Here is a 49,966-nt window from a genome sequence, read left to right as displayed (position 1 = left end):
TGAGCCATGATCAAACTCTTCAATTAAAAGTTTTTTCTGTCCCGAAGGACATGCTCAATGAATTCTGAATTTTGATACCTTTCGATATCGAATTGACTATGAATTCACTCAGTTACATTTGAGACTCTAAATTTGTTTGCGTCATCTAGCGAACTAGAATCTGCTGTTAGAACTCAATCTGTACGAGTGCCCACACAGATGATTGCTTTATATTGTTAAAGAACGTTGCGACGTTGTCGCTAGGGATGCGTATAATACACCCTTAATTTTTCGAGTCAACACTTAATTTTAAACTTTCTTTTTAGACCGTTTTAAACCGAAGTTTTACTTAACTCTCTGTCACTTTGTTCAGCGCTTTTCATTGCTGCCCGCCGTGTCAGTGGATGCGCATTATAGGGATGCGAAGAATTAACGCAAGCACTTTTTGTAGAAAACTACTAAAAACTTACCTTTCGCGCAAAAAACAAGCTAAAGGCAGTAAAAAACACAGTTTACTGTACAAAATACAGTCAACTTTTCTCGAGAGGATCTTAAGTATTATCGAAAATAGGTAATACGCAAGTTTTTAAATAAAAAAAGCGCCACTATTTTTAGTGGCGCTTTTATCAATCAACTCTTAATTAGTACAAGATACTATATAACTTACGACGATACTTAGATGCCAAGGCATCGCCATCAGGTAAAGAAGCGATAATTTCTAGATAGGTTGGTTTTGCATCTGCGTAGTTAAGATCTTTTTTAAGTACATTAAATAACATCTCTAAAGCTTCTTCTTTACGACCCGCACTATTAAGAGCATTACTTAGTTCTACTTTTATCTCTAAATCATTTGGGTATTTTTCAACTTTATCCTGCAGTGCTTTTATTTCAGGTGAATCTGTTGCAGCTAATGCTTGTTCACACTTTGCTTGAATATTTGTGAAATACGCATCACGTTCGTTTTCTGCAACCGAATCTAATAATGCTTGTGCATCTTCTAATTTATGAATTTGAATACAGATATCAGCTAAAACTAACTTTATACGTGTATGGTTTGGATCAAGCTTATAAGCCTGCTTTGCATAGTTAAAAGCATTATTTAAATCTTGATTTATTAACGCTTGCTTAGCTTGCTCTAGGAATAACTCGTGTTGAGCTGGTAAATGTTTGGCTAGCGCATCGCGAATTTGCTGCTCTGTTTGAGCACCCGGTAACATATCAACAGGCGCTGAATCTTTTAACATCACAAGCGTAGGTAATGCTTGTAAACCAATTTGCTGCGCAAGTTGCCCTGCAAGGGCTTGCTCAACATCACAATCTAATGTCGCTACTAATAAATGCTCACCATACTCATTTGCTATTTTCTCTAAAATTGCAGCTTGCTGATGACATTCTGGGTTTTGCGCAGAGTAAAAAGTAAGTAGCACTAGCTTTTCAGCGGACGTTTCACCCAGTGCTTGCTGCAAATTTTGCTGGGTAAGTTTTATCATATTATTCATTTGATCGATTGCACTATATAAGTATTTAGGTTTTTATATAGTGGCAAACATAACAATTACAAGCCCCACGGGTCGAGGTCATTATGAAATTATCTGCTATTTCTGCAGCTTTATTACTTCTTAGTCCATTCGCACAAGCAACAACGCTCGATTTAAATCTCAAAAAAACTATGCCTGAGATTGAAAAGCTTTATTTAGATTTACATCAATCTCCCGAGCTGTCTTACCACGAAAAAGAAACTGGTCAAAAGCTAGCAAAGCAATTAAAACAACTGGGCTTTACTGTTACAGATAATGTAGGTGGTTATGGCGTTGTTGGTATTTATGAAAACGGTGATGGCCCTACAGTAATGATCCGCACAGATACTGATGGATTACCAATTGTTGAGCAAACAGGAAAACCTTACGCCTCTAAAGTGACTGTAACAAATGATGCTGGTTCAACCGTTGGCGTAATGCATGGTTGTGGTCATGATATTCACATGAGTTCATTTATTGGCACAGCACAACAGTTAATGACACATAAAGATCAGTGGCAAGGTACGCTAATGATGGTCGCACAACCAGCAGAGGAAGTAGGCGGTGGTGCAAAAGCAATGCTTAAAGAAGGGCTTTTTACTAAGTACCCTACTCCAGACCATGTTATTGGTTTACATGTAAGTGCGAGTGTTCCTGCTGGTAAAGTTAGCATGAAAACTGAATATACGATGGCAAGTGTTGACTCTGTTGATATTACTGTAAAGGGTAAAGGCGGTCACGGTGCCTATCCACATACAACAATCGACCCTGTTGTGATTGCTTCACGTATTGTGTTGGCACTGCAAACTATTACTAGTCGCGAATTGTCACCACTTGAACCGTCAGTGATCACCATTGGCTCAATTCATGGTGGCTCTAAACACAATGTGATTTCTGATGAAGTAAAACTACAACTTACATTGCGTAGTTATAACCCTGAAGTTCGCTTACAACAAATCGCAGCGATTAAACGAATTTCTAAAGGTATTGCATTAAGTGCAGGACTTGATGAAAGCTTAGCACCTGAAGTATATGTGCATGAAGATGAGTCAATTCCTTCGACTTATAACAATCCAGCTCAAACCAACCTAGTGCGTTCAGCAATTGCTAATGCTATTGGTGAAGACAATGTACTTGAAACTGAAGCTGTAATGGCTGGTGAAGACTTTGGCCTATACGGTCGTACAGAACAGCACGTGCCAATTACTTTGTTTTGGTTAGGCGGTGTTGAACCGAGTCAATATGATGCAGCAATGCAATCTGGCGCAACATTACCTTCATTACACTCTAGTAAGTTTGCACCTGATTACAAAAAGGCGCTTCCTACTGGGATTACAGCGATGAGTAATGCTGCGGTTGCCCTATTCAACAAAAAATAGTTTAGGCTGACTTAGCTCTGGGCTTAGCTTTTCTTTTAAAACGTCGCTTTTGCGACGTTTTTGGTAACTGAGCAAAGACTTGGCTGTCGCACTGCTTAGCTTGCTCAACTAAAGCATGTAACTCTGCCAACAATGGCGTTAAAAATTGCTGATAACTCATGTGTTGCTCAGCTATATTCCCTAACGATGCTTCCCACTTAGCTGTTAAGTCAGGGCTAGCAAGCTGCTCTGGTAATGTACTTATAAGAGCTTTGCCTGTTGCGGTAGCTAGAATGTTTTTACCCTGACGCTCTAAAAAGCGGCGTTTAAATAAAAGCTCAAGAATACCAGCCCGTGTAGCCTCAGTGCCTAAGCCGTCGGTTTCTTTGAGGATCTTTTTAATTTCTGGGTCTTTTACATAGCGACTGATGCCTGTCATAGCACTCAATAAGGTAGCATCAGTAAAATGCGCTGGCGGTGTCGTCATTTTGTCTACCACTTCACCTTGAGTGCAATGAAGCGGCTGACCTTTTTCAAGTGCAGGTAAGGTTTGCTCATCTTTTAACTCTGTTTTACCCATTAATGTTTTAAAGCCTAAGCTAACATCTTGCTTAGCAGCTGCTTTAAAAAGCCCACCCGCAATTTCAACCGTTACTTTGGTCTCATTAAAAATATAGTCTGGATAAAACTGAATTAAATAATGACGACAGATCAAGCGATAGATTTTTTGTTCATCACTATTTAATGATGCTGAGCGAAGTTGTTTTTCGGTAGGAACAATAGCATGGTGAGCTGCCACTTTGCTGTCATTAAAACATTTACTCCGCTTACTGGTATCAGCTTGCTTGCAAGCTTCACTTGCTTGACCTTCATTATTAGTGATGGCGGCAATAATACTCGCTGCATCTTTATGATGCTCTTTTGGTAAATAGCGGTTATCTGAACGAGGATACGTAATTAATTTATGGCGCTCATACAAGCTTTGACAGGTATCTAGCACTTTTTGTGCAGGCATAGAAAACGCTTTTGCCGCATCAATTTGCAAAGCAGATAAGTTATAAGGTAACGGCGCTTGTTGCTTTTTTTGCTTTTGCTCAAGCTCAACTATTTTAGCCGGTTGATTAGTTATGCGTGACACTACATTTTCAGCAAGCCCTCTATGTAATACCCGCCCTTCTTCATCTTGATAAGGTTCACATGCTTTACTTGGCTGCCACTTTGCAGAAAATACTTGCTGCTGAGTTTCAAGATGAGCTAATACTTCATAAAAAGGTTTTGCTACAAAATTAGCGATTTCATTATCACGATTAACGACTAAACCTAAAATAGGCGTTTGAACACGCCCAACAGATAACACATTGCCAAACCCAGCTTTTTGCCCAGCAAGCGTATAAGCGCGAGTTAAATTCATGCCAAATAGCCAATCGGCACGTGAGCGAGCTAAAGCAGATACACTCAATGGAATAAAATCGCGATTCGACTTTAAATTATTCAGCGCTTTTTTAACTGCACTTAAGTTTAAGTCGCTGATCAAGAGTCGTTGAATTTGCTGTTTTTTGGCTTGGCTAAGTTTAACCTGTTCGATCACTTCATCAACCAATAGCTGGCCTTCGCGATCAGGATCGCCGGCATGAACAATTATATTTGCCTGCTTGATTAGCTTTTTTAATACAGTAAGTTGTTTACGCGTTTTTGATTTAGGTTTTAATTGCCATTGCTCAGGCACGATAGGTAAATGCTCAAACCGCCACTTTTTAAAACTTGCATCGTAGTCATCGGGTTCTGCTTGTTCAAGCAAATGACCAATACACCAAGAGACACAATCACCATTACCTAGCTCTATATAGCCATCATGCTTTTTTTGTGGTTTTGGCAGAGCATCTGCAATGGCTCGCGCCAAGGATGGTTTTTCGGCAATGTAAAGTTTCATAACGCAACACTAAATACTGTTTTTATAAACAGTAGTCTAGCACAGGATTTTTAACGAAGAAACGCCTTATGTTTGCTGGCTTCGTCGAGTAAAGAGGTAGATAAGCGGTAGGTAACATACGACCACAGTACCAATATTGATTAGCGGTAGCAGGGTCTTGTACATGTAGGTGCTGTAAGACAAATCCCAAAGGTGGCGGTCAACTAAACGGAACAACTGTAAAATGGGCGCCATTATCACAACCAACTGCCCTAAAACACTTTGCCATAAGTAGACTTTATCTTTAATACCTAAGTAAGCAATGATTGCCATCCAAGCAATATCATTAAAAGCCCAGACTACATAGCGCCAGATATAGATATCATCAAATTCTCTTAAAGCAGAATAAATAAGAGTTCCATAAAGGAAAAAAGCAGCAGTAATGATAGAGAAATAAAAAGCGGGCCAATCTTTACGAAGGTAAAAAATAATAATAGCCGGGCTCAAAATGAACACCCAGCTATTGCTTAATATAACTCTAATTTCTACAAACCAATCAGGCAAAATGCAGTGCCTTAATCAGTTTTATCGTCATCACCGCCATCACCATTGCCTGGCATATAGCTATATTTATCAACTTTTTTCATTTTTATACTCCATTACATGTGTTAATGAAGTTTCACTTTAATTGATTTATTGCCTTACATCAATAGGGTCAGACTCGTGTGCTTTACCTTGCATAATAGAGATTTCAACACGGCGATTACGCTTGCGATCTTCATCGGTCACATTCGGTACAAGGGGCCTTGTTTCTGCGTGACCTACCACCATCATCCGAGATTTATCAAAACCTGGCGCTTTTTCCATTTCACTGGCAACTGCCACCGCACGTTTTGATGATAAATCCCAATTATTAGTATATAGCTCATTCGATACTTGGAAGTCATCAGTGTGACCTGACACGGTTATTTCACCCGGCACATCTTTTAACAGCGTAGCAATATCACGGATAATAGGTTTAAATTTTGGCTGTAAAAAAGCACTACCTGATGGAAATGAGCCATTCTCACGAATACGAATAATAATTTGCTGGCCTAATGACTCAAGCTCAATTGCACCATCCATAATTTGCTGTTCTAATTGCTGGGCAATTTTCTTCACAAGTTCATTTGTTTGTTCTTGATCAGCTGCTGAAATTGACTGCTCCAACGCTTGTTGCTGAGCCGTACTTTGCGATTCACCACCACGTTTATTACCGCGCTGTTCTTGACGACCACCGGCAGAGCTTTCGTCGCCAGCCTGAAACTCAAGCATTTGTTGCGTCATTTCTACGGTTTGTTGTTGAATCGTTTCAATAGGAGTGGGTTCAGGTTTACCCGGAGTGAACTCCATGGCAATGACCGAGGTTCCTTTTGGAATATCTTTTACTTCAATTTTATTTTGTACACCGAAAGCAAACTTCATGGAGCCGGCAATTTGCTTAAACTTCAGTACGTCCATTTCTGAGAAGGCAAGCAAGAGTACAAAGAAGCACATTAATAATGACATTAAATCTGCGAAGGTTCCCATCCAGGCGGGTAAACCTGGAGGTGGACATTTGCACTCTTGATCTGACATACCCTACTCCTCGGTATCAACTTTACGTTTTGATTCGGCTAAGTAGTTTTTCAAGATACCTTCAATTACTTTCGGGTTTTGACCATCTTGAATACCCAGTACCGCGTCGAGAATTAAGCGTTGATTAAGTGCTTCCTCGTCTTTACGTAGCTCTAATTTTACCTGAATTGGAATAGCAACAACGTTTGCTAAGAACGCACCATAGAGAGTTGTTAAAAGCGCAACCGCCATTGCAGGGCCGATTGCTTTTGGGTCATCCATGTTTGATAACATAGCAACCAGACCGATTAGCGTACCGATCATCCCCATCGCAGGAGCGATATCCGCAAGTGATTTGAATAATCCAGCCCCAAGTTCGTGACGGTTAGCTGTAAGAGAAATATCTTTTTGTAGTGTGGCACGAACAACATCAGCATCATGACCATCCACTAACATATCGACCCCTTTGCGCATAAAACCGTTGGGGATTTCGGCTTCTTCTAATGCTAAGAAACCACCTTTACGTGCTGAGTCAGCTAATTCTACTGCTTTTTCAATTAATTCTTCTGGAGATTCGATTTTGAACATAAAGGCTTTTGCAGCGACTTTACCTATGCCCAAAAATTGCCCCATAGTGAAATTCGATAATACGATAAAAATCGAACCACCAAATACGATGACCACCGAAGGCGTGTTGTAAAACATTGCAACTTGGCCGTCACTACTTAACACCATCGACATAGCAATTAAGCCTATGGCACCAAGAATACCTATTATGGTTGCTAAATCCACATACCCCTCCAGAGGAACAATTACACGACACCCTCAGGTATCAAATTTTTATTATTAACTGCTTATCGGCAAGCAGTTGAAATACTTAAATCATTAAATGAATTAATTTTATTTTAATGTAAGTTTTTTAAGCTACAAGTTTAAGCTGTATCTAAAACCGTAAAAATAGCATATTGAAAATGGATTATGCGTAAAAAAACACATCATTCTTTGACCTAGTTTAGCATTCCCCCTAAAATTGGCCTCACTTTCTAACAGCTATCGAGGCCACAATGGCAACAAAGAAACCAGAAAACTTAAGCTTTGAAGAAGCGCTGGATGAATTATCTCAAATTGTTGCACAAATGGAGCAAGGTGAATTGTCACTAGAACAATCGCTAAAACAATTTGAACGCGGCATTGCACTGGCGAATGCTTCGTCTGGTAAGTTACAACAAGCCGAACAAAAGGTTGCCATTTTAATGGGTAACGATAGCCAAGCTCCTCTTAGCAATTTTGATTCAAACTTGGACTAATTAAGTGCAATTAAAAGAACAACTACAACGCGCTCGTGAAGACGTTGAGGCACATTTAAATCGCTATTTCGAACTACCACTTAATACCGAAAAAACCATCAAAGAAGCCACCCATTACGGTGTTTTAAATGGTGGTAAGCGCTTACGTCCTTATCTTGTATACGCAACGGGTCGAATGATGGGCGCAGACAAGACCGATCTTGATATTCTTGCTGCCGCTATTGAGTGTATTCATAGCTACTCTTTAGTCCATGATGACTTACCAGCCATGGATGATGATGACTTAAGACGTGGCCGCCCTACTTGTCATATTGTTTATGGCGAAGCGCAAGCCATACTCGCGGGCGATGCATTACAAACGCTGGCATTTGATTTAATTGCCAACCATCAATTTGCCGTTCCTGCGAGCCAGCAAGTAAAAATGATTGCCTCATTAAGCAAAGCCTCAGGTATTGAAGGTATGGTAGGTGGGCAAGCACTGGATATTGAAGCGACCGATAAAGAAATTACCGTTGCGCAGTTAGAGCGCATTCATCAGCTAAAAACAGGCGCCTTGCTTAATTGTGCTATTACACTCGGTGCATTGAGTGCAAAAAGCTGTGATGAACATACTCTCGCACAATTAAACCTATTTGGCCAAGCAATAGGGCTAGCTTTTCAGGTACAAGACGATATCCTTGATGTAGAAGCTGATACTGAAACATTAGGTAAGCCACAAGGCTCAGATATTGCGGCTAATAAAGCAACTTACCCTGCTTTATTAGGTATGGCTGGTGCAAAGCAAAAAGCGCAAGATTTACTAGCTCAAGCTCATCAAGCTCTTGAGGCAATTGATTATGACACCAGCGAACTGGCGAGCCTTGCTAGCTATATCGTTGAACGTAATTATTAATGCCTAAAAAAGAAAGACAAAATAACTAAAAAATCAGAGCAGCAATGGGCTATAATGCACTCTGGTTAGCGAAGGATGTATAAAAAATCATGACACTTGATAGTAGCAAGTATCCATTATTAAGTTTGGTTGACGAACCAGCACAACTGCGTGATTTAGCGCAAGACAAGTTACCTGCGTTTAGTAAAGAGTTACGCGAATACCTACTTAATTCAGTTTCGCAAAGTAGTGGTCATCTAGCATCAGGTTTAGGCACTGTTGAACTAACCGTTGCGCTGCATTATGTTTATAACACTCCTGAAGATCGTTTAGTATGGGATGTGGGTCATCAAGCATACCCGCACAAAATCTTAACGGGTCGTCGTGACCAAATGCATACTATTCGTCAAAAAGACGGTTTGCACCCTTTCCCATTCCGTGAAGAAAGCCCTTACGATACATTTAGTGTTGGCCATTCGAGCACCTCTATTTCAGCTGCCTTGGGTATGGCCATTGCTGCCGAAAAAGAAGGTAAAGATCGTAAAACTGTTGCTGTTATTGGCGATGGTGCGATCACTGCTGGTATGGCATTTGAAGCGATGAACCACATGGGTGATGTTAACCCTAACGTGTTAATTATCTTAAACGATAATGAAATGTCGATTTCAGAAAACGTAGGTGCACTAAACAATCACTTTGCCCGTATCTTGTCTGGTAGCTTCTACACCAATATTCGTGAAGGCAGTAAAAAACTACTTTCTGGTTTACCGCCAGTGAAAGAACTTGCCAGCCGCATGGAAGAACACTTAAAAGGTATGGTCATTCCAGGTACTTTCTTTGAAGAGTTAGGCCTTAATTACATCGGCCCAATTGATGGTCATGACGTTAATATGATGGTAGATACCTTACGTAATATGCGTAACCTTAAAGGCCCGCAATTACTACATATTAAAACGCAAAAAGGTAAAGGTTATAAACCTGCCGAAGCGGATCCAATTGGTTACCACGGCGTACCAAAATTTGATCCTAGCATGTCAAAATTACCAAAATCTAAACCTGGCGCTGCCACATTCTCAAATGTGTTTGGTGACTGGTTATGCGATATGGCAGCTCAAGACGACAAGCTAATGGCAATTACCCCTGCGATGCGTGAAGGCTCAGGCATGGTACGTTTTTCTAAAGAGTACCCAGCGCAATACTTTGATGTAGCAATTGCTGAGCAACATGCTGTAACGCTTGCAGCTGGCCTTGCTTGTGAAGGGTTGAAGCCTGTTGTTGCTATTTATTCAAGCTTTTTACAACGTGCGTACGACCAACTTATCCACGATGTAGCATTACAAAACTTACCTGTTTTATTTGCTATTGACCGTGCTGGTATTGTTGGTGCTGATGGTGAAACTCACCAAGGTGCCTATGACTTAAGCTTTATGCGCTGTATTCCTAATATGATCATCATGGCGCCTAGCGACACTAACGAGTGCCGCCAAATGCTTTACACTGGCTACCAATGCAATCAACCTGTTGCTGTTCGTTACCCACGTGGTAGTGCCGGCACGTGTGAGGTTGAATCGACTATGAGCGCGATTGAAATCGGTAAAGCGCGTAGTATCAAACAAGGTAATAAAGTGGCCATCTTGTCGTTTGGTACGCTGTTAGAGAACGCCAAAGTAGCTGCAGAAGAGCTTAACGCAACAGTCATTGATATGCGCTTTATTAAGCCTCTTGATACTGATGCTATCAGTGAATTACTCGGCAGCCATGATGTCATTGTTACCCTAGAAGACAACGCCATTGCTGGCGGTGCAGGTTCTGCTGTGAATGAATACTTAGCCGCAATCAAAGCCGATGTGACTATCTTAAACTTAGGTATTCCAGATGAGTTCATAAAGCATGGTACGCAAGATGAAATGCACGCCGAAATGGGCCTAGATGCAAGTGGTATCTTAACTAGCATCAAAGAGTTCATGGCTTAAGCCAAACAGCATTCACTATAAAGGAGCCTTAAGGCTCCTTTTTGTTCTCTACCCCACTGGGAATAACTCCTAACTCGTGATCCCAAGGTGCTGCTGCATCTTTAAACTGCAATTTAAGAAATTCAACAAGTAACCTTAAAGACAAGGGTTGGTGATGACGGCTCAAGTAAATTGCATAAATACCGAGGGGTTCTGGCTGGAATTGGGGTAATATCCTAACAAGCTTGCCTGATTTGAGATGCTTTCCTACATAAAATGTAGGCAACATTCCTACTCCAGCCCCACTCAAAACAGCCCGTGTTATTACATTAGTTTCGTTACTTTCAAAGCACCTTTTTACTGGCACTTCTATAATATCTTCACCTTTAATGAAGCGATAGTTTTTGCGCGAGCCAGAAAAATGAGCAACACATCTATGTTCACTTAATTCCTCTAAAGAAGTAGGCGTTCCATATTTTTCAAGGTATTCAGGCGCGGCACACAAAACTGAATTACATAACGTTAAAGGAACAGCAATCATCGTTGGATCGAGTGTATTAGTAACTCTTACTGCTAAATCAATCCTATCCTCTACTAGATTAGATATTGTATGGCCAACAGATAAACTAATTTCTATTTCCGGATGTAGCTTTTGAAACTCAACTAAGGCAGAAACAAGGTATGCGTCCGCAAATGAGCCAGAGGTCGCAACCCTAAGAACACCTTTGGCTTTTTTCGTTTGTTCGATGACTAAATTCTTTGCTTCAGCAACAGCCATAAGCATCTTACGACACGCTGGTAAAGTTGCAGTTCCAGCTTCCGTCAAACTTATCACGCGGGTAGTTCGATGCATTAATCGTGTACCGAACCATTGCTCTAATTCAGATAAGTAGCGACTTACCATTGCTGTTGACATATTTAGTTTAGCTGCAGCCTTTGTAAAGCTACCCTGCTCAGTTATTTCAATAAACACTTTTGCAGCTGTTATTCGATCCATTATCTCAAGTTGCGCAATAGTTAATTAACTAATATGCAGTTTATCAACAGATTAACGCTCTATACAATCGCACAAAATAAGGACACTAAAAACAAACGGAGACTATTATGTCTATAAAAAATAGCTTTACTAAATCAGTATTTCTATTCAGTTTATTATCTACAAGTTTAGCAGCAGTGAGTTCTGTTGCTGAAGCTCCTTCAACCGTTGGTGCTCACTATGTACCACAATCTAGTAGTAAAGTTCTTGCTCCAGGTGAAAAGGTCGCAAATTTATTTAACTTAAATATGACAACACCTTATATCCTTCAGCGCATCACAGAGAATACTTATTGGTATCAATCAGGGTTCTACGGCACGATTTTTTATATCGGTGATAAAGGTGTGCTTTTGTTCGATCCATTAGAGCAAAGAGCAGAGCCAATTTTAAAATCTATTCGATCAATTACCGATAAACCTATAACAGCAATTGTCTATTCTCATGACCATGCTGATCATATTTCAGGAGCAGATGATTTATTAAAGTTACTTAAAAAGTCTCAAAAAGAACAACCTGAAATTATTGCATCAAAAGCAACAAATAAGAAAATGGAATTACTGGGAAGTAACATAAAGAAACCAACAAAAGTACTTAACTGGCCAAACGATACTTTTAAGTTCGAAGACTTAGAAGTTCAACTTCATGGCTTCGAACATGCCGCACATACTGATGATCACTCAGCTTGGCTTTTAGTGAATGAACGTGTACTCCATGCCCCTGATTTACTGAATGCAGATCAACCTCCTTTTTGGAATTTTGCAGGCTCAGAGCGCTTCACATATCTAGAGCAAAACTTAAAAACAGCAGACGCATTAAAATGGGATTTTTTCAATGGTGGACATGGCAATATAGGCTCACATGATGACTTTGCTTTTCATCTAAAATTTATTGCTGATTTGAAAAAAGAGGTTGCTAAAGCTATGGGTGAAGTACCTTTTGGATACGGGGTTGATGTCGCAAAGATAAATGCACACACCATCATGTTACCAACTTGGTACGGTGAAATAGCAAAACGAGCAACGGATGCACTTCGTCCAAAATATGGCAGCTACTATGGCTTTGAGACTGCAGTTCCTGCTAACGCAGAAATGGTAGCAGAATACTTATACAGCTACCGATAAATAGGGTTAAAAGCCATAAAAATATAGCTAAGGATGCGCCCTATCAGAAACACGGTATGGCGCTCCTATCGCATCCAAATTTTAATATCGGCTAAACCATTAGCTTGCAGTGCACTAAGCTGTTGATCAACATTGTGGCTCTGCTCGAACTCAAAGGCATCTAATTGCTCGTCAAAGGTTATGTTTGCTACACCATCACCACCGCGCTTTTTCACTTGGTGCAGGGCAATATCGGCAAGGTTAACTGAGGTTTCCCAACCAATAACTTGACCACCCAATAAAGGTAATGGGTAGAAAGACCAGCCAACCGACGCAGTAATAGTGGTCGATTCTCCATTCGGTAATCTAAATGGGTTTGCTGCAATTGCTTCACATAAATCGGCCACATAATTGTCTATTGCTGTGCGTTTGAAATCACGTAGTAAGAGTAAAAACTCATCGCCACTCCAGCGTGCAACATAGTCAGAACCTTGAGTACGACTATTCAATAAAGTCGCCATTTGCTGTAAGCAGCTATCGCCGGCGAGCGGGCCATATGCATCATTAATGCGACTGAAGTTATCAAAGTTAATTATCAATAGAACGAGCGACTTACCCTGCGCTTGCAATGACTGCGAGTTACGCTGGAAGTGTTCGATATCTTTAGGGAGCTGATCAAACAAGAAGCGTCGGCTACGTAGACCTGTAAGCTCATCTGAGTGACTTACTAGCTTAAGCTGTGAATTTACTTGGTTAAGCTTATCGTTAGCTTCTCGAAGCTCTACGGTACGTTCTGTTACTAAGCTTTCAAGGGCTAATTGCTTACGTTTCTCTTGCGCTCTAAATACCCAAAATACAAGGTAGAACAGTAAAATAAAGCTACTGGTGATCAAGAGTCTAAAATAAATAGTCTCATCAAAACGGCGCGGCACTACAAAGCTGTACTCAGTACGACGTGCTTTTTGCCAATCTTCACCACGGCGTTTTGCTTCAAGTTGGAATAAAAACGAACCCGGCGGTAAGTTGGTATAGATTGCCTCACGACGAGTATTGGCATAACGCCAGTCACTGTCTAAGCCACTTAAACGGTAACGGAACTCAATACTTGAAGGAGCATAATAATCAATCGCGGTGTATTTTAACGTTACATCGCGTTCATCAATTTGCAGCTCTGGTTTATTACCTAAAGTTGCGGTACTTAAGTGACGAAGCGGCGTGATCAAGCTTTCAATGCGAGGCTTAAGAGCTTGAACACCAAAAAGCTCAACGCTCTTTGGTATTTCTACCACACCTTGTAGGCTTGGGTACCAAATAGAGTTACCGGTATCTGCTACAGCGTCATGGCCAAGGCCAGCACAACACTGACTTGCTTTACCATCAAGTTGACGGTCGAACGATGAGATCACTTGTTCTACTTTTAAGCTCTCGATATCAGTACCAAACTGCTCGACTGGCATGCGGTATACACCTTTCATGGTACTAACCCAGATACGTTTTAATTGCTTATCGTAAACAAGACTAAAAATAGAGCCATACGGCAGACCATCTGTCGCATCTAACTGACGCCACTGACCTTTGGTACTGCGATAAAATAAACCATCGTTAAGTGAGCCAATTAATATCCCCACCCCTTCGATATTCAAAATACTGGTAACGTAGGCACTTTCTAAGCTGGTTTGGTCGCCAATTTTTTCAATACCACGGTCGGTAAAGTAATAAGCCCCTTTACTGGTGCCAATTAAACCAAAGTTTTGCTCATCCAGAACATAGGTAATAAATTTACTGCTTAAGAATGCATTGTATGCAAAGGGTGTTAAACCACCGTAGCTTAAGCGGTACATACCACGGCCTGTACCGAGCCAAAAACCGCCTTTGCTAGAACGACTAATTGCGAATACAGGGTTATCGCGCAGTGCTCGCCCCGGCACCGTATACAAGTTTTGGTTTTCGTAATAAAACACACCGCGGCCTGTTGCGATGTACAAACGGTCACCGTCAAACTGTAAGTCGTGCACTGCTGCTCGACCAAACTGGTTACTCGGAATTTGATTTACAAAATTCTTGTTGTAATCGAAGTAACCAACACCGCTGCGGTTAGCCACCCATAATTTGCCATCAGGTGCTTGGCTAATTGCCATCACCGCTTCGGTCATATTTGAGATAGCTGAGTGACGTTCAATACGCCCTTCGTGAGCAAGCCATAAGCCTTCACTGAAGCTTGCCAGCCAAATGTTATTTTGATTGTCACGGAAAATATCGGCAAACCAAATGCTTTGATCGAGCTGGCTTGGCTCAACCCATTGCCAATCTCCTGAGTTATCACGAAATAACAATCGGCCATAGGTCGAGATCCAAAGCGCCCCATCTGAGTCGCTCATAAACTTATAAACGGCAGAATTACTGGCATTTGGCAGTGGGAATGGACGCAGCTCGTCATCCAAGTCAAGAAAGTAAGCACCCAGCTCGGAGGCAAGGTATAAATTCCCTTCTAGCCAAGCCATGTCATGAATAATGGTTTGTGCTAAACGCTCAGGTAATGAAACTTTGGCAGTCAGCTCTAATCGTAACTTTGCAAAGTCAGAAGAGGTATTGGTTAAACGCAATAAGTGACGCTCATTAACCAGCCAAATACCTTCTGGCGACAATGCCATTTGACTCACTGAACCCACAATTTGCGTAATAGCAGTGGCATTAGATACCGGCACGATTAGTGCGGAGTTTTGATTAAGCGTGACTTGATTTCGAGCAACGTAATAAAGGCCATTCGCTGCAATCCAAATACTGCCTTTGGAGTCTTCAAGAATATCGCGAACCGGACCTTTAACATTAAAGGTTTGCGACATCATGGTTTTAGGATCAAGTGTTACCAAGCCATTTTTGGTACCAACCCAAAGTAACCCAGTACTATCAACTAAGAGCTTATTAATACCATTACTTGGTAGGAAATCGCTGTTTTGCGTATTGAAGTTAGTGAAGGTGTTACCATCAAAGCGACTTAAGCCAAACTGAGTGCCCAACCACATATAACCTTGCTCATCTTGAGCAATGCTTTTTAAAGATTGCGATGGCAAGCCATTTTGGATGTTCCACTGTTTGACGACATAGTCAGTAATAGATGCAAACGCAGGCGTGCTGCAAAGCATCAACAAACAGACAACTAGAAATCGCATCATATACTTGCCACCAAGTAACACTTAACTCATCGTTTAAAAAGGCAAATAGCCTGCTTTAAACAAGGCTTGAACACAAATTAATGAAAATATACCTGCTAAAATATCATCAGCCATGATGCCCAAGCCACCGTGTAAACGTCTATCTAGGATTCTGATAGGACCTGGTTTAGCGATATCAAAAAAGCGGAACAATAAAAAACCAACCAACAGTGACTGCCAACTCAGTGCAGCACCAATCATGGTGATATAATAACCAGCAACTTCATCCCAAACAATGGCTGGATGATCATGTACCCCTAAGTCATCTGCTGTTTTACCACATGCCCAAATACCAAATACACTGATCACGACTGCAAACACAATCTGTAACCACAGCGGAAAGTACATAGTAGTAAAAATAAATGGCAAGGCAGCAAAGGTACCAAAGGTGCCAGGTGCTTTAGGGGCAAGGCCTAAGCCAAAACCCAAACCAAAAAATTGGTGTGGGCGTTTTAAATTGAATAATCGGTTACTGCTCAAACCGGCTCCTTCGTAAAGTGCTGAAAGCCCTTACCTTGATAATTAAATTGCTCACCATCAAGTAATAGCTCAATCTCACCTTCGCCACTTTTAATTTGACCTACACAACTTGCTTCAACACCATATTGGCGCAGTTTCATATCAACCATGCTTTTATTGCTTTCTGGCACAGTAAACAGCAACTCGTAGTCGTCACCATAATTTAAAATGTAGTCAAATTGCTCTGCACGTGGAATCGACGAATTTAATGCATCAGAAACAGGCACTTTATCAACATTGATCACCGCACTAACTTGCGATAGCGCTAAAATATGGCCTAAGTCTGCTAATAATCCATCGGAAATATCAATTGCTGCAGAGGCAGCGCCTCGCAGAACCTGACCAGCTGCAACACGTGGAGTCGGATAATCAAAACGATTATTTAAATAGCTTAAGTGTTCAGGGGCGATATCGAGGCCTTGTTTACGGGCTTCAATGGCTACACCAGCATCTCCTAATGGACCTGTTACATAAATCCAATCGCCAACTTTAGCACCGCTACGGCGCAGTGCTTTGCCTTCAGGCACGATGCCTTTAGCGCAAATCGTAATGGTTAAAGGGCCTTGAGTGGTATCACCACCAATAATTTGCACATTGAAGTACTCTGCAATCTCATGCATGCCTTCAGTGAACTCTTCAAGCCACTCTTTATTTGCTTCAGGCAACGTAAGGCCTACCGAAATCCACGTAGGTTCAGCGCCCATTGCCGCAAGATCACTTAAGTTAACAGCTAAAGCTCGATGCCCAAGGGCACGCGCAGAGATGTCATCAAAAAAGTGTACGCCCGCAACTAAGGTGTCTGTTGTTACCGCCAATTGACAGTTTTCAGGCACAGTTACTAAGGCACAATCGTCACCAATACCTAGGTTCACATCACGGCGAATAATGCCACGCCCCTTAAAGTAACGATTGATTAGTTCAAATTCCTTCATACACAAAAAAGCCGGCCCAAGCCGGCTCTCCTTTACGGGGTTACTTACTTACGCAGTTCTTTCACTGCTTTATCAAGTACACCGTTGACAAACTTATGGCTGTCTTCAGCACCAAACATCTTAGCAAGCTCAATGCCTTCATTGATTGCCACTTTGTAAGGTACGTCTTCACGGAATTTCAGCTCATAGCCAGACAGACGTAAAATTGCTTTTTCGACCATGTCTAACTCATCAGCTGGGCGTGCTAAATGTGGTGCAACGATTTCATCTAATTGCTTACAGTTAACAACAACACCGCGTGCTAGGTCTTTGAAATATTCGACGTCGATCTTAGTCACATCATTTTCAATTAACATTTGCTGTTCAATATCAGCAATTGGGTTACCGCTTAACTGCCAAGAGTATACGGCTTGAAGTGCTAAGATACGTGCTTTACGTCTTGCTGCTGGTTTCACAGAGATTCCTTAAACTTAAATTTTGTCTAACACATTAACCATTTCAAGCGCACCTAAAGCAGCTTCGCCGCCTTTGTTACCCATTTTGGTACCTGCGCGCTCAATTGCTTGCTCAATGCTTTCAGTGGTTAATACGCCAAATGCAACCGGGATATCATACTCAAGAGATACTTGCGCAAGACCTTTGTTTGATTCGCCAGCGACTAAATCAAAGTGTGGTGTACCACCTCTGATCACTACGCCTAAAGCGATGATTGCATCGTGTTCTTTCTTTGCTGCAACGCGTTTCGCTGCTAAAGGTAATTCAACGGCACCTGGTACGTAAACAACTGTAATGTCGTCTTCAGATACGCCACCTGTGCGCTTAAGCTCATCAACAGCACCTGCTAATAGGCTGCTACCAATAAAGTCATTAAAGCGAGAAATGACAATGGCAAATTTTTTGCCCGGTGCGTATTTGTTACCTTCAATAATTTTCATTTAATAACCCTAAAAAATAAGTTTAAGCGGTTGCGATTGCGCAAAAATTACGGCGCATAATACCACAAAAATATAAAAGTAGCCTAGTAAATCTGTTTTCCCTAATTAAGACTGGGGCTCAACGTAGTCAACCACTTCTAAGTGGAAACCAGATAACGCATGGTACTTCTTAGGACGGCTCATTAAGCGCATCTTTTCAATACCTAAATCAGCCAAAATCTGCGAGCCCACACCCACAGTACGCGATGTACCTTGGAACTTACGATGACTCACATTTTCGCCAGCATCTTCAGCGGCAAAGGCTTTAACGGTGGCTTCTAGGTCTTCTGTTGACTCTTGTTTACCCAAGATAACCAGCACACCGTTGTGCTCAGCGATATAAGCCATAGCATCTGATAAGCCCCAGCTACGATCAGCACTTCTATCTGATAATAGGATATCGTTAAAGGTACTTTGTAAGTGAACACGTACTAACGTTGGCTCGTCTTTCGATACTTCACCTTTTTGTAAAACATAGTGAAGCTGACCATCAATGGTGTCTTTGTAGGTCACTAAATCAAACTCACCGTGATCTGTTGGCAGTTTACATTTAGCAACGCGCTCAATGGTGGTTTCGTTTAGGTTTCGGTATTCGATTAAATCAGCAATGGTGCCAATCTTTAAGTCATGCTCTTTAGCAAATACTTCAAGATCTGGGCGACGCGCCATGGTGCCATCTGGGTTTAAGATTTCAACAATCACAGATGACGCCTCAAGACCCGCTAAACGCGCTAAATCACAACCTGCTTCAGTATGACCTGCACGTGTTAACACGCCACCAGGCTGCGCCATAATAGGGAAAATATGTCCTGGCTGAACGATATCGCTCGGCACGGCACCTTTAGCGATTGCGGCTTGAACAGTACGTGCGCGGTCGGCCGCTGAAATACCTGTAGTTACACCTTTCGCCGCTTCAATTGACATTGTGAAGTTAGTTGAAAAAGCAGCACCGTTATTTTTCACCATAAGTGGTAATTCTAACTGCTGACAACGCTCTTGTGTCATTGTTAAACAAATTAAACCACGGCCATGTGTTGCCATAAAGTTGATAGCATCAGCACTAATGTGCTCTGCTGCGATGATTAAATCGCCTTCATTTTCTCGGTCTTCATCGTCCATTAAAATAACCATTTTACCGGCTTTAATGTCATCGATAATTTCTTGCGCGCTGTGTAAATTCATAATGTGCCCATGAGAGTATGATTAATAGTGACGTATCTTTGCTTATTTAATAAAGCCAGCTTGTGCTAGCAAGCTCATTGATATGTCTGAACGGGAAGGTTGTTCAGCCCCTTTAATTAGGCGCTCTAAATAGCGAGCAATCTGGTCAACTTCTAAGTTCACCTGAGTCCCCACCTGAAATTCTGCAATCGTTGTTTGCTCTGCAGTATGCGGAACAATTGTCAGCTTAAAGCGATTTTGCTCAACCTCGTTGACGGTTAAGCTAATGCCATCAATACACACCGAACCTTTGTACGGAATGTACTTCATTAAATCATTGTCTGTGCTTAACCAGTACTCGGTTGCACGAGCATTGGGACTAATACTTTCGACAGTCGCAATACCATCAACATGGCCTGACACTAAGTGCCCACCTAAGCGAGAAACCGGTTGCATGGCTTTTTCGAGGTTAACTGTTTGACCTTTTTTATAATGTGCAAACCCAGTTAAGCTGATTGTTTCGTTTGATAAGTCAGCACTAAAACCATCGCTATGTTTAGCGACAACCGTTAAACACACACCATTGGTGGCAATACTGTCACCGAGCTTGACGTCTTTCATATCCAAATTAGGGCTTTGAATACGAATAGCTAGATCACCTTGCTTTTGTGTTAGTTCAACAATTTTACCTGTTGCTTCAATAATTCCAGTAAACATAGTGCTACTCTTTATTTTCAATGTCTGTGGCTTGCTTTGCTTTTATCGCTGTTAAGCGAATATCATCGCCAATCATCACTGTATCAGTAAAGGTCAGTTCAGTGATATCACTCATCATGGTGACTTCTGCAAAGTTTAGTAAGCTTTTGCCCATATCACCTATTAACTTAGGGGCAATATAAACAATGTATTCGTCAATTAAATCTTGCTCTGCGAACACCCCAGCAAGGGTTGCACCCGCTTCGAGCCAAATATGATTAAATTGTAGTTCAGCAAGACGCTTTAAAACCGCCGATAAATCAACTTTATTGTTATTTGCTGGCACCACTTCGTGTTTAACAAAGTGAGGCCACTTGGTGTGATTATCAAGCGAAGTGGTAAAAATTATCACCGGGCTCTCGATGCTGAATAACGTAAGCTCAGGCGTTAACCTGTTTTGTGAGTCAATAATGATTCGGGTTGGTTGGCGCAAAGGCAACGAGGTTGGCATGGTAAATGGCAACTCATCAACACGGACATTAAGTTTGGCATTATCAGTAATAACGGTGTCTGCACCGGTTAGGATAGCACAGCTTTGCGCACGAAATGCTTGCACATCTTGGCGCGCTTTAGGGCCTGTTATCCATTTACTTTGGCCGTTATTTAGCGCGGTTTTACCATCTAAACTACATGCCATTTTACAAGTCACATATGGCAATCCAGATTCCATACGCTTTAAAAAACCTTTATTTAAATCGCGCGCTTGTTGCTCAAGTAAACCAGATGCAACGCTAATACCGGCGTCAGCTAAAATTTGTAGGCCGCGACCACTCACCGCAGGGTTTGGGTCAACCATAGCGGCAATGACCTTGCTAACACCCGCGGCTTTTAAACCTTCGGCACAAGGCGGGGTGCGTCCATAATGACTACAAGGCTCTAAAGTCACATATGCAGTGGCGCCTTTCGCGTTGTCGCCAGCTACAGCCAAGGCATTCACTTCAGCATGGCCCTGCCCTGCGATTTGATGAAACCCTTCACCGACTATTTCGCCATCTTTAACCAAAACACAGCCAACATTCGGGTTTGGCGTCGTAGTAAAACGACCTTGTTTAGCAAGCTCAATGGCACGCGCCATGTAAGCCGTATCAAGCTCTGTAAACGACATGATTAATCACCTAAACGAGCGATTTCTTCACCAAACTCGCGAATATCTTCAAATGAACGATAAACCGATGCAAAGCGCACATAGGCTACTTTGTCGAGTTTCTTTAGTGACTCCATGATGCACTCGCCAATTAAATGACTAGAGATTTCACGCTCACCCGTAGCACGAAGTTGAGATTTAATGATGTTAACGACTTCGTCGACCTGCTCAGTGCTCACTGGGCGTTTCTCTAAAGCGCGATGCAAGCCATTCAGTAACTTGTCTTCATTGAATGGTTCGCGGCTACCATCTTGCTTGATGACTCTTGGCATCACCAGCTCAGCGCCCTCAAAAGTGGTAAAGCGCTCATGGCATTCGTTACATTCACGTCGACGTCTCACTTGGTGACCACCGCCAACTAGTCGAGAATCAATTACTTTAGTATCTTTTGCGGTGCAAAAAGGGCAATGCATAGGGTTCAACTTCCGTTTATAAAAAACAAAAAAAGGCCGCTTAGTAAGCGGCCTTTATAATAGCAAAAAACAACGCTATTGTTATCTTAATTACGGTTTAACCCGTAATTAAGCGTAAACTGGTAATTTTTTACAGATAGCTTTAACTTTCTCTTTTACTTCTGCTTGTACAGACTCATCGTTGATGTTGTCTAGTACGTCACAGATCCAGCCAGCAAGCTCTTTTGACTCAGCTTCTTTGAAACCACGGCGAGTAATAGCCGGAGAACCAATACGAAGACCAGACGTTACAAACGGTGAACGTGGGTCGTTTGGTACTGAGTTTTTGTTTACAGTGATGTTTGCGTTACCTAGTGCAGCGTCAGCATCTTTACCTGTGATATCTTTATCGATTAGGTCAAGAAGGAATAAGTGGTTGTCTGTTTTACCAGAAACAACTTTGTAGCCACGCTCTTGCAGTACTTCAACCATCGCTTGTGCGTTCTTAACAACTTGTGCTTGGTACGCTTTAAATTCTGGCTGTAATGCTTCTTTGAAAGCAACTGCTTTAGCAGCGATGATGTGGCATAAAGGACCACCTTGACCGCCAGGGAAAACAGCGCTGTTTAGCTTTTTGTAGATCTCTTCATCACCACATGCAGAAACGATTAGACCGCCACGAGGACCTGCTAATGTTTTGTGAGTTGTTGTTGTAACAACGTGTGCGTGAGGGATTGGGCTTGGGTATACACCTGCTGCGATAAGGCCAGCAACGTGAGCCATATCTACGAATAAGTATGCACCTACTTTATCAGCGATTTCACGGAATTTAGCCCAGTCAACAACGCCTGAGTATGCAGAGAAACCAGCGATGATCATTTTTGGCTTGTGCTCTAATGCAAGTGCTTCAACTTGAGCGTAATCAATTTCGCCTGTTTCGTCGTTTAGGCCGTATTGAATTGCATTGTACGTTTTACCAGAAAAGTTAACGTGTGAGCCGTGAGTTAAGTGACCACCATGAGCTAAGCTCATACCTAGTACTGTATCGTGCGGCTGAAGAAGAGCTTGGAAAACAGCTGCGTTTGCTTGTGAACCCGCATGTGGTTGAACGTTAGCGTAATCTGTGCCGAATAATTCGTTTGCACGGTCAATTGCTAATTGCTCAACAACGTCAACATGCTCACAACCGCCATAGTAACGTTTGCCTGGGTAACCTTCAGCATATTTGTTGGTAAGCTGAGAACCCTGCGCTTCAAGTACGCGTGGGCTACAGTAGTTTTCAGACGCGATCAGTTCGATGTGCTCTTCTTGACGAGCCGTCTCTTTATTGATGGCTGCAAATAACTCTGGATCGAAATCCGAAATATTCATGCTACGTTCTAACATGGGGTCTCCTAAGGCAACGTGTATGGTGTTTTTTGAAGGCTGTATTGTACGCTTAAAACGCACTTTTGCCTATCTTGTAAAGATGAACATATTTAAACAGGGATTGAATTTATTTCACAGTGTTTTAATAATGATATTTTTTTATTGATACATAACAAAAATTTATAAATTTAAAATATTTCATAGATATTTAAAATGTTACTTAAACAAAAAATCGCACTGTTAAATTGCGTTTTTATTAGGGCAAACTAAGCTTATATAACTAGTCAATATCAAGGATGGTATAAGTACATGTTAGCTAAACCAATATACGAATTAGTCCCCTACGGATACTTTTTTCTCGGCATCAGTTGTATCACATTAGCCAATAATTATGTGCCTACATTAATCGGTGTAATCTTATTTTTATTAGGTGCTAACATTTGGCGGATGCGTTCTGAAGCCAGAAGAACCGATCATTCAAGCCAGCGAGTCAAGCAAAGAAAACGTCGCTATTACTATGAATTTAAACCTTTTATCATTTTTATTTCGGCATTCACCTTGATGCAATGGACGCAAAATGAACTCGTTTCGGTGATCAGTATTTTGCTGTGTATCTCGGCAGGGGTCATTCTAAGCATGCGGATTTTAAACCGTCATAGCCATTCGTTACTTCATTGAGGGCTTTATTAAAAGACAGCATAAAAAAGAGCGGCTTAGCCGCTCTATAATCAAGGTTATGCTAATTTATTTAACAGCTCAGTTCGAAGTAATTGATAATCAAACTTAATATCTTCAGCCAAACACTCATTTGCTAGCGCATCAGCGAGCGGTTTTGGCATAGGCAGTTCGATGTCTAAAATTTCTTCTACACTGTCTTTAAATTTAGCTGGGTGTGCAGTCGCTAAAAAGATACCTGCACTGCCATCTGCTAGATTTTCTTTCAAGCCTTGATAAGCAATTGCAGTATGAGGCTCTGCGATGTAACCCGTTTGATGAATTTTTTTCATCACCTCTTTTGTTTCTTCTTCACCAACACAGCTTGAATAAAAGTCATCATAGCTAAACCATTTGTTATCCAACATAAACTGAACACGTGGCCAGTTATTCGGTTTACTCACATCCATAGCGTTCGATAACGATTCAAGCGTGTCATTCGGTGCCCACTCTTTGCTTTGTAAGAAACGTGGCACAGTGTCGTTTTGGTTAGTTGTAGCACTTAGTTTCGCTACTGGCATACCAAGCACAGCACCGATCATCGCAGCGCACACATTACCAAAGTTACCACTTGGTACTGAGATATGCGCTTTACTACGCTGCTCTTTAGGTAATTGAGCAATGGCTTCAAAGTAATAGCAAACCTGAGCAACTAAACGACTGATGTTGATTGAATTAGCAGAATTTAGACCTAGCTTTTGTTTAACTTCATCGTCTAAGAAAGCTTGCTTTACCATGCTTTGGCAATCATCAAAGCTACCATCAACAGCATAGCAATGAATGTTATTGCCTAACGTTGTAAATAGCTTTTGCTGCGCTAGTGAAATTTTACCTTTCGGGTATAAAATCACGACATCGATATTTGGCTTATTATAAAATGCATGAGCAACTGCAGCCCCTGTGTCACCTGATGTTGCTGTTAAAATAGTGACTTTTTCGCCTTGGTTAAATTGTGCAAGACACTCAGCCATAAAACGGCCGCCAAAGTCTTTAAACGCAAGCGTTGGGCCATGAAATAGCTCTAAGCAATAAATATCTTTTTCTACTTCAACCAATTTCACATCAAAGTTAAATGCATTTTGTACCATCTGTGCAACGGTATCGGCAGGTAGTTCATCGCCAATTAGGTGCGATAAAATCTTACTGCTTCGGCTAACAAAGTCTAAATCAAGTAATGCATCAATGTCTTGAATTGGCGTTAGGCTTTCAGGGAAGAACACCCCTTGGTTACGCCCTAACCCCGTTTTTACCGCTTCTACAAACGACACCTGTTGTGTTTCATCTTTTAAATTATGTAATTGCATGTTTATTCCTTAAAATCTTTAAAGCTGTCGTGTGCCAAGCTGATCAAGTTTACAGATGTGGCTGAAACCTTGTTCATTTACGTAATTATCATTCAGCCAAGCTGCACACTTTTGAGCAGCTTCAAGACTCTTACACACGGTAAATAATGTTGGGCCAGCACCAGAAATACTGACAATCTCTGCGCCAAGCTCTGGCAAGGCACTTTTAGCTTCAGCAAAACCTTGGATTAATGGTGCGCGATGTGGCTCAGCGATTTCATCTGTCATAATTGATAACGCAGCATCAAAGCGACCAGTAAGCAGTAAGCTGCTAAATGCAGACAGTCGCTGTGCAAACTCAACACTGTCGTGCATTGATAATTGCGTTGGCAATACCGAACGCGCTTTTGCAGTATTCAGTGAAAAACCTGGAAAAGCCGCTACGTAATACCACTGATTATCAACGGGTAACGAAATTGACTTGTTCGGAATGAGTTCACCAGTTAATTGCAAACCACCTAAATAACACGGCGTGATGTTATCGTAATGACGGCCGCCACTAACAATAGCTTCAAAATCAGCCATCAACTCGATAAGTTGCTCTTGAGATAAGTTGGTTTCGGCAAATTTATCAAGGGCAGCAAATGCTGCCACCACAGAACAAGCACTTGAACCTAAACCTGAGCCAATTGGTAGGTTCTTTTTAAGCTCAAGTTTTACCGCTGGCATAGCTGGTGCAACGTGTTCTTTAAAATGAATTAAACATTGATAAGCCAAGTTTTCTTCAGCATTAGCTGGCAGTTTATGGGCATAGTCGCCAGAGCATACAAAAGTATCTTGCTCAGCGGCACTCACCTCTACAACATCACCTAATAACGTACCATCGATAGGTGCCAGCGCGGCACCTAGCGCATCAAAGCCGACAGCAAAATTCCCGATTGAAGCGGGTGCATATACACGGATCATCACCAGCTCCTAACGTGTTAACGTTTTTAAGATATCAGCAAATACGCCTGCAGCCGTTACTTCAGCACCTGCGCCATAACCACGAATCACAAACGGACGTGGTTGATAATATTGACTTAAGATTGCCAATGCATTTTCACCGTCACGGATATCGTAAAGAGCATGGCTACTATCTACGGCTTCAATGCCTACTTTACATTGACCGTTTTCAATAGTGCCCACATAACGAAGTACTTTACCTTCACTTGCAGCGCTTTGAATGCGGTCGTTAAACTGTGCATCAAGAGATGGTAGTTTTGCCATGAAATCTGCTACAGAATCATCTTCTGCAAACCCTTTTGGTAAAACTGATTCAACTTCAATATCGCTAAGTTCTAACTCAAGACCCGACTCACGAGCAATGATCAGTAGTTTTCGGGCAACATCAGTGCCTGATAAATCATCACGCGGATCTGGTTCTGTAAATCCACTTTCTTTTGCTTTTAATGTTGCTTCGCTAAGAGATAAACCATCTTGTAGCGCACCAAACATATACGATAATGAACCCGATAAGATACCGCTGAACTTAATAAGCTCATCACCGGCACCAAATAATGATTTCAAGTTATCAAGAACCGGCAGGCCTGCACCTACGTTTGTTTCGTATAAAAACTTACGGTTATTCTTTTGTGTTGCTGCTACTAAATCTTGGTAGTAAGCATACGAGCTAGTATTGGCTTTTTTGTTTGCCGCAACCACATGGAAACCGGCATTCAAGAAATCAACATATTGCGCAGCTAGCTTATCGGCTGAGCTACAATCTACAATCACAGGGTTAATTAAATGGTTTTGTTTAACAAATTGCTCAACCAGATTTAAATCAAATGCCTGCTCTGACTCGGCTAGTTTGTCTTGCCAGCCATCAAAAGCAATACCTTCGCTATCTAGATAAAGCTGTCTTGAGTTAGCAACACCGTACAAGTTCAGCTTGATGTTACGTTTTTCAAGCCATGCTTGTTGACGCTCTAACTGCTGAATAAGCTCTTGGCCCACTAAGCCACAGCCAAGCAAAAACACATCGATTGAAGGAATGTGAGTAAAGAAGTTCTCATGGCACACTTTTACTGCGTCGTTGCACAGTTCACCGTCGATAACCGCTGAAATGGCGCTTTCAGTCGAATCTTGTGCAATAGCAACAATGTTAACCTGCGCTTGAGCTAATGAAGCAAAGAACTTAGCCGCTAAACCTTTGTGCGCACGCATGTTATCGCCAACTAGAGTAACAATCGCAAGGTTACGCTGTACTTGTACTGGTTCGATTAAACCGGCTTGTGATTCTAATTCGAAAGCAGTTTGTAATGCTTCTAAAGCAAGAGATAGGTCACTCTCATGCACACAGAAACTGATGCTAAATTCACACGAAGATTGAGTGATTAGTACAATTGAAACATTGTCGTGCGCCAGTGCATTAAATACTTTTGACGCCATGCCAACTTTACCTTTCATGCCTGGGCCAGACACCGTTAACATAGCGAGGTTTTGTAAACTTGATAACGCTTTAACTGGATCATTCGATACACTGTCGTTACTGATCACTGAACCTTCTGCACGTGGGTTATGAGTATTTTTAATCTCGCACGGCACGCCTGCTTTAGCACAAGGTAAAATCGTTTTCGGGTGCAATACTTTCGCACCAAAGTAAGAAAGCTCCATTGCTTCTTTATAAGATAACGAATCAACCTTAGATGCTTTTTTGATATAACGCGGGTCAGCATTGTAAACACCGTCAACATCAGTCCAGATCTGGCATACATCAGCTTCTAGGCATGCTGCTGCAATGGCTGCTGAGTAATCTGAACCATTACGACCAAGTGTTGTTAGCTCACCTTGCTCATTGGCAGCAGTGAAACCCGGCATGATATAAATTGTGCTCGGTGCCGCTTTTAATGCTGCTTGAAAACGTAACTTACTTGCGGCCAAGTCAGCTTCAGCATCAATGTAGCCACCCACTGAAGCTATACAATCTGTCGCTTCTAAATAACGAGCATTACTGTCTTTAAGCATACACTCCATCAAGGCAACACTTACGCGCTCACCAAAACTGATTGCATAAGCACGTACTTGGTCTGGGCAACACTTCAAAAGTGCAACACCATCTAGTTTATTCTTAAGCTCGCTCAATTCAGGCCAACTTGCTACCTGACCAAAGTCAGCTTCAACAGCAGCTTTTAATTGTTCACAGCGCGCAACCAATGCTTGCCATAACTCACTAAAATTTTGCCCCTGCTCTGCAGCGCTTGCTAATGCTACTAATGAATCTGTCATGCCACCTGGTGCTGACAGCACTAACAGCATTTCATCGCGTAATTCTTCTTTGACTAACTGAGCTACCTGTTGCAAACATGCGTAGTCGGCCAAGGACGACCCACCAAATTTTAATACTCGCATTATTTATGTTTCCTCATTCCATAAACGAAAAAGGCCTGTGTTCTAGTGAACACAGGCCTATAATTTTGTTGCACCGACCTATGCCACTATCCCGTAAGGATGATGGTTGTAATAATAATGGTCGTTGCGTGATTAAATGTTTTCATAGCCTGTAGACTGCCTTAAATGTAGCCAGCCTGTCAACCCTTAAAGAAAAGATAAATTATGCGTTTGTGTTATATAAAAGATTAGTGAATACCAAATTTATGCAAAGTTGCTTTTAGTCGCACAAGATCTATCGGTTTATCAATGAAGTCAATAGCACCCAATTTTACTACTCTTTGTTTCATTTCAGCCTGAATATCAGCCGAAATCACTATAACAAAACACTCTATTTTCTCTGCTTTGATTGTTTCGAGCACTGCAACACCATCCAATTCTGGCATGGTTAAATCTAAGCACAATAGATCAAAGTTTTGCTCGCGCAATAAGGCAAGAGCTTCGCGGCCATTAGTGGCTTGTTGAACATCTGCATCCAAGCAATCCCCTAAACAGCGTACTACCTGCTTACGGGCAATATTTGAATCATCACAGACCAGTACTGAAAAATTAGGATTATTCATGAAATAAAAATCTTCGCTGTAGCAAATACAACATCAAAAAAGGCTAAATTAAAGATGGAATAAATTTATAACACACTTTTTCAAGCGCAGTAAGGGCAAGTTTTTTCAAAATTTACTAACAATTTATAAATGTTCCAGTAAAAAAGGATATATTTATTTCTTTTTAACCATTTATTAGCTAACTTTAGAACTAGCTGAATGTATTACAATTGTCACCAAGGAGCTATGGATATTCCATGCTACAAAAAAGCCTGTCTAAAGAATTATTAACAAATGTACTCTCAGTCTACTTTTTACTTACTTTTGTAGTGACCTGTGGACAAGTTATTGCTGAGTACGTTAATACCAAAGATTACATTCGCGACGAATTAACGACTTTGCAAAAAACATTTAGCCGCAGTTTAACCCGCGCTATTTGGGAACTGAACGATAAACAAACCATCACCACGGCTGAAGGCTTGCTGGCAATCCCTATGATCGAGGGTATTATTGTGCGTGATGATAGCGGCGAGGTACTCTCTCAGTTAGGTCGTTCGTTAGATATTCACGAGCTATACAGTCAACAGTTAGTGCAAGAAGAAGCGATTATCGAAGATACGCCATCAGGCTTATTCGGTTACACATTCCCTCTCATTTTTGAATTTTCAGGTAAAACAACCCAAGTAGGTGATGTAACCCTGTTTTCAAGTCGTGAAGTGGTCTTTAGCCGCATCATGATTTCTATCTACTTTTTAATTGGTAATGCGATGATCAAAACCACCTTTTTGATCATTCTTTTCTTACTTGCATTTAGAAAGCGCTTAACCGAGCCATTGGCACAATTCACAGAACAAATTGAAGATCTTGAACTAAACGACCTAGAAGGCCGCCATATCGAGATCAAAACTGTTGAGCACAACGAATTAAAAGTAATGGAAGAGTCTTTCAACCGCTTAATTGATAAGGTGGTACTTTACCGTGAAGAGCTCGAACATACGCAAAAAGAGCTTTTGATAAGCAACGAAAAGCTCGACCAACATAACTTACAGTTAGAGCAAGAAGTAGCTCGCAAAACTTCAAACTTAAGCCAAGCGATGATGGACTTGCAGCAACAAAAATACGAGCTAGAAAAACAAAAGCTGACACTAACTGAAGAAATTGATTTACGTAAACAAACTGAACAAGAACTCATAACCAAGCAAACTGAGTTACAACGCTACCTTGATGAACTAAATATGGCGCAAGAACGCTTAGTTGGCTCAGAAAAAATGGCTGCTTTAGGTGGCTTAGTCGCGGGTATTACTCATGATGTAAACACACCTATTGGGATTGGTGTTACTGCAACGTCATTCCTACAAGAACGCTTGGACCAAATTGAAGCGGCATATAAAGAAAAAACCCTATCGCCAAAAGCGCTTGAAGAGTTTATTAATGACGCCAAGCAAAGTACTAGCCTACTGACTAGTAACCTAGACCGAGCTTCTGAGCTGGTTGCAAGCTTTAAGCAAATTGCAGTGGACCAAGCCAGTGAAGCGGTACGTACCATTAACTTTAAAGAGTATTTAGGTGAAGTGATCCGCTCACTCCATCCAAAGCTAAAGAAAACATCGCATCATATTAATTTAGATTGCCCTGATGATTTAACACTTAACCTGCCTGCGGGTGCGATTAGTCAAATTTTCACAAACTTGATTATGAACTCACTCATTCATGGTTTCGAAGGAATTGAAAGTGGCATCATTGATATTGTTATCAAAGAAGAAGATGACGAAGTCGTTATCGACTTTAAAGACAATGGTAATGGCGTATCAAAAGAGCAGTTAGAAAAGCTATTCGACCCATTCTTTACAACCAAGCGCGACCAAGGCGGCAGTGGCTTAGGCACACATATTACTTTTAACCTCGTTAAACAAACCCTGAGTGGCGATATTGAGGTATCAAGCGAAGTCGGTAAAGGCTTGCACTACCATATTAGTTTTCCGAAAAACATGCCAAAACCACTTTCAATGTTTAACTCATAAGCAATTAGCGCTGATGCCGAAATGATTCATTTCGGCATCAGTTTTTTATTGCTATGATTGGGCAAATTTATTGAAAGGATTAGCCTAATTATGTGGTTTAGTAACCTTATCTGTTACCGTTTTAAACAAGACGTTTCATACGCTCAAGAAGACTTCGACAAAGCCTTAGAACAAGATCTGTTCCGCTCATGTACAGGCCAAGAGCTTTCAACATTTGGTTGGACAAAAGCCTTTGGTAAGCATGGTCAAACCCTATCTCATTTCTCTCAAGACAGCATTTTAGTATGTGCTAAACGTGAAGAAAAAGTACTGCCAGCTGCCGTTATCAACGAATTGGTTGCAGAGAAAGTAGAGCAAATCGAAGCGGAAGAAAACCGCCCAGTAAAGAAAAAAGAAAAAGACGAACTAAAAGAAAATATTCTGCACACTTTACTACCTCAAGCATTCAAAAAATCGAGCCTACAGTTTGCGTTTATTGATCAAAAGAATGGCTGGGTTGTGGTTAACAGCGCAAGCTTTAATAAAGCAGAAGAGCTTTTAGCCCTATTACGTAAATCACTTGGCACGTTACCTGTCGTACCTGCATTTGCGAATTACGATTTAGATGTATTTTTAACTGACTGGTTAACTAATTTCAGTACCCCTGAAGGCTTTTCTATCGGTAACGATGCAGAGCTTGAAGAAGCCGATGACAGTGGCGCTCAGGTTAAATTAAAAGGCCATGATTTATCGTGTGACGAAGTAAAATCACACTTAGAAAATGGGAAGCGCGTAACTAAGCTGGCTCTTGATTGGCAAGAACGCGTTAAGTTCATGCTTCAAAACGATGGTTCAATTAAGCGTTTAAGCTACTCAGAAACATTAAAAGAAGAAAACGCCGACATTCCAAAAGAAGATATGGCAGTAAAACTTGATGCTGACTTTATCTTAGCGTCAGAAGAAATTAAGCAATTGCTAGAAGAGCTGACTCAAGGCTTAGGCGACGCAGAAGATTTATAAAATTAATCTGAGAGTTAATTAATTTAAAAGCGCGACTAAGTCGCGCTTTTTGTTGCTATTATTCAGTAAAAATTGCTTTTACTTCATTAAGCATATCGTTATATTCATCGTCACTGAACATATCTAGTGATTCAATCACGCCTTTGTCCATGTAAGTTTGCAATGCCGCAGACTTATCAGAAACCTGTAAGATCCCTTCTAAAATCGCGCCAATACGAATAAAATCAACATAGCAAATATGCTCTGGACGATAGTTTGGATTTGCCCAGCTTTCAGCTACTTCTACAAACTCATCAGTAAAGCCCCAAGCACGCATAATTGCGCCACCTACTTTACCACCCAGCTTTTGAATGGCATGAGCAAGGAAACTTGGGTTTGCGAACACCTCGGGGTGCTTTTCAGCTTCTGTTAAAATGGGCAGTACGCCAATGTTATAAACCAATGCCGCTAAGGTAATTGTGTCGCGATTCAATGATGTATGCTTATTTCTGCGTAAGAAGAAGTCCATCAAGGTAATTGAGTGACATGCTACTTTGAGGGTTTTCTGCCATGCCTTGTCCATATAGCCTTTGATAAGCTCATTATGCGATACAAACAGCTGCTCCATTGCCATTGCAGTTGCAATGTTCTTAATTTGACGCAGGCCAATTCGTGTTACAGCTTGGTGTAGATTTGTAACTTTAACTGAGCGCCCCATAAATGCACTGTTGGCGACTTTGATCATTCGTGCTGATAATGCCGGATCATGAGAGATGACATCTGCCATATCCATCAAGTTTACCTCGGGGTTATCCGCGGCTTGTCTCACCTTCACTGCAACTTCGGGTAAGGTGGGTAACACTAAAGTGTCATTATTTATTCTGTCGACCAATATGGTCAGTAATGCATTTTCTGTTGACATATGTGTGCCATCCTCTTGGGTTAGCCCGCCTAAACAAAGACAGACTAATGACTGACATTATTAGATTAGTTATAGTTTTAGTATTGTCTAACTTAGCGCTAAAGTTAAGAAATTCACAGAAATTATCTATTTTTTATATTTTTTATATTTTTTATATTTTTTATATTTTTTAACTCATAAATAAATATTGCTTCTAGTGCTGTAAACTTGCCATATATATGTCAGGTTTGCTTTAATGCATAGACTTTTTGTTTTCTAAGCAATGACTCTCACTTTTTTAACGGGCAAAAAAATGACATTAAATAAAATTAGCCAAGCACTTATCTTATCAGGTGCTGTTTTCCTTGGTGCATGTTCTGACCAGCAAGCTACCACTTCTCAAACTAAGCCTGCTGCAGAGCAAACAAAGCAAACTACTGAACAAAACAACCCACAACTTATCAATGCTGAGAAAAGCCGCTTAGACATTTACACTGACTTTACGCTTACTTCTGATCTTAGCCACTTAAGCGATAACCAGAAGCAAATGATTGGCAAGTTAATCGATGCCTCAAAAATCATGGATGAGCTATTTTGGCGCCAAGCATTTGGTGAGAGCAAAGACGCTTTCTTAGCAAAAATTAATGATGAAAAAGTTCAGAAGTTTGCAGATATCAACTACGGCCCTTGGGATCGCTTAAACGGTGACCAAGTATTCTTGTCAGGCTATGAAGAAAAGCCTTTAGGCGCTGAATTTTACCCGAGCGATATCACAAAAGAAGAATTAAACAACGCAATCGTTGATGACAAAACCGGTCTTTACTCAGTGATCAAGCGCGATGAAAAAGGCCTTCTTTATAGCGTGGCTTACTCGGTTGAGTACGCACAAGAGCTAGAAAAAGCAGCTAATTTATTACGCGAAGCAAGTAAATTGGCTGATGATAAAGAATTTGCTAACTACCTAAGCATGCGCGCAGACGCACTAGTAAGTGATGACTTCCAACCATCTGATTTTGCGTGGATGGATATGAAAAATAACCCAATTGACGTGGTTATTGGCCCTATCGAAACCTATGAAGATCAATTATTTGGTTACCGTGCAGCGTATGAATCTTATGTATTAATTAAAGATTTAGCATGGAGCGAGCGTTTAGCTAAATTTGCCGCTTTCTTACCTGAGCTACAAAAAGGTTTACCTGTAGACGAAAAATACAAGCAAGAAGTCCCTGGCTCTGATGCTGACCTTAATGCTTATGATGTTGTTTATTACGCAGGCCACTCAAATGCAGGTAGTAAAACAATTGCTATCAACCTGCCAAATGATGAACAAGTTCAGCTAGAAAAAGGCACTCGTCGTTTACAGCTTAAAAACGCAATGCGCGCTAAATTCGATAAAATCTTAGTGCCAATTTCAGAGCAGCTAATTGTTCCTGAGCAGCGTAAACACATTACCTTTGATGCTTTCTTCGCAAACACTATGTTCCACGAAGTAGCGCACGGTTTAGGTATTAAAAACACCATTACTGGTAAAGGAACTGTTCGCCAATCATTGCAAGAGCATGCAAGTGCCCTTGAAGAAGGTAAAGCGGATATCTTAGGCCTTTACATGGTTGAGCAATTACTTAAGAAAGGCGAGATCACTGACGGTACGTTAGAAGATTACTACATCACCTTTATGGCTGGTATCTTCCGCTCAGTGCGTTTTGGTGCATCAAGCGCACACGGTAAAGCGAACATGATCCGCTTTAACTTCTTCGCTGAAGAAGGTGCATTCTCTAAAAATGCTGACGGCTTATACAGCGTTAACATGGAGAAAATGAGCCAAGCAATGGAGAAACTATCTAACCTAATCCTTACTATTCAAGGTGACGGTGATTACCAAAAAGTTGATCAGCTAATCGCAACTCATGGCGACATCAAAGCTGAACTAGCTAAAGACTTAGAAAAACTAAGCCAAGCTAACATCCCTGTTGATGTTACTTTCAAACAAGGTAAAGAAGTATTAGGTCTTTAAGCCTTATTCTTCTCTAACAAAAAACGCTGCAATTGCAGCGTTTTTTGTTGCCTGAAATCGAGTAAAACACGACTAGTGTGCAACGAAGTTCAAACCATATTTGGAGTTTAGTTCTACAATATCCCCGTTGATCAGCATTTTTTGAAACTCGGCATTAAAAGCATCGATAAATTCATCGAGTTCGCGTTGTTTACTAAAGCCATAGTAGCCCTGATTAACCGTCACCGGCGGCGATAACATAATTACTTTATCTGCTATATCTAAACTGTCGATCACAGGCTTTGCAGCCCGAGGATGGGTAAGAATTAAGTCAACTCGGTTATGCATCAATTGTAAAAAGCTAGCCCGCACATTACCCACTTCAGATAGCGATAAATTTGCCTCGTTACGCTTAAATTCAGGACCATAGTTCCAACCTCGAATTGTACCAATAATATCTTTACGAAGGCTGGCAAAGTTTCCAACCCAAGTCACATCATTGTTCTTTTTGGTATATAAAACAATCGGGTCTTCGTAAAAGGGCAAGTCACTAAATTGCATATACTGCTGACGTATAATGGATTTGTAAGGACCAATAATGGCATCAGCCTGACCTTGCTCTACCATTTTTAGAGCACGTTTTAGTGGCATGATATCAATTACCAATTCATGCCCTAAACGTCTGCAAATTTCGTGTGCTATATCGGCACCTAAGCCAACCACTGTGCCTTGTTGGTCTTGCTCTAAAATCGCTGGAAAGTGGCTACCGACAAAATAGTAACTTTTAGCCACACATGAAAAAGAGCTCAGAATAAGCAACACGGCAAACACTGTGTGTTTCATTTATTCTGTACCCCTTCGTGCATCATCCATTTAGCTTAGTCCAATCTTGCTAGAACAAACAGTTTAAAAATGCGCTTTTAATGCGGCAATTTGTTCGTCGCTATAAGGTACTGCTGGTAATTTACCCCAAATTGGTGTTGGCCAAGCTGCATCAGTTGTGAAACGCGCAATATGATGAACATGTAATTGCGGTACCATATTCCCTAGTGCTGCTACATTGAGTTTGTCTGGGTTGAACACCTGTTGTAATAGTTTACTCAGTTTGCCCGACTCTTGTAATAAGGTAATTTGTAGCTCTTCAGAAAGGTCGATAATCTCTTTAACACCAGCGACTCTTGGCACTAAAATAAACCAAGGGTATTGGCTATCATTCATCAGCAATACTTTACACAGTGGCCAATCAGCAAGCTCAATGCAGTCGCGTTGTAGTTCTGGGGCCAAAGAAAACGGCGTATCAGTATTTTTCATCAATAAATCCTTTGATATTGGGTAAACAAACCCTACTTTATAGCATTTTGTTGCAGTTGCCTAAGCTTACCATTACCATCGTGGCAGTTTTTATTCGAGCGAAGGTACTCCTGTGCTAAAAAAAATTAAATCTCTCTCACTTGCTTTGCCAGTGGTGGCAACAGCATTCAGTGTGACCGCTGAACCACTCACTCTTGAACGTATTTTTGACGATCCAAGCTTAGCAGGTAAAGCGCCTGTACAACTTAAATTCTCTCCAGATGGCAGTCGTGTAACTTACCTGCAAGGTAAAACCGATGATTACAATCGCTACGACTTATGGGAATACAACTTAAAAGATAACAAAAACCGCTTATTAGTTGACTCTGCTGCACTATTTTCTGGTCCAGAAAACTTATCTGATGAAGAAAAAGCACGCCGTGAGCGCCAACGTATTTTTGGTAAAGGGATCTTAGAATATAAATGGTCAAAAGACGGTAAAGCGCTTTTATTCCCGCTTAATGGCGACCTTTACTATTATGAGCTTGCCTCAGCTAAAAGCCGTAAACTAACCGACACTGAAGCATTTGAAACCGATGCACGTTTCTCACCTAAAGGCCATTATGTGTCGTTTATTCGTGAGCAAAACCTCTTCGCACTTAACTTAAAAACGGGTCAAGAAATCCAATTAAGTAAAGATGGCGGCGGCGTTATTAAAAACGGTATGGCCGAGTTTGTTGCGCAAGAAGAAATGGGTCGAATGACTGGCTACTGGTGGTCTGGTGATGAGTCTAAAATCGCTTATACCCGTGTTGATGAAAGCCCAGTAAAAGAAGCGATCCGTAATGAAATTTACGCCGATGAAGTAAAGCTATTTAATCAACGCTACCCGTTTACAGGTACCGACAACGTTAAAATTCAGTTAGGTGTTGTAAGCATCAACAATCAAAAAACTGACTGGGTTGATTTAGGCGACGATCAAGATATTTATATCGCTCGCGCAAAATGGTTAAAAGATAACAAAACGCTTTCATATCAGTGGCAAGACCGCTCGCAACATAACTTAGAGTTACGTTTTTATAATAGCGACACTAAAAAACAAACCGTTGCCCTAACAGAAACCAGTGATACTTGGATTAACCTGCACTTTGATTTGCAGTTCTTAAACGATAAGAAACATTTCGTTTGGGCATCTGAGCGCGACGGTTTTAAACACCTTTATTTATACCGCACAAACGGTGAAATGATCCGTCAAATCACCCAAGGTGAATGGGTTGTTGATAGCTTAAAAGGTATCGATGAGAAAAAAGGCATTGTTTATTTTGCAGGTCGCAAAGATACAGCACTTGAGAGCCACCTTTACAGCGTACCGCTATTCAAAAAAGGCGAAATTAAACGCGTAACTGAGCTAGGTGCTTACCATAATGTGGTGATTGCTAAAGATAACAAAACCTTTATCGATAACAGCTCATCAGTGAATAAGCCTGGCTCTGCAGCATTACGTAAAATTAATGGCGAATTTATCACTTGGCTTGAAGAGAACAAGTTAGATAAGTCACACCCATTAACGCCTTACCTAGCTGATTTGATCACGCCTGAATACGGCACGTTAAAGGCTGAAGACGGACAAATCATGCATTACCGTTTATTCAAGCCAACTAATTACCAAGATGGTAAAAAGCACCCAGTTATTGTTAACGTGTATGGCGGTCCTCATGCTCAGCGCGTAACGAACAGCTGGCGTAGTAAAAACTTATACTTCCAGTACATGGCACAACAAGGCTATGTTATTTTCCAACTTGATAACCGTGGCTCATACAACCGTGGTAAAAAGTTTGAAGACGTGATTTATAAGCACTTAGGTGTGGCTGAAGTGGCAGACCAAATCAAAGGTGTCGAGTTCTTACGTACCCTTGATTACGTTGACCCTGAACGTATTGGTATTTATGGCCACAGCTACGGTGGTTATATGGCGCTTATGACTATGTTTAAAGCGGGCGACTACTTCAAAGCCGGTGTTTCTGGTGCGCCAGTAACTGATTGGGCACTTTACGACACTCACTACACTGAACGTTATGTAGGTCACCCTGCAACTAACGCGAAAGGTTACGAAGCAAGTGCAGTTTTCCCATATGCCGAAGGCTTAAAAGGCCCACTGATGATTTACCACGGTATGGCAGATGATAACGTGTTATTCACTCACGCCACTAAGTTATTCAAACAACTGCAAGATCAAGAAAAGCAGTTCGAAATGATGACTTACCCGGGTTCAAAACACAGTTTACGTGGCAAGAGCGTACAAACGCACCTACACCAAACCATCACCAGTTTCTTCAACCGACACTTTAACGTTGAGTAATCACGTTTAATTTCGGTGACTTAGACTAAAGGCTGATTGTTAAATCAGCCTTTTTTTTGTCTCAATGTATTCTACTATTTAACTAGATTTTCGACCTATTTTAGCTACGCTTAATACATTGCTCCTATGGGCATGACGAAGGAATACACATGAATTTACGCCGTTTTACAATTTTTCAGCGCCTCGCCATGTTAGTGAGTGTGGTCGTGATAGGGCTGATATTTTTGAGCGTCTCGAGCTTAACGCAGCAATACAGCTCGCTAAAGCAAGAGCAATACATTAAGACCCAAAACCTTGTTGAGTCTGCTTACTCTATTATTGAGCATAACTATGAATTGTTTGAGCAAGGTAAGCTGAGTGAGCAACAAGCCAAACAAGCAGCCCTCGAAACAATTTCTGCACTACGTTATGACAACAACAATTACTTTTGGATCAACGATTATCAACCCGTAATGGTTATGCACCCGTTTAAGCCCGAATTAAATGGTAAATCGCTAGCGGGCAGTAAAGATCCAGATGGCGTGTTGTTATTTGTCGATATGGTCAATATTGTCAAAAAACAAGGTAAAGGTTTTATTCCTTATAAGTGGCCAAAGCCAGGTAAAGACGAGCCGGTTGATAAAATTGCCTACGTAAAAGGTTTTGATAAATGGCAATGGATTGTAGGCTCTGGTGTCTACATTGATACCATTGAAGAGGCATTCTCTTCGCTTCGTACTCATGTGATTATTACCGCGGTAGTGATCATTGCTCTACTGGTTGCGCTAAGCTACCTAATTGCTAATAGTATTCTTCGCCCGACCCAACTCGCCGCAAACATGATGAAAGACATCTCGCAAGGTGAAGGCGACTTAACCCAAAAGCTTGATGAAAATGGCAATGATGAAGTGTCTCGTTTGTCGCGCTACTTTAACTTGTACACCGCAAAAATGCGTGAGTCACTGAAACATGTTGCCCACAATGCCGAGCAAGTAAACCAGTTTGCCCATAGCGTTGATGATGCCAGTAAAACAAATCACTCTTTTATTGAATTACAAAACGACAGCTCAACACAAGTAGCAACCGCGATGGAACAAATGACCCATCAAATTCACGATGTTAGTCAAAATGCCGACCAAGCTGAGCATGCCGCTAATGAAGCAGCGCAAAATGCTGAAGCGGGCAAACAGGTTCTTAACAAGACTATCACCGCCATTGAGACCCTGTCGCATAATATTGAACAAGTGAGTAAGGTAACGGCGGATCTTGCTGCAGAGAGTAACAACATTGGCTCAGTACTTGATGTTATCCGAAGTATTGCTGAGCAAACCAACTTACTGGCTCTCAATGCTGCCATTGAAGCGGCCCGTGCTGGTGAACAAGGTCGAGGCTTTGCCGTAGTGGCTGACGAAGTGCGTACATTAGCAAGTCGCACAGGTAAAAGTACTGATGAAATTCAAGCCATGATCAGTAAACTACAAACCGGCGCACAAGCTGCTGTTGATGCTGTATCGGCAAGCCAACAGTTATCAACTGAAACGGTTTCACAAGCGGGCGAAGCAAATAGTTCATTGAGTGAGATTGAGCGACTTGTCTCTATTATTAAAGATATGAACAGCCAAATCGCCCGTGCTACCGAGCAACAAACCAGCGCCGCAGATGAGGTTAATTTACGGATTAATGAGCTTTCACAATCAACCGAACAATCACTGTCGAATACTGAAGGGCTTTCGAACGCCAGTGAAAACTTAAAGCAAAGCTCACAAGCGTTAAGTGATGTGGTTAACCGCTTCAAGCTCGACTAACACCAAAAAAAAAGCCCCACACTGCTGTGCGGGGCTTTTAAAACTAAAAACTTATAGCTTTTAGCTTATAAACAATAACGAGCGAATAAGCTGCTTACTGTTGCTGCGGTAGGCTTACCATGTTGCCAATCACCGCCTTCTACGCCGCTACCTGCGATGTCCATATGAACATACGGTAATGGTTGCGCTGATTCAGTACCATGTTTATCTAAACCACCAACAATCGCTAAGAATGCCATTGGGAACTGGTGACCACGAGCTGTCACTGCAGAAGCGGCATTGTTACTTGATAATACATCGTCAGCTAACGTGCGAGGACGAATAAAGTCATAATCTTCACGGCGGCTACGAGATACTTCGGCGCCATCTGCCCATAAATCGCCTAAGTCAGCAATTTGGCGCGAAATTTTCGCTGCGCGAGCTGGACCATTTTCAACATATGCGCTGTAAGGACCCATAGCACGTGCTGCGTGGCCTGTTAGTGTTGCAACAGTGAATAGCTCTGGATTTACTTCGTTTAAGGCGCGATCTTTCATTTCACTTAGTAAGTCACCCATTGCTAAACGACCTTCAGCATCTGTGTTACCGATACGAACACGAACACCTTCACGGCTGGTAATGATTTCGTCAGGAACAAAACAATCTGAACCAATTGAGTTACGAACCACGGCTAAGTAAGCAATCACTTTAACGCCTTTTGGTGCAAAGTCAGCCACTGATTTCATAAAGCCAGCAACAGAGGCAGCACCGCCTTTATCGCGGCTCATACCTGCCATAAAGCCACCCACTTTAAGGTCTGCACCACCGGTATCGTAAACTAAACCTTTACCAACAAACATTAAGGTACGCTCAACGTCGCCTTCAGGCACGTATTCTAGTTTTACAACACGTGGGTGATGACGCTCAACAGCATAAGATGCGCGCGCTACAGTGCTCATCATTGGGTAATCTTTATCGATAGTGTTGATATCTGAAATCACTTCAACAGACACCTTACTACCCGCAAATAACTCAACGCAGTAATCAGCAAAACGTGGTGGTGCCATACGCTCAGGCTCGGTACCACATAAATCACGTGCAGCGTATTGACCCGCAGCAATAGCATTAAGCGCTTTGCTCATTGCCTCATCTGCACCCACTAGGCTAATTTGGCTAATTGGTTCAATCGCTTGGCCGTGGAACTCACGTGCCTCAAGTGGTTGCCAAAGCGCTTGGCAAGCACCTAAATAAGCCACTTCAAGGGCATGCTTGTAACGGCTATCTTGATTTACGTTAGCAAGTAAAATTGCAGGCTGAGTGCTACCCGATGCTTTCGCCTCTAGTACACCTTGCTTCGCTGCATCAAAGTAACGACGTACATCATCATAATCACGATTTAGAGGGCCTGTAGGCGCTAAGATAACGCGTTTAGAGTCAATAACAAGTAATGTCACTTGTTTGCCAATACGTGCGTCTACAGCTTGTTGAGCGCTAATAGCTTGGCTTAAGCTTGCGTCTGCTAAAGAAGAAAAATCATCACCGATAATAATCAATGCATCGTGATTTGCATCCGCTAATTGCGGGGCTGCAACTGCATGAGGGTATGCCATAAAAAAGGTCCTGCTGTTAGAAACATAGGACCTTATTATCATTGATTTAGAGCGCTATTGCCAGCCAAGTAAGGCAACTTACGATATGGCTGGCAAGCTAAGTTTACTGCTCTGTAATGTGTGCTGAGTCTTTACGATGCTTAACAATCACAGACCAAGCTTCAAGCATAACCAGTACGCTCACAACCAGTACTAACAAATCAAGTGTCACCAGTAACCAGTTACCTTGTTGGTAGTACTCGCCCAGTTTAATAACCCCAGCAAAGAACGCCATAACTAATACAAAGCTCATTGGGATCAGGGTGTATTTAGCCGGGCGATTCGCTTTAATAAGCATTACCGAGATAACCAGTAGGGTTAAGCTTGCTAAGATTTGGTTAGTCGAACCGAATAATGGCCAAATAATCATACCGCCACTACCGTCAGCGCCACCAGCACCAAAGGCAAGCAGTAAACAGCTAAGTACTGCAATAAGTGTAGCTACAATACCATTACGAATGATGCTGATATTATAAATATCACCCCACTCTTGAATGATATAACGCTGCAGGCGCACGCCAGAGTCCATCGTAGTCCCCGCAAACAGTACCACCATTACAGCAAGTAAGGTTGATGCCACCTCTTGCGAGATACCCCAACCACTTTCAATTAAGTTTGCGCCACCATTAATAAAGGCACTCACACTACCGGCGCCTAAGTGACTGTAAATTTCGTGCCATTCTTCAGGTGATACTGCAAGTGCAACACCACTTACTGCAACTAGTGTAATAAGCGCAAGCATACCTTCACCTACCGCACCTAAGTAACCCACAAAGCGACCATCAGTTTCTTTGTTCAACTGCTTAGAGCTGGTACCTGAAGACACAATACCGTGGAAACCCGATACCGCACCACAGGCTATGGTCACAAATAGCAATGGAATAATACTTGGTGTATCTACCGCAGTTTGAGTATTAAACGCAGGCGCTGTGATATCCGGCATTGACACAAAAACCGCACCATATAGTAATACTAAACCAACCAATAACTGCATACCGTTGATGAAGTCGCGTGGTTGTAAAAGCATCCACACAGGCAATAATGAAGCAATGGCTGCATAGATAAATAAGATGATGATCCAGTTCGCATTCGCACTTAAGCCAAACATTTCATCAGGTAATGAAATCGGCATACCACTACCAAGGTAAATAGTGTAATAAAGAATTCCCACACCAATTAAACAAAGCGGAATTAACGACACTTTACGGCGTAGTAACTGGCCAATAACTAAGGCCACAACAATCGCTGACCAAGCAGGGAATACCGCGTTAGGTTGCGATACAAATGATTTGGCAATCACCACACCAAATACCGCATTCACCATCAATAGTACTAAGAACACCACAATCATAAATAATGCACGGGTGCGTTTACCAATTACGCTTTCAGACAAAGCGCCCATTGATTTGCCTTTGTTACGCGCACTGGCCCATAGAGCGCCCATGTCGTGAACACCAGCAAAAAAGATAGTACCAAATACCACCCAAAGTACCGCAGGCACCCAGCCCCAATATACGGCAATCGCAGGGCCAACAATTGGCGCTGCACCTGCAACAGAGGTGAAATGGTGACCCCATAACACAACTTTGTTGGTTGGCACATAATCCACACCATCCTCAAGTTCATGAGCAGGTGTGACAAAATTATCATCCATTTTAAATATTTTTTCGGCGATGAATTTCGAATAAAAGAACCATCCGAACAACATACCGACTATTCCGAGCAGCACGATTACGACCGATTGCATAGTCATCTCTCTTATTAAGTTATAATGTTGTCTAAGGTGTTGAACTAGGCAGGCCTAGCACCCCAACTAGACACTAACAAACTTTCAAGCACCAAGGTGTTAACCTTTAGTCTAATATACTTAGCTGAAAATGCTCGTGAGCCTGACTCTTTATTCCGACACCTATCCCTAACAGGCGTACTGGCTGGTTGTTACCTCGCTCATAGGCTTTACTCATTAACTCAGTAAAAATGCGTTCGTCTAATTGATGGTGGCTTTGATCGGCACTGGTCACGACAAAATTGGCAAACTTGACCTTCACAGATAACTTATTGATGCGGTTGTTTAATTGCTGTTTATCAAGACGGCGAGTTAATTCATCCATCAAGCGGGGTAACTGGCTTAAACACTCATCTAAATTATTTTTGTTGTATTCATAGGTGTGCTCAACACTGAGCGACTTTCGTACTCGCTCAGTTGACACTTTGCCAACGTACTCGCCTGCACACTTTTGATATAAAGACACGCCAAAATTACCAATATGCTGCTGCATCCAATTAACCCCTTTCGCGCGCACATCAGCCCCAGTGTAAAGCCCTTTAAGTTGCAGCTTTTCTAATGTCACCTTGCCAACGCCAGGGATTTTGCCAAGCGGTAAACTCGCCAAAAAGTCATCAACTTGATCGGGCAATACCACAAACTGACCATTAGGCTTGTTTTCATCGCTGGCAATTTTGGCAATAAACTTAATTGGCGCGACGCCTGCTGAGGCTGTCAGCCCTGTGGTGTCGAAGATTTCTTGGCGAATTTGCTGTGCCATGAGTGTTGCACTGCCTTTGCATGCGCTACTGTCGGTTACATCAAGGTAGGCTTCATCTAACGATAATGGCTCAATAAGGTCGGTGTACTTTGCAAAAATGGCGCGAATTTGCGTGGAGATTTCTTTATAAACCTGCATTCGTCCGGGCACGATAACCAGATCGGGGCACAGTTGCTTGGCGTGATAGTTCGACATCGCCGAGCGCACACCATATTTACGGGCAATATAATTAGCAGTTGAAAGCACCCCGCGACGACTATTACCACCTATAGCCAGTGGCACATTGGCAAGCGCGGGGTTATCACGCATCTCAACGGCTGCATAAAAGCAGTCCATATCGATGTGAATGAATTTTTTCATCAGGAACACAACAACTGTTTATATATACAGTTATTATATTTAAACTTCCTGAGAGTGCAAGCTAAGAGGTTTGGCTTGTTTGTTGGTTTGGTTTTTTTCGGCTAATAAGCCGTGAACCAAATAACCAAAACGCGGCTTCTAATAACAAGCCCACGACAATTAAAGCGATAAATCCTGACATTGTGCCCATGCTATAACAGAGCAAAGCTAGAGCTAGCAAGATGAAAAGTGCAATCCACTTTATCACCCTCAAGGTTAGTTGCTGCATAATTAAGGTCCTTTAATGTGTGTTCATTTTGCTCACACTTTACGTAAGCGTGAACTTATAAATCTAGCACAATCTACTGAGCTTTCTAATTTCCTTGAGCTAAAAGCAGCATATTGCTAACCTAAGACTTCTCACAATCAACGAAGATTTACTATGCAATCGTTTATAGAACAACACCCTATCAGAACAAAAATTAATGTTGCATGGGGCGAAATGGATGCCCTGCAGCACGTCAATAATGTGGTGTATTTTCGCTACTTTGAAACAGCCCGTATCGATTTTTTTACTCAACTGGGTTTTCTTAAAGATTTACAAGTAACAGGTGTTGGTCCGGTGATCAGCGAAAACAATGCCCGCTATAAACGCCCTGTGACATTTCCTGATACTGTGCATGTTGGTGTAAAGATCAGTGACATTGAACAAGATCGTTTTATGATGCATTACACTGTATTTAGTGAAAGCCAAGACGCAGTAACAACCATTGGCTCATCACAAGTGGTTATGTTTAATTTTAAAACGGGTAAAAAAGCGCAGTTAAATGATGAGTTATTAACTGCACTTAGAGCCCATTCTAGCGATTAACAAGGATCTATTATGCTTTATAGCCCACTTGGTCGAAGTGGTATTGATGTATCTCGTGTTTGCTTAGGTAGCATGACATGGGGTATGCAAAACAACCAAGCCGATGCCGATGAACAAATCGCCTATGCATTAGATAAAGGCGTTAACTTTATTGATACCGCCGAAATGTATGCCGTACCACCTTCTCCAGACACCTACGGTAAGACAGAAGAGATCATCGGTAATTGGTTAGCGCGTAATAAAGACAAACGCGATGAGCTTGTCATTGCCACTAAAATAGCGGGTAACGGCTTACCTTGGGTACGCGATGCAGGCGATATTACTCGCCAAGCAGTGGTTGAAGCCGTTGATGCATCTCTTAAGCGCTTACAAACTGATGTTATCGATTTATACCAATTACATTGGCCTAACCGTACATCACCGCACTTTGGTAAACAATGGCCAGGTAAAGTGTGCTTCTCAGAGGCTGACACTGATCAAAATATCGCGGGTATGTTAGATATTCTTGAAGGGCTGAATGACTGTATCAAGGCTGGTAAAATTAAGCACTGTGGTTTATCAGACGATACACCTTGGGGCATCAGCCAGTACTTACGCTTAAGTGAACAGCATAACCTTCCGCGTATGGTATCGATTCAAAACGAATTTAGTCTACTGCACGCCAAAGACTGGCCGTATTTGATTGAACAATGTATTCATGAAGATATTGCTTACCTACCTTGGTCACCGCTAGGTGGCGGCATGTTAAGTGGTAAGTACTTAAATGGTGCCCGCCCTGAAGGTAGCCGATGGACGCTAGTGCAACGTAATGGCCTATTCAGAGACACTGCACAATCACGGGCTGCGATCGCTGAATATGTTGAAATTGCTAACGCCTTTAATTTAACACCTTCACAACTCGCACTAGCATGGTGTGATCAGGTAGATGGCGTAAGCTCTACAATTATAGGAGCAACATCAATGACGCAGTTAAAAGAAAATATAGATGCTTTTTCTGTGCAATTAAGCGATGAAGCTAACGATAAAATCGCTGATGTATTTACCCGCTATCCTATGCCTTTCTAAGTAATATTCGAAAATATGAGTGAGTCTATCCTCTGCAGGCTCACTAGCACTAATTCATCATTTTTCTGTTTCACCTACAGGTTTATCCATACTTTAGTGTATAGTTACTCATAGCATTTAACTTTGTAGGGTGTTAATGAGTAGAGTCGTAAAACAAGTATTATGCGTGGTTGCAGGGTCGTTGTTTGCCACGATTACTCATGCCTCTGAGCAGCTCTCAATTACCTGGCTTGAAAATGATGGTAAGCCCTTCTTTATCGAGAAAAGTAACGCTTATCCCCATGGTGGGTTATGCAATGAAATTACCGATATGTTGATTGAAGCCTTACCCAACATTAACCACAACAAAGTGATGTTGCCGCAAAAACGTGGCAGTAAATATCTCGATGACGGACAAATGGCGTGCTATGCCTGCATGATCCATCGTGATAAAAAAACCAACCGCGCTACTTACTCAATCCCAACCACAGTGTACCCACCCTTTAGCGTATTAAGTACGGAAGAGAAAGCACTGAAAATTAAGCAAAAACACGGTAACCCAGTATCACTTATCTCTTTGTTTACTGATGCTAATTTTATTTATGGTCAAAACGCTGCACGTAAATTTGGCAGTCAATTAGATAAGATTGCGAAAAATACCAAGCTTTACGAAAGTGCAGCATTAAGTGGTAATGGCAGTAGTCCAAATTTTGCTTTGCTCTCGCAGTTAGAGCATGGCTACATTGATTACACTATTGATTATCCCTACGTTGCTGATTATTACAATCAACAAAACCAACAGAATATTCAAAAGCTCACCATTGTTAATCCGGCTCAGAATGTGCTTTTTGGTGCCATTGGTTGCTCAACGAACGCGCCTAATAATTATGCCGAAAAAGTGCTAGCAGAAATAAATGAGGCGCTGAAGAACAAGGTACTGCCAAGTGAGAGATACCAGCAAAGCCAACGAACTTGGCTCGAACAAAGCTTTCCTGAGTTTTCAACTTATTACCAGCGCTACATTTTAGAGCCGCTTAAAGAGCCTGCCACTGATGAGATAGCAACACCTGCTGACCATCCATAAGAGTTACAGCAAAGGTTGAATTAGCGACAACCTTCCCTACTCCTTCAGGCGTGCCAGTCATAATGATATCACCATCTTCTAGGTCCATAAATTCACTGATTTCAGCTAAGATTTGCTCAGTGTTATGCAGCATTAACTTTGTATCGCCTATTTGAGTGTCTTTACCATCAATCTTTAGACTAAATTGATAGTGTAAGTTGGAATTAACGGCAACAAATTCAGTAAAAAGCGCAGAACCATTAAATGCTTTGGCGCGCTCCCAAGGTAGGCCTTTTTCTTTAAGAGAGCTTTGTAGGCCGCGCTTGGTTAAATCAAGCCCAAGCCCAACCGCAGCCAGTTGCTTGTTTTTAACTAAAAAACAAAGCTCTGTTTCGTAATGTAAAGTCTCACCTAAGTGTTCACTATTGAGAGAATCGGTGATCGCACTATTTGGTTTTGCAAACAGCACCATATTTGAAGGCATTTCGTTGTTAAGCTCTGCAATATGCGCCGCATAATTACGGCCAACACAAATGATTTTACTAGGTACAAACGTTTTATCTGCAAATTTAACCTTATGCATCATTCCTCCGTTAAGTAATTTATTCCAAATAATGGCCTTTACATAAAAAAGGCTAACAGATGCGACAGCACCTGTTAGCCATGAGGAACATTAAGGGAGAAAAAAGTTAGTTGCAAGAAATAGCTGTATCGTTTTTCTTCGAGGTTGTCACATTCAATTTAGCAATCGATACGTGCCATGCACCTTCAGTGGCTAGCTGCCAAGGTGAGAACACTTGTCCAAGTTGCACGCCTTGCTCTGCAAAGCAGCTCAAATCAATTGTCAGGGTTTGCCAATCATTTGCAGCTTTAACCTGCTTGCTAATATCAAATTGGCCGTCACAGTTTTCACCGCATTGCATACCCAGCATTAGCGGCGCATCAGCAGCTTGATCTACCTTAATTTGCATTTCTAACTGCCCCGCTTTTTCAACGTATGAACGAAGATCCGACGGGAAAGCCGCCATTAAACGAACCGCAGCCGCTTCTTTACCATTAAAGCTGATTGCGCGCGCATCTTCTTGTACATCTTTATCAAAGGTTTTTACGCTAACAGCGTTAAGTGCTGCACGACTACTAGTCATGGCTTGTAGCTCAGAACCACTTTGTAGTTGCAGTGACCACGGTGCTTTTACGGCACGCTCAAATAGTACTAAGTCTTCTAATTTAGCGGTAACTTGTGATTTTTCGCTTAAGTCATCTGCTAATGTATTTTTATCTTGGTAAGTTAAACCAAAGCCGTAAGGCAATAGTGGCGCGTAATCTTTATCACCACGGTTTTGGTTACCTACTGGGTTATTTGGCCATGAGAACGATAACTTACCTTTAAAATCATGATTGATAGAGCCATCTTGCTTTTTAAAGATAACATCGCTGATTGCATCACCTTCACTGCCTGGTAACCAAATTGCGACAAAGGCATCACTGGCATTCAGCTCTGCATTCACCCACATTGGGCGACCACTAATAAATAGCGACACCACAGGAATACCGGCATCTTTTAGCTTTTTAAGTAGGGCTAAATCAGTTTTATTACCGCGTTGGTATTCAAGGTTATCTAAATCACCATTACCTTCTGCATATGGTTGTTCACCGAATACCACAATCGCAACATCTGGCTTAGCTTCAAATTCGCCATTTACATTGTATTGAACCTGACCACCGGCCTGCTCAACTGTATTTTTGATCCCATCAAAAATTGAAGAACCACCCGGGAAGTCGCTATTCTCGTTGCCTGTACCCTGCCAAGTGATTGTCCAACCACCTGACTGCATACCAATGTTATCAGCACCTTGACCGGCAACTAATACGTTTGAATTTGCTGATAGCGGTAACAACTGTTGTTTATTTTTCAGAAGAACCAATGATTCACGGACTGCTTGTTTTGCAACTGCGCGATGTTCTGCACTACCAATGATCTCCGTTTTACCTGACAGCGGACGCTTAGCGGGGCTTGGCTTATCAAACAAACCTGCGCGCATTTTTACACGTAAAATACGTGTTACTGCATCATCAATGCGGCTTTGCGCAATTT

Annotated in this window: 43 protein-coding genes (1 of these 43 only partly in view); 14 read left to right on the top strand and 29 right to left on the bottom strand. The window is 41.7% G+C overall.

Annotated elements, in window-relative coordinates:
• Positions 1-620 precede the first annotated feature (620 nt).
• Positions 621-1,478, bottom strand: a complete 858-nt coding sequence (locus EXT43_RS09690) for a tetratricopeptide repeat protein (protein ID WP_130166851.1) — start codon at positions 1,476-1,478, stop codon at positions 621-623.
• Between the two features lie 83 nt (positions 1,479-1,561).
• Here EXT43_RS09690 and EXT43_RS09685 point away from each other — a divergent pair, with 83 nt between their 5' ends.
• Positions 1,562-2,875, top strand: a complete 1,314-nt coding sequence (locus tag EXT43_RS09685) for an amidohydrolase (RefSeq protein ID WP_130166850.1) — start codon at positions 1,562-1,564, stop codon at positions 2,873-2,875.
• A 1-nt stretch (position 2,876) separates the two neighbouring features.
• Here EXT43_RS09685 and EXT43_RS09680 read toward each other — a convergent pair whose 3' ends face one another.
• The 4 genes from EXT43_RS09680 to pomA all read right to left on the bottom strand — a co-directional run bounded on the left by EXT43_RS09680 (position 2,877) and on the right by pomA (position 7,151).
• A complete protein-coding gene (locus tag EXT43_RS09680) occupies positions 2,877-4,784 on the bottom strand; it encodes a DNA topoisomerase III (protein WP_130166849.1) in 1,908 nt (635 codons plus the stop codon).
• 66 nt (positions 4,785-4,850) lie between these two features.
• Positions 4,851-5,327 (bottom strand): hypothetical protein, encoded by a 477-nt coding sequence (locus tag EXT43_RS09675; RefSeq protein ID WP_130166848.1) that lies wholly within the window; start codon positions 5,325-5,327, stop codon positions 4,851-4,853.
• Between the two features lie 129 nt (positions 5,328-5,456).
• Positions 5,457-6,380 carry a flagellar motor protein MotB gene (locus EXT43_RS09670; RefSeq protein ID WP_054562656.1) on the bottom strand — a complete coding sequence of 308 codons (924 nt, stop codon included), beginning with the start codon at positions 6,378-6,380 and terminating at the stop codon, positions 5,457-5,459.
• A 3-nt stretch (positions 6,381-6,383) separates the two neighbouring features.
• Positions 6,384-7,151, bottom strand: coding sequence for a flagellar motor protein PomA (gene pomA, locus EXT43_RS09665; RefSeq protein ID WP_054552564.1), 768 nt, complete (start codon positions 7,149-7,151; stop codon positions 6,384-6,386).
• 272 nt (positions 7,152-7,423) lie between these two features.
• On the opposite strand from pomA, the gene xseB reads away from it, so the two are divergent.
• The 3 genes from xseB to dxs all read left to right on the top strand — a co-directional run bounded on the left by xseB (position 7,424) and on the right by dxs (position 10,510).
• Positions 7,424-7,666 (top strand): exodeoxyribonuclease VII small subunit, encoded by a 243-nt coding sequence (gene xseB, locus EXT43_RS09660; RefSeq protein ID WP_054552565.1) that lies wholly within the window; start codon positions 7,424-7,426, stop codon positions 7,664-7,666.
• A 4-nt stretch (positions 7,667-7,670) separates the two neighbouring features.
• Positions 7,671-8,558 (top strand): (2E,6E)-farnesyl diphosphate synthase, encoded by an 888-nt coding sequence (gene ispA, locus EXT43_RS09655; protein ID WP_055021990.1) that lies wholly within the window; start codon positions 7,671-7,673, stop codon positions 8,556-8,558.
• A gap of 89 nt (positions 8,559-8,647) precedes the next feature.
• A complete protein-coding gene (gene dxs / locus EXT43_RS09650) occupies positions 8,648-10,510 on the top strand; it encodes a 1-deoxy-D-xylulose-5-phosphate synthase (protein ID WP_062566076.1) in 1,863 nt (620 codons plus the stop codon).
• Positions 10,511-10,538: 28 nt separating this feature from the next.
• On the opposite strand, the gene EXT43_RS09645 is transcribed toward dxs, so the two are convergent.
• Entirely contained in the window at positions 10,539-11,486 is a 948-nt protein-coding gene (locus EXT43_RS09645) for a LysR family transcriptional regulator (protein ID WP_130166847.1), read from the bottom strand.
• Positions 11,487-11,593: 107 nt separating this feature from the next.
• Between EXT43_RS09645 and EXT43_RS09640 the strand changes: the two genes are divergently transcribed.
• On the top strand, positions 11,594-12,646 hold the full coding sequence (locus tag EXT43_RS09640; RefSeq protein ID WP_130166846.1) for an MBL fold metallo-hydrolase: 1,053 nt from the start codon (positions 11,594-11,596) through the stop codon (positions 12,644-12,646).
• A gap of 65 nt (positions 12,647-12,711) precedes the next feature.
• Here the strand turns inward: EXT43_RS09640 and EXT43_RS09635 are convergent, their stop codons facing one another.
• The 10 genes from EXT43_RS09635 to glyA all read right to left on the bottom strand — a co-directional run bounded on the left by EXT43_RS09635 (position 12,712) and on the right by glyA (position 23,101).
• Positions 12,712-15,798 (bottom strand): ligand-binding sensor domain-containing diguanylate cyclase, encoded by a 3,087-nt coding sequence (locus EXT43_RS09635; protein WP_063529835.1) that lies wholly within the window; start codon positions 15,796-15,798, stop codon positions 12,712-12,714.
• A gap of 33 nt (positions 15,799-15,831) precedes the next feature.
• Positions 15,832-16,317, bottom strand: a complete 486-nt coding sequence (locus EXT43_RS09630) for a phosphatidylglycerophosphatase A (protein ID WP_062566077.1) — start codon at positions 16,315-16,317, stop codon at positions 15,832-15,834.
• Positions 16,314-17,288 carry a thiamine-phosphate kinase gene (thiL, locus tag EXT43_RS09625; protein ID WP_130166845.1) on the bottom strand — a complete coding sequence of 325 codons (975 nt, stop codon included), beginning with the start codon at positions 17,286-17,288 and terminating at the stop codon, positions 16,314-16,316. Before thiL ends, EXT43_RS09630 begins: the two co-directional genes overlap by 4 nt.
• Before the next feature lie 44 nt (positions 17,289-17,332).
• Entirely contained in the window at positions 17,333-17,743 is a 411-nt protein-coding gene (nusB, locus tag EXT43_RS09620) for a transcription antitermination factor NusB (RefSeq protein ID WP_054552571.1), read from the bottom strand.
• 15 nt (positions 17,744-17,758) lie between these two features.
• Positions 17,759-18,223 carry a 6,7-dimethyl-8-ribityllumazine synthase gene (gene ribE, locus EXT43_RS09615; RefSeq protein WP_054562661.1) on the bottom strand — a complete coding sequence of 155 codons (465 nt, stop codon included), beginning with the start codon at positions 18,221-18,223 and terminating at the stop codon, positions 17,759-17,761.
• Positions 18,224-18,328: 105 nt separating this feature from the next.
• Positions 18,329-19,444 carry a bifunctional 3,4-dihydroxy-2-butanone-4-phosphate synthase/GTP cyclohydrolase II gene (gene ribBA / locus EXT43_RS09610; RefSeq protein ID WP_062566079.1) on the bottom strand — a complete coding sequence of 372 codons (1,116 nt, stop codon included), beginning with the start codon at positions 19,442-19,444 and terminating at the stop codon, positions 18,329-18,331.
• 42 nt (positions 19,445-19,486) lie between these two features.
• A complete protein-coding gene (locus EXT43_RS09605; RefSeq protein WP_054562663.1) occupies positions 19,487-20,140 on the bottom strand; it encodes a riboflavin synthase in 654 nt (217 codons plus the stop codon).
• 4 nt (positions 20,141-20,144) lie between these two features.
• Positions 20,145-21,284 carry a bifunctional diaminohydroxyphosphoribosylaminopyrimidine deaminase/5-amino-6-(5-phosphoribosylamino)uracil reductase RibD gene (ribD, locus tag EXT43_RS09600; RefSeq protein ID WP_062566080.1) on the bottom strand — a complete coding sequence of 380 codons (1,140 nt, stop codon included), beginning with the start codon at positions 21,282-21,284 and terminating at the stop codon, positions 20,145-20,147.
• Positions 21,285-21,286: 2 nt separating this feature from the next.
• Positions 21,287-21,736, bottom strand: a complete 450-nt coding sequence (nrdR, locus tag EXT43_RS09595; RefSeq protein ID WP_054552576.1) for a transcriptional regulator NrdR — start codon at positions 21,734-21,736, stop codon at positions 21,287-21,289.
• A 108-nt stretch (positions 21,737-21,844) separates the two neighbouring features.
• A complete protein-coding gene (gene glyA, locus EXT43_RS09590) occupies positions 21,845-23,101 on the bottom strand; it encodes a serine hydroxymethyltransferase (protein WP_054562665.1) in 1,257 nt (418 codons plus the stop codon).
• 291 nt (positions 23,102-23,392) lie between these two features.
• On the opposite strand from glyA, the gene EXT43_RS09585 reads away from it, so the two are divergent.
• Positions 23,393-23,761: a hypothetical protein gene (locus EXT43_RS09585; RefSeq protein ID WP_130166844.1), complete on the top strand. Its 369-nt coding sequence runs from the start codon at positions 23,393-23,395 to the stop codon at positions 23,759-23,761.
• Between the two features lie 56 nt (positions 23,762-23,817).
• On the opposite strand, the gene thrC is transcribed toward EXT43_RS09585, so the two are convergent.
• The 4 genes from thrC to EXT43_RS09565 form a co-directional block, all read right to left on the bottom strand.
• Positions 23,818-25,101: a threonine synthase gene (gene thrC, locus EXT43_RS09580; RefSeq protein ID WP_062566081.1), complete on the bottom strand. Its 1,284-nt coding sequence runs from the start codon at positions 25,099-25,101 to the stop codon at positions 23,818-23,820.
• 18 nt (positions 25,102-25,119) lie between these two features.
• Entirely contained in the window at positions 25,120-26,046 is a 927-nt protein-coding gene (gene thrB, locus EXT43_RS09575) for a homoserine kinase (RefSeq protein WP_058586208.1), read from the bottom strand.
• Between the two features lie 9 nt (positions 26,047-26,055).
• The gene (gene thrA / locus EXT43_RS09570) at positions 26,056-28,473 is read right to left on the bottom strand and encodes a bifunctional aspartate kinase/homoserine dehydrogenase I (RefSeq protein ID WP_130166843.1); all 2,418 of its coding nucleotides are present in this window, start codon (positions 28,471-28,473) and stop codon (positions 26,056-26,058) included.
• Between the two features lie 227 nt (positions 28,474-28,700).
• The gene (locus EXT43_RS09565) at positions 28,701-29,075 is read right to left on the bottom strand and encodes a response regulator (protein ID WP_054562669.1); all 375 of its coding nucleotides are present in this window, start codon (positions 29,073-29,075) and stop codon (positions 28,701-28,703) included.
• Positions 29,076-29,311: 236 nt separating this feature from the next.
• Between EXT43_RS09565 and EXT43_RS09560 the strand changes: the two genes are divergently transcribed.
• Both EXT43_RS09560 and rdgC read left to right on the top strand, forming a co-directional pair.
• Entirely contained in the window at positions 29,312-31,075 is a 1,764-nt protein-coding gene (locus EXT43_RS09560; RefSeq protein WP_054562670.1) for a HAMP domain-containing sensor histidine kinase, read from the top strand.
• A 90-nt stretch (positions 31,076-31,165) separates the two neighbouring features.
• Positions 31,166-32,074: a recombination-associated protein RdgC gene (gene rdgC / locus EXT43_RS09555; RefSeq protein WP_063702228.1), complete on the top strand. Its 909-nt coding sequence runs from the start codon at positions 31,166-31,168 to the stop codon at positions 32,072-32,074.
• A gap of 58 nt (positions 32,075-32,132) precedes the next feature.
• Here rdgC and EXT43_RS09550 read toward each other — a convergent pair whose 3' ends face one another.
• A complete protein-coding gene (locus EXT43_RS09550) occupies positions 32,133-32,975 on the bottom strand; it encodes an HDOD domain-containing protein (RefSeq protein ID WP_062566084.1) in 843 nt (280 codons plus the stop codon).
• A gap of 292 nt (positions 32,976-33,267) precedes the next feature.
• Between EXT43_RS09550 and EXT43_RS09545 the strand changes: the two genes are divergently transcribed.
• Positions 33,268-34,968 carry a Zn-dependent hydrolase gene (locus tag EXT43_RS09545; protein WP_062566085.1) on the top strand — a complete coding sequence of 567 codons (1,701 nt, stop codon included), beginning with the start codon at positions 33,268-33,270 and terminating at the stop codon, positions 34,966-34,968.
• A gap of 72 nt (positions 34,969-35,040) precedes the next feature.
• On the opposite strand, the gene EXT43_RS09540 is transcribed toward EXT43_RS09545, so the two are convergent.
• Together EXT43_RS09540 and EXT43_RS09535 are read right to left on the bottom strand one after the other, a co-directional pair.
• On the bottom strand, positions 35,041-35,790 hold the full coding sequence (locus tag EXT43_RS09540) for a transporter substrate-binding domain-containing protein (protein WP_130166842.1): 750 nt from the start codon (positions 35,788-35,790) through the stop codon (positions 35,041-35,043).
• 63 nt (positions 35,791-35,853) lie between these two features.
• Positions 35,854-36,258 (bottom strand): HIT domain-containing protein, encoded by a 405-nt coding sequence (locus tag EXT43_RS09535; protein WP_054562674.1) that lies wholly within the window; start codon positions 36,256-36,258, stop codon positions 35,854-35,856.
• 112 nt (positions 36,259-36,370) lie between these two features.
• On the opposite strand from EXT43_RS09535, the gene EXT43_RS09530 reads away from it, so the two are divergent.
• Both EXT43_RS09530 and EXT43_RS09525 read left to right on the top strand, forming a co-directional pair.
• Complete coding sequence (locus EXT43_RS09530; protein WP_130166841.1) at positions 36,371-38,596, top strand: S9 family peptidase; 2,226 nt, start codon at positions 36,371-36,373, stop codon at positions 38,594-38,596.
• Between the two features lie 149 nt (positions 38,597-38,745).
• Entirely contained in the window at positions 38,746-40,380 is a 1,635-nt protein-coding gene (locus tag EXT43_RS09525) for a methyl-accepting chemotaxis protein (protein ID WP_130166840.1), read from the top strand.
• A 65-nt stretch (positions 40,381-40,445) separates the two neighbouring features.
• On the opposite strand, the gene EXT43_RS09520 is transcribed toward EXT43_RS09525, so the two are convergent.
• From EXT43_RS09520 to EXT43_RS09505, 4 genes are all read right to left on the bottom strand, one after another.
• Positions 40,446-41,969 (bottom strand): leucyl aminopeptidase family protein, encoded by a 1,524-nt coding sequence (locus EXT43_RS09520; protein WP_054552591.1) that lies wholly within the window; start codon positions 41,967-41,969, stop codon positions 40,446-40,448.
• Between the two features lie 103 nt (positions 41,970-42,072).
• The gene (locus EXT43_RS09515; RefSeq protein WP_063529047.1) at positions 42,073-43,755 is read right to left on the bottom strand and encodes a carbon starvation protein A; all 1,683 of its coding nucleotides are present in this window, start codon (positions 43,753-43,755) and stop codon (positions 42,073-42,075) included.
• 106 nt (positions 43,756-43,861) lie between these two features.
• Positions 43,862-44,914, bottom strand: coding sequence for a DNA polymerase IV (gene dinB, locus EXT43_RS09510; protein WP_130166839.1), 1,053 nt, complete (start codon positions 44,912-44,914; stop codon positions 43,862-43,864).
• Between the two features lie 61 nt (positions 44,915-44,975).
• Positions 44,976-45,182, bottom strand: a complete 207-nt coding sequence (locus EXT43_RS09505) for a hypothetical protein (RefSeq protein WP_054562678.1) — start codon at positions 45,180-45,182, stop codon at positions 44,976-44,978.
• A 153-nt stretch (positions 45,183-45,335) separates the two neighbouring features.
• Here EXT43_RS09505 and EXT43_RS09500 point away from each other — a divergent pair, with 153 nt between their 5' ends.
• The 3 genes from EXT43_RS09500 to EXT43_RS09490 all read left to right on the top strand — a co-directional run bounded on the left by EXT43_RS09500 (position 45,336) and on the right by EXT43_RS09490 (position 47,892).
• Positions 45,336-45,764, top strand: a complete 429-nt coding sequence (locus tag EXT43_RS09500; RefSeq protein WP_054562679.1) for a thioesterase family protein — start codon at positions 45,336-45,338, stop codon at positions 45,762-45,764.
• A 12-nt stretch (positions 45,765-45,776) separates the two neighbouring features.
• The gene (locus tag EXT43_RS09495) at positions 45,777-46,829 is read left to right on the top strand and encodes an aldo/keto reductase (protein WP_130166838.1); all 1,053 of its coding nucleotides are present in this window, start codon (positions 45,777-45,779) and stop codon (positions 46,827-46,829) included.
• Positions 46,830-46,965: 136 nt separating this feature from the next.
• Positions 46,966-47,892 (top strand): ABC transporter substrate-binding protein, encoded by a 927-nt coding sequence (locus EXT43_RS09490; protein ID WP_130166837.1) that lies wholly within the window; start codon positions 46,966-46,968, stop codon positions 47,890-47,892.
• On the opposite strand, the gene EXT43_RS09485 is transcribed toward EXT43_RS09490, so the two are convergent.
• Together EXT43_RS09485 and EXT43_RS09480 are read right to left on the bottom strand one after the other, a co-directional pair.
• Positions 47,843-48,454 (bottom strand): fumarylacetoacetate hydrolase family protein, encoded by a 612-nt coding sequence (locus tag EXT43_RS09485; protein WP_063529051.1) that lies wholly within the window; start codon positions 48,452-48,454, stop codon positions 47,843-47,845. The genes EXT43_RS09490 and EXT43_RS09485 overlap by 50 nt on opposite strands.
• 106 nt (positions 48,455-48,560) lie before the next feature.
• Positions 48,561-49,966: the 3' portion of a glycoside hydrolase family 3 N-terminal domain-containing protein gene (locus EXT43_RS09480; protein ID WP_063529052.1), read on the bottom strand. 1,111 nt of this gene lie beyond the right edge of the window; 1,406 of the gene's 2,517 nt are visible here — the last part of the coding sequence; its start codon lies off the right edge, out of view; the stop codon is at positions 48,561-48,563.

The organism is Pseudoalteromonas sp. CO109Y (genome assembly GCF_004208935.1).
Lineage (GTDB): Bacteria > Pseudomonadota > Gammaproteobacteria > Enterobacterales > Alteromonadaceae > Pseudoalteromonas > Pseudoalteromonas shioyasakiensis.
This window is presented reverse-complemented; position numbering and strand designations above follow the sequence as displayed.

Coding starts and splice junctions, on each gene's coding strand:
- EXT43_RS09690 (WP_130166851.1), bottom strand. CDS start 1,478: ATGAATAATATGATAAAACTTACCCAGCAAAATTTGCAGCAAGCACTG.
- EXT43_RS09685 (WP_130166850.1), top strand. CDS start 1,562: ATGAAATTATCTGCTATTTCTGCAGCTTTATTACTTCTTAGTCCATTC.
- EXT43_RS09680 (WP_130166849.1), bottom strand. CDS start 4,784: ATGAAACTTTACATTGCCGAAAAACCATCCTTGGCGCGAGCCATTGCA.
- EXT43_RS09670 (WP_054562656.1), bottom strand. CDS start 6,380: ATGTCAGATCAAGAGTGCAAATGTCCACCTCCAGGTTTACCCGCCTGG.
- xseB (WP_054552565.1), top strand. CDS start 7,424: ATGGCAACAAAGAAACCAGAAAACTTAAGCTTTGAAGAAGCGCTGGAT.
- dxs (WP_062566076.1), top strand. CDS start 8,648: ATGACACTTGATAGTAGCAAGTATCCATTATTAAGTTTGGTTGACGAA.
- EXT43_RS09645 (WP_130166847.1), bottom strand. CDS start 11,486: ATGGATCGAATAACAGCTGCAAAAGTGTTTATTGAAATAACTGAGCAG.
- EXT43_RS09640 (WP_130166846.1), top strand. CDS start 11,594: ATGTCTATAAAAAATAGCTTTACTAAATCAGTATTTCTATTCAGTTTA.
- EXT43_RS09635 (WP_063529835.1), bottom strand. CDS start 15,798: ATGATGCGATTTCTAGTTGTCTGTTTGTTGATGCTTTGCAGCACGCCT.
- thiL (WP_130166845.1), bottom strand. CDS start 17,288: ATGAAGGAATTTGAACTAATCAATCGTTACTTTAAGGGGCGTGGCATT.
- ribE (WP_054562661.1), bottom strand. CDS start 18,223: ATGAAAATTATTGAAGGTAACAAATACGCACCGGGCAAAAAATTTGCC.
- ribBA (WP_062566079.1), bottom strand. CDS start 19,444: ATGAATTTACACAGCGCGCAAGAAATTATCGATGACATTAAAGCCGGT.
- EXT43_RS09605 (WP_054562663.1), bottom strand. CDS start 20,140: ATGTTTACTGGAATTATTGAAGCAACAGGTAAAATTGTTGAACTAACA.
- ribD (WP_062566080.1), bottom strand. CDS start 21,284: ATGTCGTTTACAGAGCTTGATACGGCTTACATGGCGCGTGCCATTGAG.
- nrdR (WP_054552576.1), bottom strand. CDS start 21,736: ATGCATTGCCCTTTTTGCACCGCAAAAGATACTAAAGTAATTGATTCT.
- glyA (WP_054562665.1), bottom strand. CDS start 23,101: ATGTTAGAACGTAGCATGAATATTTCGGATTTCGATCCAGAGTTATTT.
- EXT43_RS09585 (WP_130166844.1), top strand. CDS start 23,393: ATGTTAGCTAAACCAATATACGAATTAGTCCCCTACGGATACTTTTTT.
- thrC (WP_062566081.1), bottom strand. CDS start 25,101: ATGCAATTACATAATTTAAAAGATGAAACACAACAGGTGTCGTTTGTA.
- thrB (WP_058586208.1), bottom strand. CDS start 26,046: ATGATCCGTGTATATGCACCCGCTTCAATCGGGAATTTTGCTGTCGGC.
- thrA (WP_130166843.1), bottom strand. CDS start 28,473: ATGCGAGTATTAAAATTTGGTGGGTCGTCCTTGGCCGACTACGCATGT.
- EXT43_RS09565 (WP_054562669.1), bottom strand. CDS start 29,075: ATGAATAATCCTAATTTTTCAGTACTGGTCTGTGATGATTCAAATATT.
- EXT43_RS09560 (WP_054562670.1), top strand. CDS start 29,312: ATGCTACAAAAAAGCCTGTCTAAAGAATTATTAACAAATGTACTCTCA.
- rdgC (WP_063702228.1), top strand. CDS start 31,166: ATGTGGTTTAGTAACCTTATCTGTTACCGTTTTAAACAAGACGTTTCA.
- EXT43_RS09550 (WP_062566084.1), bottom strand. CDS start 32,975: ATGTCAACAGAAAATGCATTACTGACCATATTGGTCGACAGAATAAAT.
- EXT43_RS09545 (WP_062566085.1), top strand. CDS start 33,268: ATGACATTAAATAAAATTAGCCAAGCACTTATCTTATCAGGTGCTGTT.
- EXT43_RS09540 (WP_130166842.1), bottom strand. CDS start 35,790: ATGAAACACACAGTGTTTGCCGTGTTGCTTATTCTGAGCTCTTTTTCA.
- EXT43_RS09535 (WP_054562674.1), bottom strand. CDS start 36,258: ATGAAAAATACTGATACGCCGTTTTCTTTGGCCCCAGAACTACAACGC.
- EXT43_RS09525 (WP_130166840.1), top strand. CDS start 38,746: ATGAATTTACGCCGTTTTACAATTTTTCAGCGCCTCGCCATGTTAGTG.
- EXT43_RS09520 (WP_054552591.1), bottom strand. CDS start 41,969: ATGGCATACCCTCATGCAGTTGCAGCCCCGCAATTAGCGGATGCAAAT.
- EXT43_RS09515 (WP_063529047.1), bottom strand. CDS start 43,755: ATGCAATCGGTCGTAATCGTGCTGCTCGGAATAGTCGGTATGTTGTTC.
- dinB (WP_130166839.1), bottom strand. CDS start 44,914: ATGAAAAAATTCATTCACATCGATATGGACTGCTTTTATGCAGCCGTT.
- EXT43_RS09505 (WP_054562678.1), bottom strand. CDS start 45,182: ATGCAGCAACTAACCTTGAGGGTGATAAAGTGGATTGCACTTTTCATC.
- EXT43_RS09500 (WP_054562679.1), top strand. CDS start 45,336: ATGCAATCGTTTATAGAACAACACCCTATCAGAACAAAAATTAATGTT.
- EXT43_RS09495 (WP_130166838.1), top strand. CDS start 45,777: ATGCTTTATAGCCCACTTGGTCGAAGTGGTATTGATGTATCTCGTGTT.
- EXT43_RS09490 (WP_130166837.1), top strand. CDS start 46,966: ATGAGTAGAGTCGTAAAACAAGTATTATGCGTGGTTGCAGGGTCGTTG.
- EXT43_RS09485 (WP_063529051.1), bottom strand. CDS start 48,454: ATGCATAAGGTTAAATTTGCAGATAAAACGTTTGTACCTAGTAAAATC.